The 57,093-nt window shown below is 58.3% G+C and carries 54 protein-coding genes and 1 pseudogene (2 of these 55 only partly in view); 18 read left to right on the top strand and 37 right to left on the bottom strand.

The window, feature by feature from the left end:
• Together ACA058_RS17695 and ACA058_RS17690 are read left to right on the top strand one after the other, a co-directional pair.
• A protein-coding gene (locus ACA058_RS17695) for a WD40/YVTN/BNR-like repeat-containing protein (protein ID WP_497635164.1) crosses the window boundary here: on the top strand, nt 1-570 show its 3' portion. Its footprint begins 489 nt before the window's first position; the window shows 570 of its 1,059 coding nt (coding positions 490-1,059); its start codon lies beyond the left edge, outside the window; it ends in the stop codon at nt 568-570.
• A gap of 36 nt (nt 571-606) precedes the next feature.
• On the top strand, nt 607-3,042 hold the full coding sequence (locus ACA058_RS17690) for an efflux RND transporter permease subunit (protein ID WP_497635163.1): 2,436 nt from the start codon (nt 607-609) through the stop codon (nt 3,040-3,042).
• Nucleotides 3,043-3,340: 298 nt separating this feature from the next.
• Here ACA058_RS17690 and ACA058_RS17685 read toward each other — a convergent pair.
• The 16 genes and pseudogenes from ACA058_RS17685 to ACA058_RS17610 form a co-directional block, all read right to left on the bottom strand.
• A pseudogene (locus ACA058_RS17685) lies at nt 3,341-3,709 on the bottom strand (SPASM domain-containing protein); the annotation flags it as partial.
• Nucleotides 3,710-3,721: 12 nt separating this feature from the next.
• Nucleotides 3,722-4,609, bottom strand: coding sequence for a radical SAM protein (locus ACA058_RS17680; RefSeq protein WP_497635162.1), 888 nt, complete (start codon nt 4,607-4,609; stop codon nt 3,722-3,724).
• 116 nt (nt 4,610-4,725) lie between these two features.
• On the bottom strand, nt 4,726-6,951 hold the full coding sequence (locus ACA058_RS17675; protein WP_497635161.1) for a DUF3604 domain-containing protein: 2,226 nt from the start codon (nt 6,949-6,951) through the stop codon (nt 4,726-4,728).
• Nucleotides 6,952-6,993: 42 nt separating this feature from the next.
• Nucleotides 6,994-7,992 carry a HupE/UreJ family protein gene (locus ACA058_RS17670; protein ID WP_497635160.1) on the bottom strand — a complete coding sequence of 333 codons (999 nt, stop codon included), beginning with the start codon at nt 7,990-7,992 and terminating at the stop codon, nt 6,994-6,996.
• A complete protein-coding gene (locus ACA058_RS17665) occupies nt 7,992-8,897 on the bottom strand; it encodes a peptidyl-prolyl cis-trans isomerase (protein WP_497635159.1) in 906 nt (301 codons plus the stop codon). Before ACA058_RS17665 ends, ACA058_RS17670 begins: the two co-directional genes overlap by 1 nt.
• 189 nt (nt 8,898-9,086) lie before the next feature.
• Nucleotides 9,087-9,308: a hypothetical protein gene (locus ACA058_RS17660; protein ID WP_497635158.1), complete on the bottom strand. Its 222-nt coding sequence runs from the start codon at nt 9,306-9,308 to the stop codon at nt 9,087-9,089.
• Nucleotides 9,309-9,460: 152 nt separating this feature from the next.
• The gene (locus tag ACA058_RS17655; protein ID WP_497635157.1) at nt 9,461-9,937 is read right to left on the bottom strand and encodes a 2,4'-dihydroxyacetophenone dioxygenase family protein; all 477 of its coding nucleotides are present in this window, start codon (nt 9,935-9,937) and stop codon (nt 9,461-9,463) included.
• Between the two features lie 47 nt (nt 9,938-9,984).
• Nucleotides 9,985-10,380 carry a hypothetical protein gene (locus ACA058_RS17650; RefSeq protein ID WP_497635156.1) on the bottom strand — a complete coding sequence of 132 codons (396 nt, stop codon included), beginning with the start codon at nt 10,378-10,380 and terminating at the stop codon, nt 9,985-9,987.
• Nucleotides 10,381-10,391: 11 nt separating this feature from the next.
• Complete coding sequence (locus ACA058_RS17645) at nt 10,392-11,186, bottom strand: SDR family NAD(P)-dependent oxidoreductase (RefSeq protein WP_497635155.1); 795 nt, start codon at nt 11,184-11,186, stop codon at nt 10,392-10,394.
• 60 nt (nt 11,187-11,246) lie between these two features.
• Complete coding sequence (locus ACA058_RS17640; protein WP_497635154.1) at nt 11,247-12,485, bottom strand: thiolase family protein; 1,239 nt, start codon at nt 12,483-12,485, stop codon at nt 11,247-11,249.
• Between the two features lie 70 nt (nt 12,486-12,555).
• Nucleotides 12,556-14,112: an AMP-binding protein gene (locus ACA058_RS17635; RefSeq protein ID WP_497635153.1), complete on the bottom strand. Its 1,557-nt coding sequence runs from the start codon at nt 14,110-14,112 to the stop codon at nt 12,556-12,558.
• 20 nt (nt 14,113-14,132) lie between these two features.
• Entirely contained in the window at nt 14,133-15,266 is a 1,134-nt protein-coding gene (locus ACA058_RS17630; protein WP_497635152.1) for a saccharopine dehydrogenase family protein, read from the bottom strand.
• Between the two features lie 47 nt (nt 15,267-15,313).
• Entirely contained in the window at nt 15,314-16,597 is a 1,284-nt protein-coding gene (locus ACA058_RS17625) for an acyl-CoA dehydrogenase family protein (protein WP_497635151.1), read from the bottom strand.
• Nucleotides 16,598-17,416: 819 nt separating this feature from the next.
• Nucleotides 17,417-17,614, bottom strand: a complete 198-nt coding sequence (locus tag ACA058_RS17620) for a hypothetical protein (protein WP_497635150.1) — start codon at nt 17,612-17,614, stop codon at nt 17,417-17,419.
• A 30-nt stretch (nt 17,615-17,644) separates the two neighbouring features.
• Nucleotides 17,645-19,297, bottom strand: coding sequence for an arylsulfatase (locus ACA058_RS17615; RefSeq protein WP_497635149.1), 1,653 nt, complete (start codon nt 19,295-19,297; stop codon nt 17,645-17,647).
• A gap of 298 nt (nt 19,298-19,595) precedes the next feature.
• The gene (locus ACA058_RS17610) at nt 19,596-19,718 is read right to left on the bottom strand and encodes a hypothetical protein (RefSeq protein ID WP_497635148.1); all 123 of its coding nucleotides are present in this window, start codon (nt 19,716-19,718) and stop codon (nt 19,596-19,598) included.
• A 131-nt stretch (nt 19,719-19,849) separates the two neighbouring features.
• Here ACA058_RS17610 and ACA058_RS17605 point away from each other — a divergent pair, with 131 nt between their 5' ends.
• Nucleotides 19,850-21,256, top strand: coding sequence for a DUF1254 domain-containing protein (locus tag ACA058_RS17605; protein ID WP_497635147.1), 1,407 nt, complete (start codon nt 19,850-19,852; stop codon nt 21,254-21,256).
• A gap of 51 nt (nt 21,257-21,307) precedes the next feature.
• Here ACA058_RS17605 and ACA058_RS17600 read toward each other — a convergent pair whose 3' ends face one another.
• Nucleotides 21,308-22,048 carry a Mut7-C RNAse domain-containing protein gene (locus ACA058_RS17600; protein ID WP_497635146.1) on the bottom strand — a complete coding sequence of 247 codons (741 nt, stop codon included), beginning with the start codon at nt 22,046-22,048 and terminating at the stop codon, nt 21,308-21,310.
• Between the two features lie 493 nt (nt 22,049-22,541).
• Here ACA058_RS17600 and ACA058_RS17595 point away from each other — a divergent pair, with 493 nt between their 5' ends.
• The 3 genes from ACA058_RS17595 to ACA058_RS17585 all read left to right on the top strand — a co-directional run bounded on the left by ACA058_RS17595 (nt 22,542) and on the right by ACA058_RS17585 (nt 26,733).
• Nucleotides 22,542-24,035 carry a DUF1254 domain-containing protein gene (locus tag ACA058_RS17595; protein WP_497635145.1) on the top strand — a complete coding sequence of 498 codons (1,494 nt, stop codon included), beginning with the start codon at nt 22,542-22,544 and terminating at the stop codon, nt 24,033-24,035.
• A 189-nt stretch (nt 24,036-24,224) separates the two neighbouring features.
• Entirely contained in the window at nt 24,225-24,998 is a 774-nt protein-coding gene (locus tag ACA058_RS17590) for a ParA family protein (protein WP_497635144.1), read from the top strand.
• A 307-nt stretch (nt 24,999-25,305) separates the two neighbouring features.
• The gene (locus ACA058_RS17585; protein WP_497635143.1) at nt 25,306-26,733 is read left to right on the top strand and encodes an IS1182 family transposase; all 1,428 of its coding nucleotides are present in this window, start codon (nt 25,306-25,308) and stop codon (nt 26,731-26,733) included.
• 462 nt (nt 26,734-27,195) lie between these two features.
• Here ACA058_RS17585 and ACA058_RS17580 read toward each other — a convergent pair whose 3' ends face one another.
• The 9 genes from ACA058_RS17580 to ACA058_RS17540 all read right to left on the bottom strand — a co-directional run bounded on the left by ACA058_RS17580 (nt 27,196) and on the right by ACA058_RS17540 (nt 33,566).
• Nucleotides 27,196-27,405 carry a hypothetical protein gene (locus tag ACA058_RS17580; RefSeq protein WP_497635142.1) on the bottom strand — a complete coding sequence of 70 codons (210 nt, stop codon included), beginning with the start codon at nt 27,403-27,405 and terminating at the stop codon, nt 27,196-27,198.
• Between the two features lie 200 nt (nt 27,406-27,605).
• On the bottom strand, nt 27,606-27,890 hold the full coding sequence (locus ACA058_RS17575; protein WP_497635141.1) for a hypothetical protein: 285 nt from the start codon (nt 27,888-27,890) through the stop codon (nt 27,606-27,608).
• Between the two features lie 200 nt (nt 27,891-28,090).
• A complete protein-coding gene (locus ACA058_RS17570) occupies nt 28,091-28,321 on the bottom strand; it encodes a hypothetical protein (RefSeq protein ID WP_046820095.1) in 231 nt (76 codons plus the stop codon).
• 130 nt (nt 28,322-28,451) lie between these two features.
• Nucleotides 28,452-28,673, bottom strand: coding sequence for a hypothetical protein (locus ACA058_RS17565; protein WP_497635140.1), 222 nt, complete (start codon nt 28,671-28,673; stop codon nt 28,452-28,454).
• 73 nt (nt 28,674-28,746) lie between these two features.
• On the bottom strand, nt 28,747-29,766 hold the full coding sequence (locus ACA058_RS17560) for a DNA topoisomerase IB (protein WP_497635139.1): 1,020 nt from the start codon (nt 29,764-29,766) through the stop codon (nt 28,747-28,749).
• 76 nt (nt 29,767-29,842) lie between these two features.
• Nucleotides 29,843-30,922, bottom strand: coding sequence for a molybdenum ABC transporter ATP-binding protein (modC, locus tag ACA058_RS17555; RefSeq protein WP_497635138.1), 1,080 nt, complete (start codon nt 30,920-30,922; stop codon nt 29,843-29,845).
• A gap of 3 nt (nt 30,923-30,925) precedes the next feature.
• A complete protein-coding gene (gene modB, locus ACA058_RS17550) occupies nt 30,926-31,606 on the bottom strand; it encodes a molybdate ABC transporter permease subunit (RefSeq protein WP_497635137.1) in 681 nt (226 codons plus the stop codon).
• A complete protein-coding gene (gene modA, locus ACA058_RS17545) occupies nt 31,607-32,368 on the bottom strand; it encodes a molybdate ABC transporter substrate-binding protein (protein ID WP_497635136.1) in 762 nt (253 codons plus the stop codon).
• A 133-nt stretch (nt 32,369-32,501) separates the two neighbouring features.
• Entirely contained in the window at nt 32,502-33,566 is a 1,065-nt protein-coding gene (locus ACA058_RS17540; protein WP_497635135.1) for an NAD(P)H-dependent flavin oxidoreductase, read from the bottom strand.
• A 181-nt stretch (nt 33,567-33,747) separates the two neighbouring features.
• Here ACA058_RS17540 and acuI point away from each other — a divergent pair, with 181 nt between their 5' ends.
• On the top strand, nt 33,748-34,731 hold the full coding sequence (gene acuI, locus ACA058_RS17535; RefSeq protein WP_497635134.1) for an acrylyl-CoA reductase (NADPH): 984 nt from the start codon (nt 33,748-33,750) through the stop codon (nt 34,729-34,731).
• Nucleotides 34,732-35,265: 534 nt separating this feature from the next.
• Here the strand turns inward: acuI and ada are convergent.
• From ada to ACA058_RS17510, 5 genes are all read right to left on the bottom strand, one after another.
• The gene (ada, locus tag ACA058_RS17530) at nt 35,266-36,330 is read right to left on the bottom strand and encodes a bifunctional DNA-binding transcriptional regulator/O6-methylguanine-DNA methyltransferase Ada (protein WP_497635133.1); all 1,065 of its coding nucleotides are present in this window, start codon (nt 36,328-36,330) and stop codon (nt 35,266-35,268) included.
• An 87-nt stretch (nt 36,331-36,417) separates the two neighbouring features.
• On the bottom strand, nt 36,418-37,083 hold the full coding sequence (gene alkB, locus ACA058_RS17525) for a DNA oxidative demethylase AlkB (protein WP_497639959.1): 666 nt from the start codon (nt 37,081-37,083) through the stop codon (nt 36,418-36,420).
• Between the two features lie 5 nt (nt 37,084-37,088).
• Entirely contained in the window at nt 37,089-37,793 is a 705-nt protein-coding gene (locus tag ACA058_RS17520) for a 2OG-Fe(II) oxygenase (protein ID WP_497635132.1), read from the bottom strand.
• Nucleotides 37,794-37,910: 117 nt separating this feature from the next.
• On the bottom strand, nt 37,911-38,081 hold the full coding sequence (locus tag ACA058_RS17515) for a hypothetical protein (protein ID WP_171017096.1): 171 nt from the start codon (nt 38,079-38,081) through the stop codon (nt 37,911-37,913).
• Between the two features lie 35 nt (nt 38,082-38,116).
• Nucleotides 38,117-38,419, bottom strand: coding sequence for a DUF1883 domain-containing protein (locus ACA058_RS17510; protein WP_008065357.1), 303 nt, complete (start codon nt 38,417-38,419; stop codon nt 38,117-38,119).
• Nucleotides 38,420-38,631: 212 nt separating this feature from the next.
• On the opposite strand from ACA058_RS17510, the gene ACA058_RS17505 reads away from it, so the two are divergent.
• Nucleotides 38,632-38,988 (top strand): hypothetical protein, encoded by a 357-nt coding sequence (locus ACA058_RS17505; protein ID WP_497635131.1) that lies wholly within the window; start codon nt 38,632-38,634, stop codon nt 38,986-38,988.
• Nucleotides 38,989-39,060: 72 nt separating this feature from the next.
• Complete coding sequence (locus ACA058_RS17500; RefSeq protein WP_497635130.1) at nt 39,061-39,291, top strand: hypothetical protein; 231 nt, start codon at nt 39,061-39,063, stop codon at nt 39,289-39,291.
• Between the two features lie 11 nt (nt 39,292-39,302).
• On the opposite strand, the gene ACA058_RS17495 is transcribed toward ACA058_RS17500, so the two are convergent.
• Together ACA058_RS17495 and ACA058_RS17490 are read right to left on the bottom strand one after the other, a co-directional pair.
• Nucleotides 39,303-39,584, bottom strand: a complete 282-nt coding sequence (locus tag ACA058_RS17495) for a hypothetical protein (protein WP_497635129.1) — start codon at nt 39,582-39,584, stop codon at nt 39,303-39,305.
• 131 nt (nt 39,585-39,715) lie between these two features.
• A complete protein-coding gene (locus ACA058_RS17490) occupies nt 39,716-39,904 on the bottom strand; it encodes a hypothetical protein (protein WP_497635128.1) in 189 nt (62 codons plus the stop codon).
• A 293-nt stretch (nt 39,905-40,197) separates the two neighbouring features.
• On the opposite strand from ACA058_RS17490, the gene galU reads away from it, so the two are divergent.
• The 4 genes from galU (at nt 40,198) to gorA (ending at nt 47,057) form a co-directional block, all read left to right on the top strand.
• The gene (gene galU / locus ACA058_RS17485; RefSeq protein ID WP_008065368.1) at nt 40,198-41,037 is read left to right on the top strand and encodes a UTP--glucose-1-phosphate uridylyltransferase GalU; all 840 of its coding nucleotides are present in this window, start codon (nt 40,198-40,200) and stop codon (nt 41,035-41,037) included.
• A 710-nt stretch (nt 41,038-41,747) separates the two neighbouring features.
• A complete protein-coding gene (locus tag ACA058_RS17480; RefSeq protein WP_497635127.1) occupies nt 41,748-43,016 on the top strand; it encodes an IS110 family RNA-guided transposase in 1,269 nt (422 codons plus the stop codon).
• A gap of 1,051 nt (nt 43,017-44,067) precedes the next feature.
• On the top strand, nt 44,068-45,591 hold the full coding sequence (locus ACA058_RS17475; RefSeq protein ID WP_497635126.1) for an MFS transporter: 1,524 nt from the start codon (nt 44,068-44,070) through the stop codon (nt 45,589-45,591).
• A gap of 107 nt (nt 45,592-45,698) precedes the next feature.
• Nucleotides 45,699-47,057: a glutathione-disulfide reductase gene (gene gorA, locus ACA058_RS17470; protein ID WP_497635125.1), complete on the top strand. Its 1,359-nt coding sequence runs from the start codon at nt 45,699-45,701 to the stop codon at nt 47,055-47,057.
• Here gorA and ACA058_RS17465 read toward each other — a convergent pair.
• A complete protein-coding gene (locus ACA058_RS17465; RefSeq protein WP_497635124.1) occupies nt 47,054-48,067 on the bottom strand; it encodes a DNA-binding protein in 1,014 nt (337 codons plus the stop codon). The two genes, gorA and ACA058_RS17465, sit on opposite strands and share 4 nt — an antisense overlap.
• 206 nt (nt 48,068-48,273) lie before the next feature.
• Between ACA058_RS17465 and ahpC the strand changes: the two genes are divergently transcribed.
• From ahpC to ahpF, 3 genes are all read left to right on the top strand, one after another.
• On the top strand, nt 48,274-48,837 hold the full coding sequence (ahpC, locus tag ACA058_RS17460; protein WP_007975937.1) for an alkyl hydroperoxide reductase subunit C: 564 nt from the start codon (nt 48,274-48,276) through the stop codon (nt 48,835-48,837).
• 527 nt (nt 48,838-49,364) lie between these two features.
• On the top strand, nt 49,365-50,786 hold the full coding sequence (ltrA, locus tag ACA058_RS17455; RefSeq protein WP_497635123.1) for a group II intron reverse transcriptase/maturase: 1,422 nt from the start codon (nt 49,365-49,367) through the stop codon (nt 50,784-50,786).
• 109 nt (nt 50,787-50,895) lie between these two features.
• Nucleotides 50,896-52,458: an alkyl hydroperoxide reductase subunit F gene (gene ahpF, locus ACA058_RS17450; RefSeq protein WP_497635122.1), complete on the top strand. Its 1,563-nt coding sequence runs from the start codon at nt 50,896-50,898 to the stop codon at nt 52,456-52,458.
• A 119-nt stretch (nt 52,459-52,577) separates the two neighbouring features.
• Here ahpF and gloA read toward each other — a convergent pair whose 3' ends face one another.
• Nucleotides 52,578-53,129: a lactoylglutathione lyase gene (gene gloA / locus ACA058_RS17445; protein WP_497635121.1), complete on the bottom strand. Its 552-nt coding sequence runs from the start codon at nt 53,127-53,129 to the stop codon at nt 52,578-52,580.
• Between the two features lie 138 nt (nt 53,130-53,267).
• On the opposite strand from gloA, the gene ACA058_RS17440 reads away from it, so the two are divergent.
• On the top strand, nt 53,268-53,792 hold the full coding sequence (locus ACA058_RS17440; RefSeq protein WP_497635120.1) for a DUF4946 domain-containing protein: 525 nt from the start codon (nt 53,268-53,270) through the stop codon (nt 53,790-53,792).
• A 167-nt stretch (nt 53,793-53,959) separates the two neighbouring features.
• Here the strand turns inward: ACA058_RS17440 and ACA058_RS17435 are convergent, their stop codons facing one another.
• Both ACA058_RS17435 and ACA058_RS17430 read right to left on the bottom strand, forming a co-directional pair.
• On the bottom strand, nt 53,960-54,322 hold the full coding sequence (locus ACA058_RS17435; protein WP_008065377.1) for a histone-like nucleoid-structuring protein, MvaT/MvaU family: 363 nt from the start codon (nt 54,320-54,322) through the stop codon (nt 53,960-53,962).
• A gap of 238 nt (nt 54,323-54,560) precedes the next feature.
• Entirely contained in the window at nt 54,561-56,093 is a 1,533-nt protein-coding gene (locus ACA058_RS17430) for an EAL domain-containing protein (protein ID WP_497635119.1), read from the bottom strand.
• A gap of 457 nt (nt 56,094-56,550) precedes the next feature.
• Here ACA058_RS17430 and hppD point away from each other — a divergent pair, with 457 nt between their 5' ends.
• Nucleotides 56,551-57,093, top strand: partial view of a 4-hydroxyphenylpyruvate dioxygenase gene (gene hppD, locus ACA058_RS17425; RefSeq protein WP_497635118.1) — the 5' portion only. 534 nt of this gene lie beyond the right edge of the window; only the first 543 of its 1,077 coding nucleotides appear in the window; it begins with the start codon at nt 56,551-56,553; its stop codon lies off the right edge, out of view.

Here is a 57,093-nt window from a genome sequence, read left to right as displayed (position 1 = left end):
GTGTGGTTCGCTGATGAGAAAACCGGCTACGTCGTCGGCGCATTCAACCTGATTTTTCGCACCGACGATGGCGGCCAAACCTGGGTTCCGTTGATGGAGCGTACCGACAATCCGGGGGCACTGAACCTCTACGCGATGCGTGCCATGGGCGATGACCTGTTCATTGTCGGCGAACAAGGCCTGGTGCTGAAGCTGGACCCGGCGACGCAACGATTCGTTAGCGTTCCAACCCCCTACAGTGGCAGCTATTTCGGCATCACTGGCAAGCCGGGCGCAGTGCTCGTTTACGGCCTGCGGGGCAATGTTTACCGCAGCGTCGATCATGGCGCGAACTGGGACAAAGTCGAGTTGGGCCTGTCGTCGAGTCTCACTGCGAGCACGGTCACGGCCGATGGTCGAATCATTCTGGTCAGCCAGGCCGGCCATATCCTTGTCAGCTCCGACGACGGTGCAAGTTTCACGCAAAAGCCACAGGACCGCTTGGGTCCTGCTGCTGCGGCGCAGGTGACCGGATCGGGTTCGGTGGTGGTCGCAGGCACTCAGGGCTTGCGCCAGTTGCCTTTCGAATGAGCCCCCTTCACAGAATAAAAAGAGACGAGCCACGTCATGGGTAACTACAACCTCGATACGATGCCGGTGATCCGAGAGCTCAAGGGCTTCGATGCACGCTCCGGCAATTTCCTGGAACGCCTGATTTTCAATAACCGCCTGCTGGTGGTGTTGGTCTGCCTGACTGTGACGATACTGCTGAGTTATTTCGCGGCCACACGGCTGACACTCAATGCCAGCTTCGAAAAGATGATTCCGCAAAGTCAGCCGTACATCAAAAACTATCTTGAGAATCGTCAGTCGCTACGCGGGCTGGGCAATACGGTTCGGGTGGTGGTGGAAAACACCGACGGCGACATCTACGACCCGAAATACCTGGACGTGCTCAAGCAGGTCAATGACGCGTTGTTCCTGACACCGGGTGTGGACCGGGCGTGGATGAAGTCATTGTGGACGCCGGCCGTGCGCTGGACCGAGGTCACGGAGGAGGGCTTCCGTGGCGGCCCGGTCATGCCGGATTCTTACGACGGCTCGGCCAGTGGCGTCGAGCAGCTGCGCTTGAACATTGCTCGTTCGGGGATCATCGGCAGCCTGGTCGGCAACAACTTCAAATCGAGCATGATTGTGGTGCCGCTGCTGGAGAAAGACCCGGTCACCGGCGCCGCGATCGATTATCACCAGTTCTCGCGCATGCTCGAAGAACAGCTGCGCGACAAGTTTGAATTTGCCGGCTCCAGCGCGAAACACAAGGCGGGGGAAGAGGGCAAAGGCCCGATCAAGATCCGCGTGATCGGTTTCGCCAAACTGGTGGGCGACCTGATCGATGGCCTGCTGCTGATCATGATGTACTTCGGTGCGGCGGCGCTGATCGCCACCGCTATTATCTACGCCTTCACCCGTTGCGTGCGCAGCACCGCGCTGGTGATTCTGTGCTCGGTGGTGGCCGTGGTCTGGCAACTGGGCTTGATCACCTTGTTCGGTTACGCACTCGATCCGTTTTCGATCCTGGTGCCGTTTCTGGTGTTCGCCATTGGCGTGTCCCATGGCGCGCAGAAAATGAACGGGATCATGCAGGACGTCGGACGCGGCACCCATCAGCTAATCGCCGCGCGTTATACCTTCCGCCGGTTATTCCTCGCCGGGCTGACCGCGCTGTTGGCCGATGCCGTGGGCTTTGCGGTGTTGATGCTGATCGACATTCCGGTCATCCAGGATCTGGCCGTCACCGCGAGCATTGGCGTGGCGGTGCTGATCTTCACCAACCTGGTGCTGTTGCCGGTGTTGCTGTCCTATTGGGGTGTCAGTCCGAAAGCGGCGGCGCGCAGCTTGCGTCAGGAAAACAGCGAGCTCAAAGGCAAGGGTCTCGGCAGTCTGTGGAACCGGCTCGACCGTTTTACCGAACGCCGCTGGGCGACGGTGGCGGTGGTGGTTGCGGGGTTGATGGCGGTGGGTGGCTTCGTGGTCAGCACGCACTTGAAGATCGGTGACCTCGATCCGGGCGCGCCTGAGCTGCGTGCGGATTCGCGTTACAACCGCGACAACGCCTACATCACGGACAACTACTCACTGTCGAGCGACCAGTTCGCGGTGATGGTCAAGACCGCCAGCGAAGGCTGCCTGAAGTACGAAACCCTGGTCGAAGCGGACCGCCTTGGCTGGTTGCTGCAGCAGCAACCGGGGGTGCAGACCACCGTATCGCTGGTCAATGCCGTGCGGCAGATCACGGCGGGCTCCTATGAAGGTAACCCGAAAATGCTGACCATCGCGCGCAATCAGGATGTGCTGAACTACGGCGCGCAGCAGGCCTCTGTTAACAACCCCGAATTGTTCAACAACGACTGTTCCATGATGCCGGTGATTGCCTATCTCTCCGATCACAAGGCTGAAACCCTTGATCACGTGGTGAAGGTGGCCGATCAGTTTGCCCGCGAGCACAGCAACGACGATCGTCAGTTCATGCTCGCCGCGGGTAGCGCCGGGATCGAAGCCGCGACCAACATCGTCGTGCGTGATGCCAACCGCACCATGTTGTTCTACGTGTATGGCGCGGTGATCGTGCTGTGTTTCATCACCTTCCGCAGCTGGCGTGCCGTGGTGGTGGCCGTGGTCCCTTTGATGCTGACGTCGATTCTCTGCGAAGCGTTGATGGTCTGGCTGGGTATGGGCGTGAAGGTCGCCACCTTGCCGGTGATTGCCCTGGGCGTCGGTATTGGTGTCGACTACGCGCTGTATCTGCTTAGCGTCCAGTTGGCGCAGCAACGTGCGGGGCTGTCGTTGACCGAGGCCTACAAAAACTCCGTCGCGTTCACCGGCAAGGTCGTGGCGCTGGTGGGAATCACCCTGGCGGCGGGGGTTATCACTTGGGCCTGGTCACCGATCAAGTTCCAGGCGGACATGGGCATCCTGCTTACGTTCATGTTCATCTGGAACATGATCGGGGCCTTGGTGTTGATCCCGGCGCTGTCCCATTTCCTGCTTCGGCGTGTTCATTGACCAGGGCATGAAAAGTCCGGGAGTGCTGGAATGTTGTCGGGGGGATTGGGTGTATATCCGTTATTTGGGTGATGGCCTCTTATGATTCCGCCTTTACGGCGGGTCACTTGGAAGAGCCCTGTAGGAGCGAGCCTGCTCGCGAAAAACCTGAGAGCACCGCGGGGTGTCAGGCTCCCCGCGTCATCGTTGACCTCCATCGCGAGCAGGCTCGCTCCTACAGGGCTCTTCCAAGTGACTCGCTGTAAATGCGAAACCCTAGGTGGCCGTTACCGCAGAAACGGATATGTACCCAATCCCATTACTTATCCAACGGCACGATCAGCGGGCCAGCAAAGGCCTGCATGATCAAAGATGCGGGTTGCTTGTGACTCACCAGTTTGGCAATGGCATTCATGTACGGCGTGAGATGGCGAAAGTATTTCTTGTAGCTCGGGCACAGATAGTTCAGCCCCGGCTCGCCGTTTGGCGCATTCATGAAGCGGTTTTTCGGGCACTCGCCATGGCAGGCGAAGCGGTAATCGCATTGCTGGCAATACGTCGGCAGCGTCTCTTCCTTTGCTGCGCCAAAGGCATGTTGCGCGGGGGTGGCAAGTAGTACGGCGGGGTCATCGGTCTTCAGATTACCCAGTAAGTATTCGGGGTACATGTAGTGATTGCAGGAGTAGACATTGCCGTCGTGCTACACGATCGCCGCTGTGCCGCAACGGGGGCTGAACAGGCACACCGACGCTGGCAGCTGGCACCATGAGGCCAACGCCCATTCGAAGTTCATGACGTGAACCTCACCGACATCCTGACGCACCCACTCGTCAAAAATCTTGATGAGAAAGTCGCCATAAGCCTCTGGCTCGACCGTGTGTTCTGTCACCACTGCAGGCTCTGGCACCGCATGCAAGCGCAACTCCGGCGGGACCGCGAAGTGCAAGCCCTGACTGACTTGCGGGGCGCTCGGCTGGCGCTCCACCACTGGATTGAACTGGATATGACGAACGCCTTCAGCCTTGAGGAAGCGATAGATTTCCAAAGGGTGGTGCGCGACATCGCGAGCCACGGTAACCAGCACATTGAAGTCGACACCATGCTGTCTGAGCAACCCCAGTCCGCGCATGACCTCGTCGAAACTGGAGCGCCCACGCTTGTCGGGGCGATACAGATCGTGGACGAAACGTGGACCATCGAGACTGATCCCGACCATGAAGCCTTCACGTGCGAGGAAGGCGCACCACTCGTCGCTGAGTAAGGTGCCATTGGTCTGCAACGTGTTGCGAATGACTTTGTTCCCCGCGAACTGACGTTGATACCTAATCGCACGCTGGAAAAAGTCCAGACCGAGCAGCGTCGGCTCGCCGCCTTGCCAGGTAAATTCGACTTCGGGCGTGGGTTGGGCTTCGATGTAGCGTTGCACATACTGGCGCAACACCTCGTCGGTCATGCTGAAGCGTTCCCGTGGCGGATAAAGCTGTTCTTTTTCCAGATAGAAACAGTAACTGCAATCGAGGTTGCAGATCGGCCCGACGGGTTTGGCCATGAGATGCAGGCCCTGGGGCGGGGTTTCGTGGGTAGGCATGATGGCAGGCTGCGTTCGGACCGCTCGGCGGATCGCTGCGGTTAGAACGCCAGAGGCTAGGGGCTGAACCTGTGTTGGCCGCCCCCCATGATTGGGGGGACGGCGATGGTCCGCCTCTACTTGACCTCTTCGACCTCATAGTTCACGTAACCGAATTCACTGCTGCGCGCTGCCACGTATTTGCCGTTTTGCTCAAAGACGGTGGCCTCGAAGGGCGAGCCGCCGAGGGTCGTCACCAGATGCCCGTCCTTTATTTCGTATTTGGCCGGCACACCGAACTGGCCCCCGTGCAGCATGTTCAGGTATTCGCCTTGCGCAGCCGGTTTGCCGTCGACACTGGCGACCACGCGCTGGCCATCCGTACCATAGACAATTTCAAAGGACTGGCCAGTGACCGTATTGCGTACCTTGATCGTTTTACCCGCTACATAAGCCTGGAGTTGTTCGTTGGTCAGCGCCTTGGCTCCGGCCGCTTTCAGATCCTCGATGGTTTTACCGTGCGCGGTCAACTTGCCATCCTCGGCGTTCGGCGAGTACCAGATCGGTGAGGTCCAGGCGCGTTCCTGGACCGTGGCGGAGACATCGGCAGGCGGCGCCACTTTCAACTTGGCCGCGTCATAAGTGCTCCACCGTGGTGTCGGGATCTGTAGCACACGGGCGTAGTAAAAGGCATGTTGTGCCGGATCGAAATCCGGATCGACCCAGACTTTTTTCAGCTCCGTGGAACCGATGGTGTTGGTGTAAGTGGCCTTGGAAATATCCACCGTGGAACCCACCGCCGGCACCTTGCCAGTGGCCGGATCCGGTACGCGATCACCGGACCACGCAACGTCATGGATCTTCTCGAAGGTCTGGCCGTTTTTGGTCCAGCCCTTGATGATTTGGATTCGGTCGAGGTTGCCGTCATCTGCATCCTTGACTGCCCATACCACGAATGACGGCGCCTCTTTGCCGGTTTTTTCCGGCAAGTCCCCACCCATGGGAACACCCTTGGCGTAGGCGGCATGTACCCAGTTTTTTTCGTTCCACAGAGCGCTGTCGAAGCCCCAGCCACCAAACAGGCGCACGGGAATCCGTACGCCGCTGGTGCCATACACTTCTTTGCGTTTCATCGCATCGAAGATCGATTCACGGGTGTTTTCTTCAGCCCATACCCCAGCCAGGCCGGAGGTGCTGGTTTGCAGCGCCGCCATGCCCGAGTTCTTTTTACCGGAAAGTCGAAGTTCCGGGGTGCTGTCGGTGAACCCGTGGGAGCCGAAGTTATTGTTCTGGGCGTACGGAATCACCCCGTTGTGAGAGTCGCTGGCGGCTACTACGCCCATCTTGTAGGGGTTGAAGCCTTTGGCTTCTTGCAGTGCCATACCGTTTTGCCAAGCCTGGCGCACATAACTGCCATTAAGTTTGGAGGTGCTGTTGTCCAGGCCGATCAGGAAACTCATGATTTCGTAGTTGGCAAATTCATCGGTTGGCGACAGCTCGGGGTGGGTTTCGGAGGTGCCCTTGACTTGGTGAATCTCGGTCAACGACTCGTTGCGCATCCGTGTTTCGGCCCAGGCGGCATCAATGGGACGGCCACGATCATCTACATCCACTGGAAACATGATGCCGTTGCTGAGGTTGGCATTATGGGAAATTGCCAGCACCTCATTGCCCTGTTTGCGCTGATCATCCATCCAGACCCAGAGGTCCTCTGGCTTGTTCGAGTCCAGTGCCGTAAAGGGCAGGGCGGGGGCTTTTTTCGAATCGCGGAAGAACACGTTTCGGTGCATGTTTTGGTTGCTCGGCGCCGAGGTCCATTCATACGCGACGAAGGTCGTGAACTTGCCGGGCTTGTAGTATTTATCGGCGATGGCAACGGTTTGTTGCCAGATGCCGCCCGCAATTTTCGGGTCGATCAGCTCTTGAATCGGTTTGCCGCTGATACTGCCGGCAATCCACTTGAAGATCCGGTTGAAATCCTCCGGGGTTTTGGCGATCAATTTCTTTGCGATGGGGAGTTTGCTGAAGTCCGATTCAGGATCATTCGCCAAGGCGATCACCCCAACATATTCCGAGTGATCGGTCACGCCATGAAAGTCCAGCGGGCGGCCCTTGAGCTGTACTTCAAACCCCATCGGGTGCATGACTGGCATGCCCAATGAGTATTTGTAAGCTTCCTCAGGCCCGACCAGGTGGTTACCAATGAGGTAGGCATCGATCGACCACGACGTGTGCGAGTGCGTCTGGCCAAAGTAAACCTCGCGATCCGGATTGCCGTCCGCTACTGCCAGTGTACTCACGGCGAATGTTAGTACGACGTAACTGAGCAGTGATTGTGCGGTGAAGTGATTGTTGGTTTTCATATTCCACGTCTCCGGAGTACGGCAATGACAGGACGGTGCAACTCAGGACCAAAAACTCGAAACTCGCTCGAAAAACCAGAAGGCGGCCAGCGTTCCCAGCCCATAGGAAGCAATGGGCTGGGCATACAGGACTGCAGACCGTGGCAGTCGACAACGCAGCAACAGTTCTCTAAAGCTCAACACCAGGGCGACGAACATAAGCTGGCCGATTTCGACACCAACATTGAAGGTGAGCAACGCCAACGGTAGGTCCCGTTGCGGCAAGCCAATTTGCGCCAGCGCACCGGCAAAACCAAAGCCGTGCAACAAGCCAAAACAGAACGCTACGACCCACGGCCATTGCGCAGTGAAGCTGTGTTCACCGCGATTTTTGCGGGCAATTTCAACGGCCAACAGCAGAATACTCAAGGCAATTGTCGCCTCGACGGGAGGACCGGGAAGCCGCACGGCGCCTAGTGCTGCGAGCGCCAGGGTGATGGAGTGGGCGAGGGTGAATGCGGTGATGGTTTTGACCAGCATCCAGCCGTTGCGCACCAGCAGTAACAATCCAAACACGAACATCAGGTGGTCGAAACCGCCGAGGATGTGCTCGGTACCGTGAACCAGAAACGCACCCGCCACCGAAAACGCTCCCGGCGTGGCGGTGATTTCAAACCAGGGTTGCGCGGGTTGCACAAGCGTGGTCGACAGGGTCCCATCCAGACGCGAAATACGTACCAGCACGTCGGTGATGCTCGCTTGCAAGCCGATAAACTCGATACGTTGCCCCACCAGCCCGGCGGTACCGGCATCAATCACTCGGCGTTCAATCAGTGAATCGTTCAGCTCGCTTTCTACGGGCTCGACGACAGTTCGCACACTGTCGGGAAATCTCAATGCGATAGGCAGGCGCATTCCTGAGAGAACCGGCGTGCGCCAAAGTATGTCGTAGCGCCCTGGGGCGGTTTCGTTGATTTCCATATAAGCGGGGCGGGATTCATGAGCTAAGGCCGTTTGCCCCATGAGCAGAAGAAAAAACAGCAGCCAGGCGGACCGGCCCATTACGGTTGCTCCGTTTGCGTGGTGGCAATCGCGCTGGCTGACGTCGGCATCACCACCACCACCTCATAGCGCGCCTTCAGTGCCTCGAAGTTCGAGCGTTTCGATTCGGTACGTTGTTCGGAAAACCAGTCGGATTTGACTTGCTGGGCCACGGTCTCGAATGCAGGTGCCGGTGGTTTTGCCAGTGCCTCAATCCAGACAAGATGCCAGCCAAAACCGGACTCCACCGGGCCCACCCAACTTCCCGGGGTTTGTTTAAACAATGAAATGGCGAACTTTGAACCAAATACCCGCGCCACCTGATCCTGGGATTGTTCGGTGTAGGCGTTTTTGAACATGAAAGCATCGCCTTCATCACTGTTTTTGTCTGTCAGGCCGGCCAGAGCTGCTTGAGCCTGTGCTTGCGCCTCTGAACCGCGGTTGTCGGAAGCGAAGAACAGATGATGGAAGGTCGCCAATGGCGGCGGGGCGTATTGATCCTGATGTTGGCCGTACCAGGCTTCAAGCACTCCCGGTGCGGGTTCGCGAAGCGACGCAACGTCTTCAGCGAGGAAATCCATCTTTTGCGCCAGACGCCGGCGAATGATGGTGTCGTCCTTGTCCAGGCCGAGTTTCAGTGCTTCGCGATAAAGAATTTCCTCTTTCACATACTCATCAACCATTCCTCGCAATTGCTGGTCTGTGGGAGCGCGCTGCCACCGCGCCAGCCAGGAAATTTCGATGCGACGAATATCATCGACGGTAATTTCAATGCGTTGGGGATCCTCGTTAACCGTTGAGCGGTGCAAACCACCGTAAAGCACGAAAAGTCCAAAACCGGCTATTAAAAAATGCACTAACGGTTCACGAAGGCATCGCTGGTAAAAAGGTCGGGAGGTTTTTATTTCAGAGACTGATAAGTTCATGACTTTTTTGCCCCACGCTTAACTCGAACAGGTTCGATGCGAACTGGAGTATTGCCGTTAGCCCAAATCTTTCCACCGAGGTTAATCACGATAAGAACTAATACTTAGAAGCAATAGTATTAAGGCAATAGGCACCGCCCAGGTTAAACCGGGCGGCATTGAAACTAAGGCATGTAAGTCACATGAACATCATTGACCTTGCCGTTGAAGGCGAATGGCGCGCGGTCGAAGTGCAACTTCCTTCCCGTCAAGACCCAGAGCCAGGTTGGCCGGTGCACCGGATTTGGCTGACGACATGGCGGTCAACACTTCGATGCTCACTTTACCTGCGGGGACCCGCGCGGCCGACTTCAACTTGACTCGGGCAATGGCCAGCGCGTTGTACTCGTAGACCAGGAAACCGTCATCCATATACAGACTGACGCCACCGCCGATGCCGCCAAGGGCATACAGTACGTCTGAAGCGTTTGCGGTACCTCGGCATCCACCATTGTCTCCGTTTTTTTATTATACGGCACAGCCGCCCAGTTGATCACCGGACGGCTGAGAGATTGGTGAGCAGGTCAGACCGAAAAACTGGTGATGTCTACAGGCGCGATATCATTGGCTTCGCAGAACGCCAGATAACGCTGCACGCTGGATTTCCAGTTCTCGATAGCGACGATGTTGTCGTTCTCATCGACGTACAGCAGGTCACCCTGGGTGATGTTCAAGGTGATGATTTCATCGCCGTATTCGGGCAGTGCGACCGGGGTATGGCTGGAACCCGCAGTTTCGAATACCACGCCGCCTTGCTTCGAGACCCAGTCGTGTTCCAGGTACTTCCAGCCACCCTTGATGGTGTAAACGATCACGGTACCGCAGTGGTGGTGCTTGGGCAGAACGGTGCCCGCCGGCGCCTTGAGCAAGGTGATGGTTTCACCGCGAATCGGGTCGCATTTGAGGTATTTGATAAAGACTTCATCGCTGTATGGCGCGAATGGAACCCACGGCAGGTCTTCGTCGTTGATGGCGGCTGTGTCGATGTTTTCATAAAACATGCTTGTTGTTCTCTTGTTGGGTTAGGGGGGGCACGGAAGAGGAGTGATCAATAGCGTTGAACTGCAGCCAATCGGCTACTGCTCAAGTACCGCCAGAACAGCACGGCGAAGGCGATATCACCCGACGCCAGCGCCGGCAGTTGCCAGGGGATATTGCCCGCCAGCCAGTAACCGCCAATGAGTGCGACGACCATGATTTTCGAAGCAAGCCCCAGTCCAATGAACGGGCGATAGCGCACAGGATCGACGCTGACCATCCAGTAAGCCCAGCCAAACATGACGACCATCGCCATGGTGATTTGAATGAACAGCGTCGAGGTCGGGGTGATTTCCAGCCCCATCAACGCGGCGATTGCAGGCGTGGCCAACAGCATCGGCAGGCCTGCAAGCACGTTGAAGCAAGCAGCGGTCTTGAACAGTCCTCGGGTGTGAGCGGATTGCATAGTCATCTCCTTCAAGCCATCAGTTTGAGCAGTTTCGGGTAGCTGTTCGGAAACAGTCGACTCACCCAGAACACCGTTCTCGATTTGTTCCCGGTCATGATGCGTTTCGAGCCTTTGCGCAGGCCTTTGATGATGTCGGCGGCACACTCTTCAGCGGGGGTCAGCAGCATGCCGGCGGCGAGGGCTGCGAATTTTTCTTCTTCCGGACCTGCGGCCTTGCAGCGCCGACTGGACTTTTCGATGTTGGTCTTGATCCCGCCAGGGTGAACGCACACCGCGCGCACGCCGCTGTTCTCCAGCTCCGACCACAGGCATTCGGTCAAGCCACGGATGGCAAATTTCGACATGTTGTAGGCACTCTGCATCGGATAGCCCAGCAGGCCGAAAATGCTGGAAATGTTGACGACACAGCCTTCGCGCTGCTCCAGCATCATCGGCAGGAATGCTTTGGTGCCATACAGCACGCCCCACAGGTTGATGCCCAGTTGCCATTCGAATTCTTCGACGGACGTGTTGGCGACCGTACCGACGACGGTGGCGCCTGCATTGTTGATGACGTAATGCGCGGTGCCGAAATCGCGCTTGACCTCATCGGCGTGGGCTTGAAACGCCTCCCATGACGCCACGTCCAGTAGGTAACGTTTGGCGTTGCTACCGGCGGGAAGTCGCCGCAGGGTTTCGTCGAGACCGGCGCTATTGATGTCGGAAAGGGCGAGGTACGCACCGACCTCTGCCAGTTGAATCGCCAGTTCCCGGCCAATACCGGAACCTGCGCCGGTAATGACGACCACTTTGTTTTGAAACATGTCTTTTATCCTTCTTGTTTTGATGTTTCGCCTGCCATCGATAATCGAAGAGCAGGGGACCTATTTGCTGAGAATGTGAATAGCGACGGCGGCCTCTTCGATGCCCTGCAATCCGCCACCGTTTTCCTGAATGGCATGGCGCGCGCCTTCGACCTGACGCTTGCCGGCCTCACCGCGAAGTTGCGTGACCAGCTCGCAAAGCTGGCCGATGCCGGTAGCGCTGATGGGATGCCCCTTGGATTCGAGACCGCCTGAGGTGTTGACCGGTATCCGCCCGCCAAGCGTAAAGTCGCCGCGTTCGGCGCACGGCCCACCCATGCCAAGTTCGGCCAGTCGCAGGTTTTCGACCTGGATGATTTCCCCCATCGCCGACGCGTCATGCACTTCGGCGACATCGATATCCTCCGGCCCCAGGCCGGCGATGTCATACGCGTGATCAGCCGCCAGGCGAGCGATGTTCAGCTCCGGCTGATCCAGCCGACGATGGCTGAAGCTACGAATCACGCTGGCGGCCACCTTGATACAACGACTGCGATCGGCGCCGATGCGCTTGAGTCCTTCCTCGGTGCAGATGATCGCGGCGGCCGCGCCATCGGAAAGCGGTGCACACATCGGCAAGGTGATCGGGTAGGTGATGGGTGGTGCCGCGAGGATTTCTTCGATGGAGAACGCTTTGCGAAATTGCGAAAACGCGTTGTGCACCGAATGGGTGTGGTTCTTGGCCGAGACCGCCGCGATCTGCCGTTGCGTGGTGCCGTAGGTTTTCATGTGGTAACGGCACATGGCGGCATAGATCGCCATGAACTTGCTATAGGGTTTGTCTGACTCCGAACCTTCGGGAATCTCGACGCCTTGACCCATGTTGACCAGCGTCTGATAGTTCTCTTCGATGCGAGACACGTCCCATCCCCCGTCGAAAATCTGAAAGGCCTTCAGCTTGTCCGGGATGTTCATTTTCTCTGCGCCCAACGCCAGCGCAACGTCGGTGGTGCCGGCCTGAAGGCTTTGCAGGGCGAGGTTGAACGCCGAACTGCCCGAGGCGCAGGCGTTTTCAACGTTGTAGACGGGAATGCCTTCGATGCCGATCTTGCTGAACACGACCTGACCCGGAATGGAAATCTGGCCTTGCAACGGTCCGTTGGTCATGCCGGCGTAAAAGGCGATGCCCAGATCCTGGCGACTGCAGTTGGCGTCTTTCAGAGCGCCTTCCAGCGCTTCACGCGCAAGATCGTCGACGCTGCGTTCCAGATGACGCCCGAAAACCGTCATCGCGATGCCGGCAATGTAGATGGTGCTCATGCAACTCTCCTGAGAGACGCCGCATGCCTGCGGCGCCGTTCTACGATGGTTGAGGTGAAGGTCTGCGAAATCAGATCTGGCGTTGGGCGCCATCCCAATACCGCGCACGCAGATCTTTCTTCAGGACCTTGCCTACCGGGCTGCGTGGCAGGGTGTCGATGAAGTCCACGGATTTTGGCGCCATGACGCCACCCAGTCGGGCCTTGCACAGGTCGATGAGTTCTTGTGAAGTGGCGGTATGGCCCGGGTTGAGCTCGACCACAGCCTTGACCGCTTCACCCCATTTCTCGTCGGGCACGCCGATGACGGCGCAGTCCTGCACGGCCGGATGACTCCACAGCACTTGCTCGACTTCGCTGGGATAAACGTTGAAGCCACCGGTGATGATCATGTCTTTCTTGCGATCGGTCAGGTGCAGGTAGCCTTCGGTGTCGATGTGGCCGATGTCACCGGTGTGCAGCCAGCCGCCGACGATGGTTTGCGCGGTCACTTCAGGCTGTTTGTAGTAGCCCTTCATGATCAGGTCACCCTGCACGCAGATTTCACCGGGTTCACCCCGGGCCAGAATCAGCCCGGCATCGTTCATCACTTCCACCCGGATCAACGGATTCGGACGGCCGACCGAGGACAATCGGCTGTCGCTCGCCAGTTGACCATCAACCAGATGCTCGTCCGGGCGCAGGTAGGCAATACTGGCTGGGGCTTCGGTCTGGCCGTATCCACCGGTCATGATCGGCCCGAAGACTTCGATAGCCTTTTTCAGCTTCTCGACGGACATCGGTGCAGCGCCGTACAGCAGGTATTTCACCGAGGAGAAGTCGACGGTTTCGATCCCGGGGATTTCCAGCAGCTTGTAAATCACTGTTGGCGGTAGAAAGAATTCGCTGACCTTGTGTTGCGCAATGGATGTGAGCATCAGCGCCGGATCAGGCTTTGGGAGCACAACAACCGTGCCGCCTTGCGCCGTGCAGGGAACCGCCAGCAGGCCGGCCGTGTGGGTCATCGGAGCGGCGGCCATATTGACTGGCTTGAGCCCATCGCGATAAGCACAGGCCAGCATGAAATGCGCAATGAAAGTTTGCGCACTGCGGTGCGTGTTCATCACGCCTTTCGGCTTGCCAGTTGTGCCGCCGGTAGGCGAAAGCATGACCACGTCGTCCATGTCATAGGCGACATCCGGGCGCGTCGATGGCTGGCCTGCCGTCCAGGTATCCAGCGAAGGTGAATCGCCATCGGTGGCGTCGATGCAGATCCAATGCTTGATCTTCGGCAGCGCAGGACGAATGTCGGCCATCACTGCGGCGAAGTCATGCTGGTAGAACATCACGTCGCAATCGAACGCGTCGAGGATGTCGGCATTTTCCTGAACTGCGTTGCGCGCGTTGACCGGAATCCAGGTCATGTTCGCGCGCCACAATCCCAACGTGCAGGCCCAGGCCGTCACGTCATTGCCGGCCCAGATCGCGCCTTTGGTTTCCTTTGGCAGGTTCAGCGCCAGCAGCGCGTTGGCGATGCGGCAGGACAGTTCGCCGATTTCATTAAACGTAAACGACCGCTCGCCCTGGATGTAGGCAATGGCCGCCGGATCCATGCGCCAGCCGCGGTCATAAAAATCGATAATAGCCATGTCAGTTCCTGTGCCCCGAATCAGAGCTGGGTAACGGTGGCGCGAGCCAGACCACGTTCTTCGAGGAAGCCCAGCAGGTAACGATGACCAAAGGCTTTGGAGCCGGAAACGAAGCCGACCTTGTTGGTCTCGCCATCGATCAGCTTGATCGCAGCAGCAACTTGCAAAGCGCCGGTGGCGATGTAAGCGGTGGTGCCATGCACGGTGGCACGCACGGAGGAGAGCTGGCCGCGACCGATGGCGGTATCGACCATGCGCACGATGGTGGTGCGCTCGCGCGGTGGCATCGTCGGCGTGGTCGACTGGACCATTTGTTGGATAACCCCGTCTTGCTGCTCCGGTGACAGGAATTTGTACTCCGACTCCCACTTCTGACCAATGGAATGCACCATCTGCATCACGTTATTGTCGTAGAAGCCGACGCAGGAAACGCAGGAACGTACCCGTGGATCATTCTCGAAATATACCGGCAGCGAGGTGCCGCCCCATGGCAAAGCGAAGACCGGGGTCAGGAATTCAGGCGAGGCGATGTTGAAAGAAGTACCCAGCGGGTGAGGCACGAGCTTCTTTTCCCACAGGTAGCATTGCTCGGACCGCAGCAGTTCGAAAATCGAAGCAGTCGAGCCAACAGTGATACCCGCTGCGCTGCCACGAGGGCCGCGGCACAGGGTTGAGGTTTCCAGTGCATCGATGCCCGGGTGTTCCAGGGCCAGTTCGGCGGCGATTTCAGCGTAGGTGTACATGTACGACAACGAAGGTGAAACCACCAGGCCGGCCTGGGCATACAGGTCGCCGAACTGCTCACGCACGTTGCGCATGTACCCTTGTTCGCCGGTTGTATCAAGGTGGTGGCAACCCGCCTTGAGTGCGGCTTCAACGGCGGTCAGTCCGAATTTGACGAACGGGCCGACGGTGTTGCAGACGACCTTGGCGCCTCTGAACGCGTGAGTCAGCGCTTCGACGGTGTGTTCTGCTTCGATGATTTCGTAGGTGGCCGATTCAAGACGAACCACCCGTTGCGCCATCATTTCCTGAGTGCGGCGGGCATCGCGGGCCACGGCGGTGAACGGGATGTTTTGGTCAATCAACCAGTCCATGGTGAGCATGCCGGTGTAACCGCTGGCGCCATAAACAACTACAGGGTATTTAGCCATTTCGTGTCTTCTCTTGTTTTTGAGTATTGCTGGATGGGATGTCGAGGTCAGTGCTGCGACCAGCCTTCGGCATAGAGCTGTTGGCATAACAGGCCAACACGCATCGTGATGATGTAGTTCTCGCCGTCTTCGATCAGTGCCGAGCGGGCGTCGCGCAAGATCTTTTCAATCGGGTATTCACGGGATGTGCCCGCGCCGCCGAACAGCTGCAGGGCTTCGCTGACGACCTTCATGCACTCTTCGGTGACGGTTACTTTGGCCGAGGCGGTGGCGTAGGGATGGGTATGCGGGGAAAGGCGGGCGTAGGCCAAAGAACGACGCGCGACGCCACGTGACAACTCGACGCGGCGCATCATGTCGCCCAGGCGATAGCGGGTCAGTTGATGGTCAATCAGCAGCTGCCCGCCTTGTTTGCGCTCGTGGCAATACTGCAGCGCCAGCTCGAAGGCCGAACGCGCGACGCCGGTAAATATCTGCGACATATGCGTGCCGGCGTAAGACCATGCCGACGATTGATTGCCGTAATACTCGTCTTTCAGCGCGACGGCAAAGCGTCGAGGCACCGTTACGTTGTCAAAATAAATCTCGCCTTGGGGCAGCGAGCGCTGGCCGATCTTGTCCAGTGGTTTGCCCCGGGAAACACCCGGCAGATCGAGCGGGATAATGACCGCAACACCATGAGGGCGACCGTCGGCATCGAAGTAACCATCACCATAATCGGCGGCGATGTAAGCCAGGCCGACCTGCGCCACGGCACCGTTGGACACCCAGGCCGAACACTGGCCATTGATGACAATATTGTCCTTGTCGACCCTGGCGCTGAGATTACCTTTGTTGCCGACCTGATCCTTGGGCCATTCGCGCTTCATGTCGTAGACCATGATGTCGCTGCCCTTGTCCGGATGGGTGATCATCCAGCAACCGATCTTGCCGGTGCACAGCTCCACCAGTTCTTGATTGCCGACAGACATCGCCATCTGCAAAGGAAAACCCGCAGCACCCAACGAAACGCCCAGGCCGGCATCGCCCCAGCCCATTTCCTCGCCAATCAGCGACTCCAGCCGAATGGCGACATCGGGTTCAAACTGCGAAAAGAAATCAGGATCAAGCCCCAGCTTCGCGGCTTCCTGGTAAACCGTCCAGAACGGCGAACCGGGCGCGCAGACATCGGCGGCGCTCATTTTGTCGAGCTCTTGGCCGATGGGCCGCAGGACGTTTTTGGCGAACTGATGCACAGAATGCTGGACGGCGCTTTCCACTTCGTTCAGCGGCGTTTCGAAGCCGGTCAGTCCGACATCCGGTAGCTGTAAGGTGTTGTGCAACTTGATCATAGTCATACCTCGCCGACAGTGAATGGCGTTCAGATGCATCTGTCTTCTGGGGTGGGAAAATGACGTGGTTTGAATGTTGAAACCCCCCCATTGGTGAGGGGGGAGGAGCGCGCGCGGGGAGCGTTTACTTCCGGGTTGCGGAATCAATACCGGAACTTCGAGCGTCGGCTCCTGGAGAGGACCCATGAAACCCTTGGTTGTTCTGGTCCGCAATTCCAGAGTTGGTCCGCAATTCACTTGGTTGGCGAGACCTTTTTATATCCCTGGCCCTGTCAAAACTTCCCCGCAAACATTGCCACCGACATTGGTGTGCCATCCTCGGTAGCGAAAAGTCTCACATGACGTATGCGAAGGGACGCAAGGCGGAACAAAATGCCGGGCAAGTGATAAGATCCAAGGATTCAGGGAGCTGCTGGCTGAGTCGTTCGGCAACAGGGAAGTTAATGTGGGGATCTATGAAGGATGACCTGAGAAGTCAGGCGCTAGACAACTGGCGAAAGCTGTTCGCTATGCCAGCAAGTCTTATAAGTGCTGAAGCCCGCTATGAAAATTTGCTGAGGATGGCAGATCATATGGAGAGTACGGGGCTTATCAGTAGCGACGAGTGGCGCAAGCTGGTACAGCAAGCCGGGACCTCTTTTGCCAGCACTGCGCATTGTATGCGTGGCGCTGACCGCAAATGAAAAAGCCCGGCACTTGGCCGAGCTTTCCAATCACGTAGCCAATTCCCTTTGGCTGACTGCATTGTGCTTGGTCAATGTGACAATCCTTCGCGCCTTCACCTGATCCGCATAACTCGTCAGCAGCTGATTTTTTACCTCAATGGAGAGTCCTGCGACTCTCTCCAATCCTGATCCGATCAAGCGCCCGATTTAAAGCGTCCAAGGCATCGAGGAGGGCTTTCGCCTCAGCTTCCCGGCCGTCCCCCCATAGGCGTTCAGCCATTTTGTTCAGGGCCTGGATAGATCTTTCAATGTCTGCAGCGGTTGCTATAGGGGCGTCTGTCTGCCGCTTCACCTTTTACCTCGAGCCAGAACGCTGGTCCTTTTAGTTGGGCATTGGAAGGGTGATGCCTTCCTTCTCCAGATCTTCGCGTACCGACTGGAACTTCTGGTACTTGGACAATTCGATCGGGCCGTCATAACTCATGCTTTGCAGTTTGCGCGGAGGATACTGGACGTAGGTTTTCATCAGCGTGGTGATTGCCATGCTGATAGGCACCATCGTCCAGGTGCGCTCGGTGTAGTTGTTCATGAAAATGTCATAACGCTCCTGCGGATCCTGCAGCAGGTCGAACACTTGTGGCACGGTCGCCACATACTTGGTCGGGCCTTTCCAGCCTTGGTTGGTGTCGACGGCCAGGCCACCGGTCACAGCGCCATTGTCGCCACGCAGGTTGAACACCGCCTTGTAATTGCCCACACGTGCAGCGCCTGGGGATAGCTCGTTCTCGGTGAAGTAGAACCACTCCTTGCGCGGATCAGGGCCGGTGCCGAGCAGCACGGGCGTCATGTCGTAGCTGTCGAAGATGATCGGTTTGCCTTCGCGATCCTCGTCCGGAAGTTTGATCCCGGCAACGGAGGCGAACGTCGCCATCAGATCCAGGCCACCCATGATGTCGTGGTTTTTTGTATTCGGTTTGATCTTGCCGGGCCAGGCCATGATCGCCGGAACGCGGTTACCGCCTTCACGCACCGTACCTTTGGTACCACGGAACGGCGTGTAGCCAGCGTCCGGGTATACGTCCTGCCAGGCGCCGTTATCGGTGGTGTAGACCACCAGGGTGTTTTTATCCAGACCGAGCGCTTTGAGCTTGTCCATGATGCGACCGATGCGGGTATCGAGTTCAACCACAGAGTCTGCGTACTTCGACTTGGAGATCGACTTGTGCACGAACTCCGGTGCCGGCATGTTCGGCTGGTGTACCTTCATGAAGTTGACGTTGATGAAGAACGGCTTGGTGGACTTGGCCGCAGTGTCGAGAAACTCCATCGTGGCTTTCTCGACATAGCTGTCAAAGAACGGAATACCGACTACCCCAGGTTTGCCATCGATTACTGGCGTGTCGACGTACTGACCGTTGATTTTGAATTCCTCGACCGGTTTTTCCCCGGCTTTTGCCGACAACGCGCCTCGCGTCACCTTGGTGAACATCGCCCGGGTTTCGTCATCCATGTCCGGGAACCAGGTTGGGTCCGCGTAGGTGTAGGCGTTCAGGTGATACAGGCCGACGTACTTCATCACGTCGTAGCCTTGAGCATTGGGTAGCGCGTAATCGTCTTCACCCAAGTGCCACTTGCCGGTGAAATAGGTGTCGTAACCACCGGTTTTAAGTACCGATGCCAATGTCCATTCAGCCGCCGGCAAGCCGCCGCCCTGACCCTGGAACGCGACCGTGGTCATGCCGCTACGGTTTGGAATGCGCCCGGTTTGCATGGCGGCGCGGCCCGGGGTGCAACTGGGTTGGGCATAGAAGGAGTAGAAGGTGGTGCCTTCTGCGGCGAGTTCGTCGATGCTCGGCGTTGGCATTCCTCGACCTACGCCTCCGCCGTAGGGGCCCAAGTCCCCGTAACCAGTGTCGTCGGAGACGATGAGCAGAATATTGGGTTTTTCTGTCTGTGCCGCCTGAGAAATGCCGTTGAGTGCCATGAGCAATGAACATGCGACGTAGAACCTGGTGCGGTGCGTGTGCCGTTTCATACCCGGTTTCCTTTCTCTGGATTCGATCCGTTGCCGGACCGCTCAAACCTCGAGCGAACAACAAGGACCCAAGTGAGTACCACCCAACCATGAGCCTGGACAGTTCAGGAAACCTTATGAAAGCTGAACAGAATTCCCGTTCACTATTCAAGGCAGCCGTTGAAGATTAGACCGACAAATTCCGCCACGCGCGGCCGCAGACCGCGAAATAGACGACGTTCGTCGATTTTTTTGGAAGTAACTCATAACACCGCGCAGCCGCCGTTCTGCCGAAACCGGGCTGTCGCACAGGCTCTGTTCAGAACCCGCTTTCGCGCATCAACACCGCCAGAAGGTGGGTCGCCACATCGCCCAGCACACTGCGTCGTTCGCCTTCGATTTTCAGATGGCCACGGGTTTCGCGCAGACTCGGCCACCCCATCAGCGTGTAGCGGGTCGATCCCCCTCGACAGGAGGGGGCATCCTTTGGCAGGGGTGGGTGACAATCGTTTCCCTGTGGCAGGGGTAGCACGCGCCGCTCCAGACTCGCCAGTTCGTCACAAGGGGCTCTTGGTGAACAAGAACAATCTAAAACACATGGGCATGCTTGCTCTGTTGGCAATGCTCTCCCATGTCCAACTGTCCGCTGCAGAGGCGCTGACACCGGCTGAAGCCCGGGTCATCGCCAAGCAAGCCTACATTTATGGCTTTCCCCTGGTGGACCACTACCGCGTCCAGTACACCTATTTTCAGGACCGGCAGCACCCGGAATTCAAGGCGCCGTGGAATACCCTGCACAACACGGCGCGTATCTATACCCCTGACGACAAGGCCTATCCGACACCCAACGCCGATACGCCGTACTCCCAGCTTGGCGCAGACTTGCGTAGCGAACCGCTGGTGCTGACCTTGCCGGCCGTGGAGAAGGGACGTTATTACTCGGCGCAGTTCGTCGATGCCTACACCTACAACTTCGGGTACGCCGGCAGCCGCACGACCGGCAATGGCGGCGGCACCTTCCTGCTCGCCGGACCCGACTGGAAAGGCACGGTGCCGCCGGGTATCGACCGTGTGTTGCGCTCCGAAACCCGCTTCGCCTTTGTCTTTTACCGCACACAGTTGCAGGGTGCTGACGACCTCGAGAACGTCAAGCGCATTCAGGCTGGCTACAAGGTTCAGCCACTGTCCGCGTTCCTTGGAAAACCGGCGCCTGAAGCGGCGCCCCCAGTCGACTTCCTCGTTCCGCTCAGCCCTGAAGCAGAACGAAACAGCCTGGCGTTCTTCAACCAGTTGAACTTCGTCCTCGGTTTCTGCCCGGAACACCCCTCTGAAATCGAACTGAAGCAGTCGTTTGCAAAACTGGGTATCGGCCCCGGACTGAGCTTTGATGAGCAAAAATTGCCCGACGACGTCCGTGAGGCCATCAAGGCCGGTATCGCTGACGCCTGGAAGGATTTCGACGCCCTCGGTCAGCAGGTCGCTCAAGGGGAGATTTCTACCTCGCGCTTCCTCGGTAGCCGCGAATTTCTCGGCAACAATTATCTGTACCGCATGCGGGCAACCGTCACTGGCCTCTACGGCAACGACAGGGAAGAGACCCTTTATCCACCGTTTTATCTCGACGCCAGCGGCCAGAAACTGGACGCCTCGCTCCATCGTTACACCTTGCGTTTCGCGCCGGGCCAATTGCCTCCGGTCAACGCTTTCTGGTCGCTGACCCTGTACGACGCACAACGTTTGCTGGTGGCCAACCCGTTGAACCGCTACCTGATCAATTCGCCGATGCTCGCGAACCTCAAGCGCGACCCCGATGGCGGCATCACGTTGTACATCCAGCATCAGCAACCGGGCAAGGAACAACAATCCAACTGGCTGCCGGCGCCTGATGGCCCGTTCTACATCGCGGGTCGCCTGTACTGGCCGAAGCCCGAAGCCCTGGACGGCCGTTGGCAAGCGCCAAAGGTTCAGCGCATCGATTGAAACTGCAAGAGCCATTTATCCCTGGCAACGCAGCCGGCCCGATGCGCTCGCCTATCGGTCCAGCAGAGGTGCCAGCAGTGCACACATGCCGCGCCAGTGCGAACCCTCCCAATAAACCCGTTGGCAGGCGTCGCAGCGCTGGAAGTGCGAATAGAGGGCGCCAACGCGTGGCGGCACCTGCGGCCTGGCCAGTTCCGGGCTGATCTCGTGCAGCGGCAGATTGCAATGAAGGCACAGGCTGAATGGCCGCGCGCTTCGCGCCAGGTCGAGGCGCTCGTACAATTCGCGCAGCTGCAGCGACGGTTTCAGGGCATGCACGTAACAGCCGTGGCTGATGATCCGCCGCTTGAGCAGGTCGCGGTCACGGGTTAGCACGATGCGTCCTTGCTGAGCAGCGATCTCGGCGATCTGGCGATCCTCGAAGCCATTGTCGTAGAGGGTGTCGAAGCCGCTCATGCGCAGCAGGCTGGCCAGCCCGCCCAGGTGCGCATCGGCAACGAAACGCAGCACCCGTAGAGGTTGCGCTCGAACCTTCAGCAGCGGGCTGATGTCCAGCGCTTCAAACTTGGGATACACCGCCAATCGGTCACCTTCAAGGATCACCCGCTCGAAGCCCACCGACTCGCCGTTGAGCAGCACCAGTTCAACCTCCGTGTGCGGTATCCCGAGCGCCTCGATCATGTGCTTGACCGTCGCCCCTCGCGCGCACTCGCAGGTAAAGGACTGCCGCCGCCGTTCGGCCGGCAGGAAGTCGTTGAGCTCCTCGTAGAAACGAAAGGTTGCACTGGTCATGCTGAACAGTATGGCAGGGCTGCGGGATGAGCGAGTCCAGTCCGGACATCTTCCAACAAACCCCAAACTACGATCGTAATCTATTTGTTCGACGCTCTACGCTCGGCGAGTGTTTGGGGGGCGCCAGTTGCAGCACTTACTTGGAAGCGATCGGTTTGCCGCTCCAGATCAGGATCAGTTTCCAATTGTTCGACGTTGGTGCCCAACTGTGCTTGTCCGCGCCGTAGTGCAATCGTGTGAATGCTGCCCGCAGTTTGCCGATCAAGACCCCCTCTGATCGGGGGGAGCAGGCGCCAGCTGGCAAAGAACACAATCGGCCCTGACGGCGTCCGGCAAAGTCTTTTTACGGTGTTGCGCCTTCTCTGGCCGATGCAGGCGGATTTTCATCAAGGCCGGACGCCGAGTAACGGCCATCGAGGGTTCGGTCCCCACGCACCCTATATCGACAAAGAAAGATTCGCCTACCCCGGAAAACCAATCGAAGGAAAGAGAGATGCTACGAACATCCAAGACGATTGCACTGGTGCTGCCGCTCGGGTTTGCCGCGCTATTAAGCACTGCTGCCCCGACTGCGCTCGCCCAGACCAAAGCAGTGTCCTTGCAGTCGATGGCTACGCCGGGGCCGGACGCGAATACCAGAATTACCGAGCCATACGCCCGTCTGGTTGCGCGCGATGCCTGGGTCTGGGCCTGGCCGATGGTGAATATATACAATCGGCGCCTTGCCTTCGCGAAGGCACCTGAGCAGGGCCTCATCGGCGGCGCACTGGCGATCGCACCGCACAATCGCCTGACCATGCTCAGCGACTACATCAAACCAGAGCAGCGCTCCATCGCCTGTCCCAACCAGGATGTCGTATATGGCGCTGGCTACCTGGCGCTCGACATCAGCCCGGTGGTGATCCAGGTACCAGACTTCGGCAAGCGCTTTTGGGTCTATCAGTTCTCTGATCTGCGCACTGACAATATCGCAGGACTAGGCGTGATGTATGACACCAAGCCCGGGTTTTACCTGGTCGTCGGACCGAACTGGCAAGGCAAGGTGCCCAAAGGCATTACCCAAGTGATTCGCACCAAATCCAATGCAGCCTTTGTCGGCCCGCGCGTCTTCCAGGATGACACCCCGGAGGACAAGCTAGCGGTGCAAGAGGTGATCCAAGGCATTAACGTCTACCCGGTCGCCGAATACGACGGCACCATGAAACGTCGCGACTGGCGCAAGTTGCCGATCTTCCCGAAGCGCGATGACGGCAAGGGCGAAACACGCTGGGTGCGCCCCGAGGTCTTTTTCGACCAGTTGCCACTCGTGCTGGAGCAGGCACCGCCGCTGGCCGGAGAGGAAGCGCGCTACGCGCAAGTGCTGGCGGTGATTGCCGCTGCGCAGAAAAATCCCGCGCTGAAGCAAGCGATGATCGACGAGGCGGAAAAAGCGGACCGGGAACTGATCGACCCTTTGTTAGAGTTCCGCAACTGGGGCATTCCACTACCCCATAACTGGACCACCATGACCAATGGTGCGCACTTCGGCACCGATTACTTCACGCGTACAGCAGTGGCGAAGTCGAACATCTTGGTCAATGCACCGAACGAGACGCGGTACTTCTATCAAGACCTGGACGCCGCCGGCACGCGACTCAACGGTGCGAATGCCTATACCGTCACTTTCGCGAAGGGACAAGTGCCGCCGGTAAAAGGGTTTTGGTCGCTGACTGCGTATGACGCGGCGCACTTTTTCGTGCCCAACCCGCTGAACCGTTACTCACTCGGCACCAAGAACAAGGACCTGAAGACCAATGCTGACGGTTCGCTGACGTTCTACGTACAGGCCGAGTCGCCCGGCGCGGACAAGGAAAGTAACTGGCTGCCGGCGCCGAAGGGGGCGGACTTTTCGCTTTTCCTGCGAGCCTATTGGCCGCAAGAAGCTATCACCCAAGGCCGCTGGACGCCGCCAGCTGTCGACAAAAGCGTAATGGTTTCCAACAATTGACTGAGACCTGACCAGACCAGCCACCACATTCGCCGCAAGGAATGCGGAGCTGCTGGCAGTCCATCGCTCTAATCCGCGGCTTGCGCGTATCACTGTCGTAAAACTGTAATGATACGGTCATACAATTGACACGGCTTCTTACACTTTCTTCAGTTGGCCTTTGGCCTTTTTCATGGATGAGCAAGTCCCATGCGTCGTGTCGTATTCAATCAGAAAGGAGGTGTTGGAAAATCCAGCATTGCCTGCAACCTTGCCGCCGTGAGTGCTGCCGAAGGCTACCGGACGCTGCTGGTTGATCTCGATCCCCAGGCAAATTCGACTCACTATCTCACCGGCCTGATGAATGAGGACATTCCTGCGGGCATCGCCGATTTTTTCAAACAGACCTTGTCCAGCGGTTTCGAAGGCAGGAAGAATCGCGTGAACATCACCAGGACGCCGTACGCCAACCTCGACCTGGTGACCGCCAGCCCCGAGCTGTCTGACCTGCAGTCAAAACTCGAGAGCAAGTTCAAGGTCAACAAGCTGCGCAAGTTGCTGGTTGAACTGTCCGAGGACTATGAGCGCATCTATATCGACACACCGCCGTCACTGAATTTCTACACATTCAGCGCCTTGGTGGCGGCGGACAGATTGCTGATTCCGTTCGATTGCGACAGGTTCTCTCGCCTGGCCCTGTATCGCGTCATCGCACAGGTAGAAGAGTTACGACTTGATCACAATGAGGCACTGACAGTGGAAGGGGTGGTGGTCAATCAGTTCTCCGGGCATACCGGATTGCACCAACATCTCGTGGATGAACTGTTGGCCGAAGGGATACCTCTGCTACCGGTTTACCTGAGCAGCTCCATCAAGATGCGCGAGTCTCACGCAGTGTCGGTTCCCCTTGTCCATTTTGCTCCTCGTCATAAGCTTTCGCTGGAGTTTGCCAACTTGCTGGACGCTCTGGAGCGAGCGGCTTAGGAGAGTTCTTCGCACAGGGCGCAGGTGCATATTTGGATTGGGTGTATATCCATTTCTGCGGTAACGGCCACCTATGGTTTCGCTATTACAGCGAGTCACTTGGAAGAGCCTGTAGGAGCGAGCATGCTCGCGATGGAGGTCAACGATGACGCGGGGAGCCTGACACCCCGCGGTGCTCTCAGGTTTTTCGCGAGCATGCTCGCTCCTACAGGGCCCGCCGCGATGGGCCATCCTTGGCCCAGAGTGTGTAAAAACCCAAGATAAACCTTTGCTATGATTCCCCAGGATTTCATTGCAAGGGTCGCCCATGAAACGCTTCATCCAAGGTGAACACCGAGGTCAAACTACCTTGCTCCCCGAGAGCCTGGACGATTACGTCAGCGACACCAATCCCGTGCGTGTTGTCGATGTCTTCGTGGATGAACTCGACCTGATCGCCTTGGATTTTGAAAGCGCTATTCCCGCTGAAACGGGCCGACCGGCTTACCACCCTGCAGTCATGCTGAAGATCTACATCTACGGCTATCTCAACCGCATCCAGTCGAGCCGGCGCCTTGAGCGCGAGGCGCAGCGCAACGTCGAGCTGATGTGGCTTACCGGTCGCCTGAGTCCGGACTTCAAGACCATCGCCAACTTCCGCAAAGACAACGGCAAAGCCATTCGAGGCGTCTGCCGGCAGTTTGTTGTGCTGTGTCAGCAACTGGGGCTTTTCTCGGAACATTTCGTTGCCATCGATGGCAGCAAATTCAAGGCGGTGAACCACCGTGACCGCAATTTCACCAGCGCCAAGCTAAAGCGCCGGATGGAAGACATCGAATCAAGCATTGCCCGTTATCTAAAGGCGCTGGATGAGGCTGATCGGGAAGAGCCCAAGTCTTCAGGGCCCAAAGGCGGCCTGGAAGAGAAAATCGCCAAACTGAAGGAGCAGATGAAGGCGCTTCAGGAGATTGAAATACAGCTTGAAGCATCGCCGGACAAACAGATCTCCCTGACCGACCCGGACGCTCGCTCGATGAAGACGAGCGGTAATGGAATCGTGGGTTACAACGTGCAGACGGCGGTCGATACCAAGCACCATTTGATCGTCGCGCACGAGGTGACCAATGTCGGTCACGACCGTGATCAGCTCAGCTCGATGGCCGAGCAGGCCCGTGAGGCGATGCAACTCGAATCGTTGTCGGTGGTGGCGGACCGCGGGTATTACAAAAGCGGAGAAATCCTGGCCTGCCACGAGGCAGGGATCACGGCTTATGTGCCGAAAACGCTGAGCTCGCGGGCCAAATTCGATGGCCGTTTCGGCAATGACGAGTTTGCTTACGACGCGGACAAAGATGTGTACATCTGCCCCGCCAAGGAAGTGCTGATCTGGCGCAACGCTTACGTCGATAAGGGCAAGACGCTGAACAGTTACTGGAGCTCCAACTGCCGGGCCTGCTCGATAAAAGCACAATGCACACCGGCCAGAGAGCGAAAGGTTCGGCGCTGGGAGCATGAGGCGGTGCTGGAGGAAATGCAGGCCCGCCTGAACAATGCGCCGCAGATGATGAGCATCCGCAAACGAACGGTCGAGCATCCCTTCGGGACGCTCAAACAATGGATGGGTGCGACGCATTTTCTGACGCGGCGGCTTGCTGGGGTGAGCACCGAAATGAGCTTGAATGTGCTCGCTTACAACTGGAAAAGGGTGATGAAGATCCTCGGTGCACGGGGTCTGATGAACGCGCTGATGGCTTGAAAGGGCTGCCGTTTGCCCCGTTTATCAAGCTATGGAGCCTTGCTAGCGCTTGTAGGGGCCGCTTGGAGCTACAAGAGCGCTTCAGGTTTTAATAAGCTGGCCAACACCGGTCGGCACTACGTGCCGACGATGTTTTCATCTGTTTTTACACACTCTGGGCCCAGCGCGGCTAACCCGGCATCCATGCCGATTTGCCCACTGCGCAGAACCGGAACGAAGCCTCTCGATATAGGCAAGAAGATCAAAAGCCAAATCAAAAGCCCGCGCGAGGCGGCCTGTCAGTCGATCTGATTGCAGGTCTGTCCGCGATCCAATTGTAGGAGCGAGCCTGCTCGCGATGGACGTCCAGACAACGTGTTCATCCAGACAGGGCTCGTTATCGTTGACGTCCATCGCGAGCAGGCTCGCACACAGAGGATCAGGTACACCCGTAAAAGTCAGGTCGGCTGTCAGGCCGCCTCGCTAATCCTGTTTGCCCTCACTGCTCAAATCTGCCTTGCGCCGATCACTGCCGTTAGGGTTGCCGACATCGATCAGTCTTCTTTCCAGCAGAATGGTTTGCAGGGCCTCGCGGTCTGACGGGGACATCTGATGCTCTCGCTCCTTGAGTTCAAGCAGGATCGGGCTGGACCACTGGCGATAGGTTTGTTCGGCATTACGAGTGGGTGACATCGTTTACTCCATGGGCTGATTTCTGCCAATCAAGACGCCTCGGTTCGATAAGCAAAGTGACCCTAGCCGAGGAAGGACATTGTTGCCAATGCCTCACATCGGACGGGCCAGTTGAGACCTGCTGATCGAGAATTCGCGCGCCTGGCACACCCATCACCCGACAGGATTGAGCCGACTGGATCGGCCCAATCCTGTTGCCTCTAGACAAAGGCCTGCCCATGAAAACCCCGTGGCAGCCGTTGCAGTCCTGCCATGGCGGTCAGCCGCTCGATCCAGGCTTGGCGCCAGTCATTGACTACATTAACGACTTTTGCCTTGCGTGCGGCACGGCGTGCAGCGCTACGTTCGGTTTTGCGCGCCTCTTTGTAAGCGTCGGTGTTTCGGCAGCTTCTGCATTTCACCCGATTCAGTTCCCGGGTGGAGGTGAGGTTGTTGCCCTTGTGACCGCAGGCCAGGTGCCCGCTGATTTTGAAGTGGGTGACCATCTGAACGCCTCCTTCGTGACGAGGTAATCATTGGACAACCCTGCTTGGGTGACGTTCGCTTTTTGCGGGCGCAAAAAAATCCCAGCGCCTGGCTGGGTTGGGGGGGCAAAGATCAGACAGACACACACGCGGTGACAATAGCGTCGCCGGTCATGCGTCCCCCGTCAGGTCGTGTCTGTGCATCGGTATCCAGATCGGAATCATCTGAACCGCGGCAGAGGCGGCTCGACTGGCCGCAGCGACGACAGGGTGTTGCGGATCAGGGGCGTATCCTTTTCGATGTCGTTCAGACGGTCACGAATTCTGAGCGCAGTCGGGTGTCCGCCTTGATGATCGACCCAGTCGGCGATTTCCTTGCACGCGGCAGCCAGGCGAACCTGACGGGAGTCGAGCAGGGTGAGCAGGGTGGTGATGGACTCTTTTTCGGACATGGGGAACACCTCCGTTGAAGAAACCTGAAGATTGGCAATAAAAAACCCGCCGCAAGCGAGCTTTCTACCGATGGGGCGCTGAACCTTCAGCCTTCTCAGTATAGACCCGTAACCGGTTCGCGAATGTTCTTCAGTCTTGCCGGACCTTCATTTGTGATCGGGCGTTGAGCTGTCGGCATACGCGTTGGGCATCGTATTCAAGATCGTATCCGTCACCGATGAAGCCGTTGGTGCGGGTATCGGCGATGCGGTACCAGAGAGCGGCCTCAGCGGGTTCATGCACGGTTTCTCCAGCCCGGCGTCCATGAATGATGATCTTGTTGCAACGCTTGACGACGAAAATGTCTTCCATGGCTTCACCGCAGCTGATTCGTGTACAGATCAACTATAGAAGTCATTTGCAATCGTGCAAAAAAATAGGCAGGTCAGTTCGTCGGTTCAGAGGCCATTTTTTCCAGCAGCATCGCCAGTGCGACTTCCTCCGCCCGCAGGTTTTTACGCAACCTCGGTCTTGGCAGTTGCGCCAGGGCACCGAGCAAAAAACTCTCGAGCACCGCCGGGTGGATGTAGCACTTGCGGCAGACCGCCGGGGTGTTGCCCAACTGTCTGGCGACGTCTTTCACCATCGCCACCACATGCTGTTTTGCCTGTGACTCGGGTTGCCACTCAAGCTCGCGCAAAACCGCCAGGGCCAGGGCGCTGCCGGCCCAGGTGCGGTAATCCTTGGCGGTGAAGTCGGCGCCGGTCAGGGTTTGCAGGTAGGTGTTGACGTCGGCGGAAGTGATCGTGTGTCGCTCACCGTTTTCATCAAGGTATTGAAAAAGGTTTTGCCCGGGAATCTCCTGGCAGCGCTTGATGATCCGCGCCAGTCGCCGGTCCTTCACGGTGATTTGATGTTCGACGCCACTCTTGCCGCGAAACTGGAACTGGATCGCACTGCCGTTGATCTCCACATGACGGTTGCGCAGGGTGGTCAGGCCGTAGGAGCGGTTGTCCCGTGCGTACTGGGTATTGCCGACGCGGATCAGCGTCGCGTCGAGCAAGGTGATGACCGTGGCCATGACCTTGTCGCGACTGAAACCCGGTGCCGCCAGCAAGGCTTCCAGTTGTTTGCGCAACTTTGGCAGGGCCAGGCCGAAATCCCGCAGGCGCGAGTATTTGTCGCTGTCGCGCACCTCTCGCCAGCGCGGGTGATAGCGGTACTGCTTGCGCCCGCGGGCGTCGCGGCCAGTGGCTTGCAAGTGCCCGCGCGGGTCGGTGCAGATCCACACGTCGGTGTAGGCCGGTGGTACCGCCAGGGCATTGATGCGCTGGATTTCGTCCGGGTCGACGATGCGCTGGCCAGTGGGGTCGAAATAGCAGAATTTGCCCCGCAGTTTCCTGCGGGTGATGCCCGGCTGGGTGTCATCGACGTAATGCAGGTCACGGGGCAGTGCATCGGGCATGGCGATTATCCTGGGCGAGGGATCGGGGGGCCGTTACAGCCATTGACCCCACGCCGCGGCAGTCGTGCCCACGGCGTTACGCCAGCACGGCCACGGCTTTGATCTGCGCCCAGAGATGTTGGCCCGGGCGCAGGTTCAAGTGGTCCCGGGAATAGCGGGTGATACGCGCCAGCAAAGGGCTGCCCGCGGCGTCCAGGCGCACCAGCACATGAGCGCTGTTGTCGGCGGCCATTTCACTGACCACCGTGACCGGCAGGCGATTGAGGATGCTGCTTTGCTCGTCGCCGTGCAGGCTGAGGCTGACATCCCGCGCCTGGACCTTGCAACGCAGCGCCTGACCCGCGGCCATCGGCGTGTGAGTCACGCGAATGTTCAGGTCTGTATCGGGCAGTTGCAGCGTCAACAACTGGTAGTGGGCGTCATAGGCAGCGACATGCCCCTGGATCACCACGCCAGCGTCGTCACCCAGCGCCAGCGGCAAGTCTAGGCGTGCCAGGGTCTGGCCAATGGGGCCGCTGGCCAGTGCCTTGCCGTCGCTGAGCAGGACGATGTGGTCGGCCAGTTGTGCGACTTCATCCTGGGAGTGGCTGACATACAGCATTGGTATGTCCAGCTCATCGTGCAGCCGTTGCAGGTAAGGCAGGATTTCGCTTTTGCGTTGCGCGTCCAGCGCTGCCAGGGGTTCATCCATCAACAACAGTGACGGGCTGGTGAGCAGGGCGCGCGCCATGCCGACGCGCTGCCGTTCGCCACCGGAAAGGTGCTGCGGATGCCGATCGAGCAGGTGACTGATGCCCAGCAGTTCGCTTGCGTGCGCCATGTCGACTCGGCGCTGTGGCTTGGGGATGCGCTTGAGGCCGAATTGCAGGTTGGCCAGCACCGACAGATGTGGGAACAGGCTGGCTTCCTGAAAAACGTAACCCAGTGCGCGCTTGTGCGGTGCGACGAAAATCCCCTTGTCGCTGTCTTGCCACACTTCATCGTTGACCTGGATAAAACCCTCATCGGCCCGTTCCAGCCCGGCGATGCAACGCAGGCACGTGGTCTTGCCGGAACCTGAGTGACCGAACAGCGCCGTCACCCCACGGCCAGGCAACTGCAAATCGACATCGAGGGCGAACCCCGGATAACTCAGCTTCAGACGCGTTTCAATCATCGATCAGCTCCAGCCTGCTTTGGTTTTACGGCTGGAGTACAGCGCCAGCAACACCGAAAAAGAGAACACCAGCATGACCCCGGCCAGCCAATGGGCCTGGGCATATTCCATGGCTTCGACGTGATCGTAGATCTGCACCGAGACCACTCGCGTCTTGTCGGGGATGTTGCCGCCGATCATCAGCACCACGCCGAATTCGCCGACGGTGTGGGCAAAGCCGAGGATGGCCGCGGTGATGAAACCTGGTCTGGCCAGGGGCAGGGTGACGCTGAAAAAACTGTCCCAGGGACCGGCGCGCAGGGTCGCGGCCACTTCCAGTGGGCGGGTGCCAATGGCGGAAAAAGCGTTTTGCAGCGGCTGGACCACGAACGGCATCGAGTACAGCACCGAGCCGATCACCAATCCTGCAAAACTGAAGGTGAGGGTGCCGAGCCCCAGGGATTGGGTGAACTGGCCGACAAACCCGTGAGGGCCGAGCGCCAGCAACAAATAGAAACCGATCACCGTGGGTGGCAGCACCAGGGGCAGGGCGACGATCGCCCCGACCGGGCCGCGCAGCCAGGACTGGGTGCGCGAGAGCCATAACGCCAGCGGAGTGCCAACCAGCAACAGGATGACGGTCGTCAGGGACGCCAGTTTCAGGGTCAGCCAGATGGCGGAAAAGTCGGCACTCGATAGCGACATTTAGATTTGATAACCGTAGGACTTGATGACGGCAGCGGCTTTTGGCCCCTTGAGGTAGTCAACCAGCGCCTTGGCGGCCGGGTTGTCCTTGCCCTTGTTGAGGATGACCGCGTCTTGTTTGATCGGGTCGTGCAGGTTGGCCGGAACGATCCACGCCGAGCCGCTGGTGATCTTGCCGTCCTTGTAGATTTGCGACAGCGCGACAAAACCCAGCTCGGCGTTGCCGGTGGACACGAACTGATAGGCCTGGGTGATGTTCTGGCCTTCAACGATCTTGTCCTTGACCTTGTCGGTCAGGCCCTGGCTGGCCAGCACCTGAGTCGCGGCCAGGCCATAAGGTGCGGCTTTCGGGTTGGCGATCGACAGATGCTGATATTGGTTATCGGCCAGTACTTTGCCCTTGGCATCGACGTAGCCTTCCTTGGCCGACCACAGCGCCAGCGTGCCGACGGCGTAGGTGAAGCGCGAGCCCTTGACGACGTCGCCTTCGGCTTCAAGTTTTTGCGCAGTGGTGTCGTCTGCCGAGAGGAACACTTCGAACGGCGCGCCATTCTTGATCTGGGTGTAGAACTGGCCGGTTGCACCGAAGGACGTGACCAGCTTGTGCCCGGTGTCCCTTTCGAAATCGGCGGCGATGGCCTGGATCGGCGCGGTGAAGTTGGCAGCGACAGCGACCTGGACCTCGTCCGCCTGGACAGAGCCGAACACGGCGAGCAGGCTCGCCAGGCAGGTGGGGGCAAAACGTGAGGCACGCAGGGTCATGAAACGGCTCCGTCACAGGCAAGTGTTGCGAGAAGGGTTAATCGTTATATATCAGAATATATAGCGAAATGCCGGTAAACGGAATGTGTTGCAGCGTGGTTGTGGCGAGTGATGTGGTTACTCGCCACAACCGTCAGCGCTGAAGCAACTTCGCCAACCCTTCCTCGGCCAGGCGGCGGGTCAGTTCTGCGGTGCCCAACTCGACGCCCAAGGTAAATGCCTGTCCGGCCCAGAGATTGCTGAAGTCTGCCTCGCCTTTGGCGCGCAACGGCATCAATGCACCGCCCGCGAGGGGGAAGCGCGGTGCCTGGCTGCTCATCGGTCCGAGCTCGCGCATCACCCGATTGAGAATCCCCCGCGCTGGGCGACCGGTAAAAATGTTGGTGAGCGCGGTCTCGCTTGCCCTGGCGGTACGCAATGCCTGGTGGTGCGAGGCACTGACCTTGGCCTCTGGCGTGAACAGATACGCCGTCCCCACTTGCACCGCCGAAGCCCCCAACATGAACGCCGCTGCTACACCCCGCGCATCGGCAATCCCGCCAGCGGCAATCACCGGTACTTTCACGGCATCGACGACCTGGGGCACCAGGGCGAAGGTGCCGACCTGACTGCTCAGGTCATCACTGAGAAACATGCCCCGGTGTCCGCCCGCCTCAAAGCCCATGGCGATGATTGCGTCGCAGCCATGCTGCTCGAGCCAGATGGCTTCTTCAACCGTGGTGGCCGAAGACAGCACTTTGGCGCCGGTGGCTTTTACCCGATCCAGCAGGGTTTTTTCCGGCAGGCCAAAGTGGAAACTCACGACCTCGGGGCGCAACTCTTCGATCACTTCGCAGGCGGCCTGATCGAACGGCTCGCGATTGGACACCGGTGTCGGCGCATCGAAGTCGACACCCAGTTCGCGATAATAGGGCTGCAGCAGGTTCTTCCAGTCCTGGGCGCGTTGCTCGTCGACTGCCGGCGGTTGATGGCAGAAGAAGTTGACGTTGATGGGGCGCTGGCTGTGTTGACGAATGCCCTTGAGCTCTTCACGCAATTGCTCGACGCTGAGCATGGCGGCGGGCATCGAGCCGAGGCCGCCGGCGTTGCTTGCCGCAATGACCATGGCAGCGGTGGTGGCACCGGCCATGGGGGCCTGGATGATCGGCAGTTCGATCCCGAACAGGTCAAGGATGCGGGTATCTGGCCATTGGCTCATTTCAGCTGTTCTCCAATGTTGAAACCGGGCAGGGCGGCAGGACTCGATTTGTAGCAGCAATGACTGAGGTTATGCCAGTCATGTTTGCCGCGGGCGAATTGGCTTGAAGTCGAGTACGGTAATTTTTTGCGATGTGGTATTTAATTCACACCACAAGAGGTGATCTCACCAGGAGCCAGCAATGTTCCAAGGTATTTTGATCGACAAAGACGAAAGCGGTTACCGGGCCACACTGCAACAGATCAATGAGGATCAGCTGCCCGAAGGCGATGTGACGGTCCGTGTGGCGTACAGCACGCTGAATTTCAAGGATGGCCTGGCGATCACCGGCAGCAGCCCGGTGGTGCGAAAATTCCCGATGGTGCCGGGGATCGACCTGGCAGGGACCGTCGAAGCCAGCGGGCATCCGGACTACAAGGTCGGTGACAAAGTCCTGCTCAATGGCTGGGGCGTGGGCGAAGGGCATTGGGGCGGTTTGGCGCAAAAGGCGCGTCTGAAGGGCGACTGGCTGATTGCGTTACCCAAGGCATTCACTGAAGCACAGGCAATGGCTATCGGCACGGCAGGCTACACGGCAATGCTGTGCATCATGGCGCTGGAACGCAACGGAGTGACGCCCGGGCAAGGCGAAGTACTGGTCACCGGTGCCAACGGCGGTGTAGGCAGTTTTGCCATCGCGTTGCTGAGCAAACTCGGCTATCGGGTAGTCGCGTCCACCGGTCGCCTGTCGGAACACGAATACCTCAAGCAACTGGGCGCTAGCGAAATCATCGATCGCGCCACCTTGTCCGAGCCCGGCAAGCCCCTGGCCAAGGAACGTTGGGCAGCGGTCATTGACTGCGTGGGTAGCCACACCCTGGCCAACGCCTGTGCCAGTACCAAGTCCGAAGGCACCGTCGCCGCCTGCGGTCTGGCCCAGGGTATGGACTTTCCGGCCTCCGTTGCGCCCTTTATCCTGCGCGGCGTGACACTGGCCGGGATCAACAGTGTGACCCAACCGAAAGCCAGGCGTGTGGAGGCCTGGGGGCGATTGGCCAAGGATCTGGACTTTGGCTTGTTGCCGCTGATCAGCCATGAAATCGGTTTGAGCGAAGCGATCGAGGCTGCGCCGCGGCTGCTGGCTGGGCAATTGCGGGGGCGGGTGGTGGTGGATGTGAATCGCTGACCAGACCTGACAGCCGAGCAGTTGTTTGCCGTTGTGCCCGATCTACTGTGGGAGCTGGCTTGCCAGCGATGGCGGCCTGACAGCCGACCCATCTCTCGCGGCTGTACCCGATCAACTGTGGGAGCTGGCCTGCCAGCGATGACGGCCTAACAGCCGACCATTCTCTTTCAGGTGTACATATCCATTCCTGCGGTAACGGCCACCTATGGTTTCGCTTTTACAGCGAGTCACTTGGAAAAGCCTGTAGGAGCGAGCCTGCTCGCGATGGAGGTCAACGATGACGCGGGGAGCCTGACTCCCCGTGGTGCTCTCAGGTTTTTCGTCGGAACGCCGCCCGGAGCATACTCGCTCCTACAGGGCCCGCCGCGATGGGCCATCCTTGGCCCAGCGCGGCTAAACCGGCATCCATGCCGGTTTGCCCACTGCGCAGAACCGGAACGAAGCCTCTCGATGGGGCAAGAAGATCAAAAGCCAAAGCAAAAGCGAGGCGGCCGACCGGCCGGCCTGTCTGCGGCATCAGCCGCATCCCTCTTTTCAGGGCTTTTCCCGTTCCAGCAATTGCCGTTTCCGTTCCACACCCCAGCGATACCCCGACAAATTGCCATCGCTGCGTACCACGCGGTGACAGGGGATCGCGACCGCCAGGCTGTTCGCGCCACAGGCTTGTGCCACTGCGCGAACAGCTTTTGGGTTGCCGATGCGTTGGGCGATGTCGGCGTAGCTGGCGGTGCTGCCGGCGGGTATCTCCCGTAGGGCTTGCCAGACCCGCTCCTGAAACGCCGTGCCGCGCACATCCAGCGGCAAGTCCAGGCCGAGGGCCGGGGCTTCGATGAAGCCTACTACTCGGGCGATCAACTGTTCGAAGGCCTGATCGGCACCGATCAGAGTGGCGCGACGAAACTTGTCCTGCAGGTCGCAGACCAGTTGCTGCGGATCATCACCCAGGAGAATCGCGCAGACCCCACGCTCGCTTTGCGCCACCAGAATCGCGCCGAGGGAACACTGGCCAACTGCAAAACGAATGTCATTGTTTTGCCCCGCGGCACGGTAATCAGTGGGTTTCATCCCCAGCACCTGATCCGCAGCTTCATAGAAACGGCTGTTGGAATTGAAGCCGGCAGCGTACAACGCATCGGTGACCGAGCGGCCATCCGCCAGCCGCTCGCGCATTCGGCGCGAACGTTGGGCCGCGGCATAGCCTTTGGGTGTCAGGCCGGTAACGGACTTGAACACCCGATGGAAATGAAAACTGCTCAGTCCTGCCGCTTGCGCAAGCTCGTTCAGCGCGGGCAGCGCCTCGGCGGTTTCGATCTGGCGGCACGCGGCGGCCACGGTGGCGGCATGTTGCGCGGCGACAGCGCTTTGATCCTTTGCCGCGCGCTTGCTTGGACGATAACCCGCGGCCTGGGCAAGTTCGGCGTTGTCGAAGAATTCGACATTCTGCGGTTTCGGCAAGCGCGAGAGGCTGCTGGGGTTGCAGTAGATCCCGGTGGTTTTCACCGCATAGACAAACTGCCCGTCCGCTTGTGGATCGCGGGCGACCACCGCGGCCCAGCGTGGATCGTTTTCGGTGCTGCTTATTGTCGATTGGCTTGTCATGGCTTTACATCCGTTGACCCGTTTGCCGCAGATTAACCGCCGACTCGTACGTTCACACTCCGGCGCTTGCGGTCAAACTCTGCAGCCTCACTGCGCGGTACGAAAAGTGAAGTTGATCCGCTGCTCGCCCAGGCGCGGGTGTTGGCCATCCTTGATCGGCAGGACGCCGTGATAACGCAAGCGATCCACACCGCCCCAGACCACGATGTCGCCATGCAACAACGGCACCCGTTGGCTTTTGTCGCTGCGCGCGAAGCCGCCGAACAGGAACATCGCGGGCAAGCCCAGCGATACCGAAACGATAGGCGCAGCGTAGGACTTTTCGTCCTTGTCCTGATGCAAGGACATTTTCGCCCCGGGCACATAGCGGTTGATCAGGCAGGAGTCCGGCACGAAATCGGTAAAACCTGCCTCCCGTGCCGCCGCCTGCGCCAGTTGGAAAAAAACCTCGGGCATGGGTGGCCAAGGCAGGCCGGTCCGGGGATCGTCGCGGGTGTAGCGATAACCGCTGCGGTCTGTGGTCCAGCCCCATGTTCCGCAACTGCTCAGGGCGACCGACATGGTGAATCCGCCAGGGGTGACCATTTGCCGCAACGGAGCGGCCGCCAACACGGCCTCCAGTGCCGGCAGCAAACGCGCAAGCCAAGGCAGGGCAAAGCCTCTGAGGACGTAGGATTGTTCGCCGATCTGCTCGCGTCGGCGCTCTTGCTCGGGCTCGGCGTCGGCAAACAGGTCAAGGGTGGTTGGGTTCATGGTGCTCATGATGCGTCGTGAAAGATGATCCCAAGGGTATGCCGTTTTCCGCTGTGCAGGCGACTGACGCCGTGGCGCAGGGTCACCCGATAGTAACCGCGCACGCCTTTGACCGGGCGCTGGTTGACCGCGAAGATCACGCCGTCGCCTTTTTTCAGACCGATGACCTGCGGGCGCGACTGCATGCGCGGGCGCTGCTCGGTCAGCACGAACTCACCGCCGGTGAAATCTTCCCCAGGCTCTGAGAGAAGAATCGCCACCTGCAGCGGGAAGACATGCTCGCCATACAGATCCTGGTGCAGGCAGTTGTAGTCCTGTGGCCCGTATTGCAGCAACAAGGGCGTCGGACGCTGCTGGCCGGCGGCATGACAACGCTCGAGGAAGGCCGGGTGGCTTTCAGGAAAACGGCTCGGCAAATCCATCTGCTCATGCCAGCGATTGGCAATCGGCACCAGTCGCGGGTAGAGCGCACTGCGCAGGCGGGCCAGCAGTGGCGGCAAGGGATAATTGAAATATTTGTACTCGCCACGGCCGAAACCGTGGCGGGCCATGATCACGTGCGAGCGAAAGCGTTCGGATTGGCCGTACAAGGCGCTGATTTGATCACAGGCCTTGTGGCTCAACAGCGACGCGATGACCGCGCAACCGTCCTGGTCGAGTTGCTGTTCCAGCAGGGGCCAGTCCAGCCTATCCAGATATTGCTCGCTCATTGCCGGGCCCTCAGGTTATTGAGGTGGCGAGACTAAGGGGCATTACGGATGTGAACACTCCGACACTTGCGGTCAAATGTCGGCAGGAGCAGACGTCCATGTTCGCTGCGGGCGATGTTACAGCGCTTTGCTGACGCTGATGTCGCTGATCACGTCTTCGCCCTGGCCATGAAGGGCGTCCAGCGCGGCTTTGGCTTCTTCTTCGGTGCCATTTTCCAGCTGGGCAAATTCGAAGCGGCGTTCGCCATTGAGTTTGTACTTGATGACGTACTTGGTCGTCTGGGCCACGGTCATACCTGTCTGTTTGCGTAGTGAGGCACGGCTCAGCTCAGTTTCGAGCTGGAGCGGCGGATGATCTTGATCGAATGGGTCAGGGTCGGCTTGCGCGTCACACTGATCGGCCGGCGGTTGACCGTGTCGATGGTAATGTTCCAGAACCCGGTGCTCGGCGCCGTGATGCGGGCCGGGAAGGTGTCGAACGCGCCGCCGTGATAGGTGTGACGACCGCCATTCTTGAAGCTGCGGAAGTTGGCGTCGTTCATCAAGCGTATGTTGCACGTTTGCGAGCATTGAATGACGACGATGTCGTCTTCGTTGAGGTGCTCGCGCTGGTGGATAAATTTCATGAGGCGCCTCCAGAAGGGCTTTTTCTACAAAATCAAAACGATAGCATGGTCGATTGGCGCAGTTTATCAGCCCTGAGGCGTTATTATCCGGCTGTCCGGGCCAGGTTGAGCAATAAAAATGGATATTGCTCACGCCTTGGGAGAAAAAAGCAGTCAGCCTCGGAGAAAACCCGTGTTTGAGCTGTCGGAGGGTCTTTATCGGGAGGTTTCTTATGAAGTGGGGCATGTTTGGCTTGCCGTGGGTCCTGGCAAACAGTGGTTGTGCAAGTGTCTCTGACATCAACCAGACGCTGCCGACCATGAGTGTGATTTCAGGCAAGAAGCCCCATGAGTACGCCCAGTGCCTGAGCGAAAAACTCGCCGACAGCCGTGGCGCCTTGCAAATCGAGGAGCAGAAAGACGGGGTGCGGGTGATCGTGCCGCAGAAGCTTTCCTCGGGGCCGGCCGCGGTGTTTGATATCGAGGAACGCTTCGGCGGCAGCGGCATCAAGCTGCATGAGCGCATCTCCAACGTGCCGTTACGCCCCTTTGATGTTCGCGATGCCGCCACGGCGTGCATTTCCGGCTGATAGACTGTCGACCGTCAGCACCGATGCCGTCAAAGCTAGCCTTTGGCGGCATTGTCATTTCTGGAGTAGAACATGAAGCGAGAGCGGGTACGGGAGCGGCATGCAGAGGGCCAAATCTGCGCCACCCATGTGATTCAGAACCCGGCGAATCCGGGGGAGTGGATCGTGTTTTTCAAAAAAAGCGCAGGGCGCAGTTTTTTCCTGGTGGACGATAGCGACGAAGTCGAGTCCTTCAGCAGTCTCGACGCGCTGGTCGAGACCGTCCGCGGCCTGGGGATCAAGTTCGCGGAAATCCACATGTAGGGCACGATACCCTATTTGCAGACCACCACGACGCTACGGTTCTTGTAGTTGCCCACGTCGACGCCCAGGGTCTTGTCGCTTTCGTTGAGCGAGGGTGTGCCGTCGGTGCCAACGATCCGGTAGCCGGTGCCAGCGCAGGAGGCATCGGCCTTTTCGTAACAGGTCGCCCAGGAGTTGGCCTCGCCGGAACAGTCGATAGCCAGGCCTTGTTCGCCATTGTTCAGGTAAGTGGTTTCGGAGGTGGCGCAGCCACTGAGGGCCAGAACCGCTATCAGCGGCAAAAATTTGGTCATGTCGTTGTCGTCGTCAGGATGGGAGGGCAAAGCCTGTGACAGCGCGGGTGGCAAAAGGTTATAGCGAAAGGCCACTTCTTGCCGCCATTCACAAAAAAAGCCCTGCACAAGAGCAGGGCGTCAGGCCTGGATCAGTTCTTGTCCTTGCCCCGTCGTTTGGGTGCCGGGTGTTCCAGTTGCAACACCGATGCCACTTCGATCGCCATGGCTTCGGCCGGGAAAGGACCGGCAATGTTCTCGCCGCCAACGCCGGCTACCCACCACTGGCCGTCTTTGGCTTTGTTGATCAAGTACCCGTTGACGCTTTTTGCTTCTGACATCTATTTGCCTCGTTGGCTGGTTCAATGGCGCCATGATACCGCCAAAATGCACCGTTCGGGTGCCAATGGGCGCGGGTTGGTGCGCTTGCCCGTGGGTTGACTTGTCGTGCAAGTCTGGCGGACTCTGCTATCAATAACAGGCTGCTGATCCATTCGCGGTGCTCGCTGCGGAACTAACGGCGAGAATATTTCTCTATGATGGCATCGGTTAGCCAGCGCGGGGCATTGTAAGGTGTACGCCGCCTGATTAGACTGCGCCGAAACTCGTACACACAGCCCTTTCAAGGACTTATATGATCAAGAAATGCTTGTTTCCAGCAGCCGGTTACGGCACTCGCTTCCTGCCAGCGACTAAAGCCATGCCCAAGGAAATGTTGCCGGTGGTAAACAAGCCACTGATCCAGTACGGCGTCGAAGAAGCCCTGGACGCCGGGTTGACGGAAATCTCCATCGTCACCGGTCGTGGCAAGCGCGCCCTGGAAGACCATTTCGACATCAGCTACGAGCTGGAAAACCAGATCAAGGGCACCGACAAGGAAAAGTACCTGGTCGGCATCCGCAAGCTGCTCGACAATTGCTCGTTCTCATACACCCGCCAGACCGAAATGAAAGGCCTGGGCCACGCGATCCTGACCGGCCGTCCGCTGATCGGCGACGAACCGTTCGCCGTGGTGCTGGCTGACGACCTGTGCGTCAACCTCGAAGGTGACGGTGTACTGACCCAGATGGTCAAGTTGTACAAGCAGTTCCGCTGCTCGATCGTGGCCATCCAGGAAGTCGACCCGCAAGAGACCAACAAGTACGGCGTGATCGCTGGCGAGATGATCCGTGACGACATCTACCGCGTGCACAGCATGGTGGAAAAACCAAAACCTGAAGATGCGCCGTCGAACCTGGCCATCATCGGTCGCTACATCCTGACCCCGGACATCTTCGACCTGATCGAACAGACCGAGCCAGGCAAAGGCGGCGAAATCCAGATCACCGACGCCCTGATGAAACAGGCCCAGAACGGCTGCGTCATGGCCTACAAGTTCAAGGGCAAGCGTTTCGACTGCGGCGGCGCCGAAGGCTACATCGACGCGACCAACTTCTGCTTCGAGAACTTCTACAAGACGGGCAAGGCTTACTGATAGCGCCTTGGTTGCTTGTACTGAAAAGCGATCTTCACAAGCTGTAATCAAGCTGGTGAAGACCTAAATAAACGCCCCGACTTGATCGGGGCGTTTGTTTTTGTGCGCGCTAAAAAGCGCCTGGTTTCCTGTAGCCAGGCTTTCCGGCGAAGGCGTCCTGACAGACGACCTATTGTTTGTTGACCGAGTACATATCCATTCCTGCGGTAACGGCCACTTATGGTTTCGCTTTTACAGCGAGTCACTTGGAAGAGCCTGTAGGAGCGAGCCTGCTCGCGATGGAGGTCAACGATGACGCGGGGAGCCTGACTCCCCGTGGTGCTCTCAGGTTTTTCGCGAGCATGCTCGCTCCTACAGGGCCCGCCGCGATGGGCCATCCTTGGCCCAGCGCGGCTAACCCGGCATCCATGCCGGTTTGCCCACTGCGCAGAACCTCCACTCGGCCTCTCGATATAGGTTGTCCGTTCCTTTCCTCTTCCATACTTCGGTGTCTGGAAGTCAGTTTTAATCAAGGGAAGGAGCATGCACCTGTGGGCTACGAATATGCCTCTCAAGCACGCGATGATTACCTCCTCACCTTCGAGCCCACAGGTGCGCTTGCGCCCTCTAACGAATACTCAGGGAAAGCCCGACACGGCTCTCTATATCGCTTTCGCTGGACGTAAGCATGCATGTTCCTGCATGTACTTTAGCGCCTGTGGAGGTTGTTGATGCAAACGCTCCTGTCTCAGAAATTCACTGCTTATGTCGGAATAGATTGGGCAGATACCAAGCATGACGTGTGTTTGCAGGTCGCGGGGGAAACCCGGCGGCACTTCTCTGTCATCGACCACACACCCCAATCGATTGATCGTTGGGCGAAATCGTTGTTTGAGCGCTACGGCGCTCCGATCGCGATTGCTCTTGAGCTCAACAAGGGCCCGTTGGTGGCGGCCCTGCAAAAGTACGAGTTCTTTTGCCTGTTTCCAATCAATCCGAGCACCTTGGCCAAACACCGTAAAACCTTTGTCCGCAGCGGTGCCAAGGATGATCCGACCGATGCTCAATGGGCGCTTGAGTTGTTGCTCACCTATCCCCAACGGTTTGCGCAGCTGATGCCGCAAAGCCCGGCCATGCGTATTTTGGCCAGCCTGACAGAACATCGACGTGCACTGGTTGATGAGCGAGTGAAGGTCAGCAACCGCTTGATCTGTACGCTCAAACAGTATTATCCATTGGCCCTGGAGCTGTTTAGCAGTCATGACACCGTGGTGTTCTGTGACTTTCTGATGCGCTGGCCCACGCTTGAGCACATCAAGCGTTCTCGCCAGAGTACTTTTCTCAAGTTCTTTAATGAGCACAACGCTCGTCACGCTCAACTCAATCAAACGCGCTGGGAAATCATCACCCAAGCGATGCCTTTGACACAGGACCCGGGGGTAATACGTCCTTCGCAGTTGTACGCAACAGCCTTGGCGTCGCAACTTAAAGGGCTCCTTTCCACCATCAAGGATTTTGATCGCGAGATCGAAGAAACGGCCAGCACCTTGGCCGATTACCCGATCTTTAAGGCACTCCCTGGCGCCGGCCAACATCTTGCGCCGCGCCTGATGGTGGCTTTTGGTGAACAGCGTGATCGATTTAGCGACGCCAATGCGATGCAGCGATATGCCGGAATCGCACCCGTTACCGAGCGTAGCGGAAAGAAGAAAGTCGTGTATTGGCGCTACCAATGCTCAACCTTCTTGCGTCAGACCTTTGTCGAATGGGCCGCTCACAGCATCACTCAATCAACGTGGGCCGAGGCTTATTATCGGCAGCAGCGGGCTAAAGGCTGCTCATACCAGGCGACCCTGAGAGCACTTGCTTTCAAGTGGATCAGAATCGTCTATCGCTGCTGGAAAAACGGCACCGTCTATGACGAAATGGCTTACTTGCAGGCTTTAACGCGGCGCGGATCAACGTTGGTAGAGGCGCCGATGGAGGTAGTCACAGGTTGACGGACAGGCTCAGGGCGTGAGGGGGCAAGAAAATCAAAAGCCAAAGCAACGGCAAAAGCGAGGCGGCCTGAAAGCCGACCTGATTACAGGTCTGTCCGCGATCCCATTGTAGGGGCGAGCCTGCTCGCGATGAACATCCAGACAACGCGTTCATCCAGACAGGGCGCGTTATCGTTGACGTCCATCGCGAGCAAACTCGCTCCCACAGGGGATTGGGGGTATCTACAAAAGTTAGGTCGGCTGTCAGGCCGCCTCGCTTTGGCTTTAGATCTGGGCGCCCCGTTAAACCACGATGGCCGAACGCAGGCATTGCGCAGTGGGTAAACCGGCAGGACGCCGGTTTAGCCGCGCTGGGCCATGGATGGCCCATCGCGGCGACCCACGGAGCAATGCCGGAGTGAGGGCATGCCGAGCCACAGCGAGGCACCGAGTGGTGGGGCAAGAGCCTTTTGCTTACTTTTCGGCGTTTGGAAAAGTGAGTCGCCGTAAGGGCGAAACCATAGGTGGCCGTTACCGCAGCAATGGATATGTACTCAGACAACAATCTCCCAGAGGCTTCGACGCGGCATGGATCAACTTTGGTAGAGGCGCCGATGGCGGTCGTCACAGGTTGACGGATAGGCTCAGGGCGTGAGGCGGCAAGAAAATCAAAAGCCAAATCAAAAGCCAAAGCGAGGCGGTCTACCGGCCGGCCTGATCGGGAGCCGTACGCTTTCTCCCCTGTAGGAGCCGGCTTGCTGGCGATGGGGCCTGAAAGTCCCACGTAACACCCCAGGACGCCTGCGCCAGCAAGTCGGATCGCCGCAACGCTGGCTCCCACACCGAACGAGAAAGTAGGTACAGGCTTACATCCATTGCCCGGTTTATCGAGAGAAAATTCTGATTTGCAGATAGAGGCAGGTAAATGACGTTTGCTGCTTGTTACTCACGTTCGTTTTAACTGGGATTATGAGCGCGCACGTTCGATAGATGTATTCCCGCGATGACACGTAGGGATCGAATCGTGGTGCTGAAAATCCCCCGGTTTTTATGATTGCAAGGAGGTTTGTGAATGGCTTTAGCAAGTGGCGCGGCGCAACGCCGAACAACGCGGTGGCTCGGCCTATGCGTACTAATGCTGCCTGTATTGCTTGTGACAGTTGACAATACAGTGCTTGGATTTGCGCTGCCAAAGATTGCCGAGGCCCTGCGTCCGAGTGCTAGCCAGCAGTTGTGGATGATCGATGCTTATTCGCTGGTATTGGCGGGGTTGCTGGTGTCGATGGGTAGTCTGGGGGATCGAGTCGGTCATCGTAAGTTGTTGCTGGCCGGGTCTTTAGGTTTTGCGATTGTGTCGGTGCTAACCGCGTATGCCGATACCGCCACGCAACTGATTGCCGGGCGAGCTTGTATGGGCGTTTTCGGTGCAATGCTGATGCCCTCAACGTTGGCGTTGATACGTTCGGTGTTCGAGGACCGAGAGGAACGCAGACTGGCAGTCGCGATCTGGGCAACGACGTTGACGGTCGGCTCGGCACTCGGTCCTTTGGTGGGGGGGGTGTTGCTGGAATTTTTCAGTTGGGGGTCGATTTTCCTGTTGGCGGTGCCCGTGTTGGTGCCATTGCTGGTGTTGGGGCCACTGTTGTTGCCAGAATCCGAGCGAGATACTTCTGGACCGTTGGATCCGATAAGCATCCTGCAATCGATGGTAGCCCTTGGTGCCATTGTTTATGGCATCAAACACAGCGCCAGTAATGGCATCGACTGGATGGCGCTGACCGCATTTGCAGTAGGCGCAGTAGCGGGCTGGATGTTTGTGCGTCGACAGTTAAGTCTGCCAATGCCGTTGATGGACCTGAGTCTGTTCCGCAGTGGCACCTTTAGCGGCTCTGTCGCGATCAATTTGATGAGTCTCGCGTTTCTCGTCGGCTTCGTATTCTTTACCACTCAGTTCCTGCAGATCGTACTTCAGATGTCGCCCTTGAGTGCCAGTCTCGCGCTGGTTCCTGGTCAGGTCATGGCGATTGTCGTGGGGATGGCGGTCGTGCCTGTCGCGCAGCGAATGCAGGTGCATGTGCTGATACCAATTTTGATGGCGTTTGCTGGCGCGGCGTTTTTGCTGGTTGCCAGCATGGGCAGTAGCCTGACCGTACTAGTGGTGGCTTTCGCCTTGCTGAACATTGGCGTGGGCGCGATCGCAACGGTGTCCAATGATGTGATTTTGTCAGCTGCACCACCGGCAAAGGCGGGCGCCGCGTCGGCCATTAGCGAAACGGCCTATGAAGTGGGCGTGGTTTTGGGGACGACAGTGCTCGGCGGTGTCGTCACCGCCTACTATCGCGATGCATTGCAGCTTCCGGGGTTCCTGAGCGAAGTGCAGATGATGCTGGCAAGCGAGACGCTGTCTGGCGCCTATCATGTGGCGGCAGACTTGTCGGGTGATCAAGCAAGGGAATTGATGGCGCAGGCAGGAAGGGCATTCGAAGGTGGAATCGGTTTGGTTTCGTGGGTGACCTTCGGCTTGGCACTCATGGCCATTTTGATTGCTTGGCGCACTCTGCGGACACCGACAACGCAACCTGCAGAGGGGTATTGATAGAAAGCGAAGAATGGGCCGCGCATCGAACGGCCCGGGCATTTCAGCACAACGCTTGCTCAGCGGCCGTCCGCAGGTATGCTATTCGCCTGCCGAGGAGATTGAAAATGGCCTACGATTTTGACCTTTATGTGATTGGCGCCGGTTCTGGCGGTGTGCGGGCGGCCCGGTTTGCGGCCGGTTTCGGCGCGAAAGTGGCGGTGGCCGAGAGCCGCTATCTGGGTGGCACCTGTGTGAACGTCGGCTGTGTGCCGAAAAAATTGCTGGTCTACGGTGCGCATTTCGCCGAAGACTTCGAGCAGGCATCGGGGTTCGGCTGGAGCTTGGATGAGGCGCAGTTCGACTGGCCGACGCTGATCGCCAACAAGGATCGCGAAATCAATCGCCTCAACGGCATTTACCGCAACCTGCTGGTCAACAGTGGCGTGACGCTGCACGAAGGCCACGCCAAGATCCTCGATCCGCATACCATCGAGATCAACGGCGAGCGCCACAGCGCCAAGAATATCCTGATCGCCACCGGTGGCTGGCCGCAGATTCCGCAGATTCCTGGACACGAGCACGCGATCAGTTCCAACCAGGCCTTCTTCCTCAAGGAGCTGCCCAAGCGTGTGCTGGTGGTAGGTGGTGGCTACATCGCCGTCGAATTCGCCGGAATCTTCCATGGCCTGGGCGCCCAGACCACGCTGCTGTATCGCGGTGAGCTGTTCCTGCGTGGCTTCGACGGTTCCGTGCGCAAGCATTTGCAGGAAGAGCTGACCAAGCGCGGCATGGATTTGCAGTTCAATGCCGACATCGAACGTATCGACAAGCAAGCCGATGGCAGCCTGAAAGTGACACTCAAGGATGGCCGTCAGCTGGAGGCCGATTGCGTGTTCTACGCCACCGGTCGGCGTCCGATGCTGGACAACCTCGGGCTGGAAAACACACGGGTGAAGCTCGACAAGAAAGGCTTCGTCGAGGTGGATGACCTGTACCAGACGGCCGAGCCTTCGATCCTCGCTCTGGGCGATGTGATCGGCCGGGTGCAGCTGACGCCGGTGGCGCTGGCCGAAGGCATGGCGGTGGCACGACGCTTGTTCAAGCCTGAGCAGTATCGCCCGGTGGATTACAAGATGATCCCGACGGCGGTGTTCAGCCTGCCCAATATCGGCACTGTCGGCCTGACCGAGGAGGAAGCTCGCGAAGCCGGCCACGAGGTGCAGATTTTCGAAAGCCGCTTCCGGCCGATGAAGCTGACCCTGACCGAATGCCAGGAGCGCACGCTGATGAAGCTGGTGGTGGACGCCCAGACCGACAAAGTGCTGGGCTGCCACATGGTCGGTCCGGAGGCTGGCGAAATCGTCCAGGGCCTGGCCATCGCCTTGAAGGCCGGAGCCACCAAGCGCCACTTCGACGAAACCATCGGCGTGCACCCGACGGCCGCCGAAGAGTTCGTCACCCTGCGTACACCGGTCGCCGGTTAAGCGTCCCTGGCGACGTCTGGCGCTGCTGCAATGGCAGCGGCCAGGCGTACGCTTTGTTCCAGTTCTGCCTGGGTTTTCAGCAGTTCGATTTCCAGTGACTTGTTGACCTGCGCCTGCTCATCGACGCTCTGTTTGAGTGCCTGGCTTTCCAGCATGGCCACACGCAGGCGTTCCTGGAGAAGGGTGCGTTCGCTGTCGACTCGGGTAGTCTGGTCGAGCAGTTGATCCTGGCGGGTATTGCTTTGCTTGAGCTGCTCTTGCAACAGACTCAGCTCGCGCAGTGTGCCGCGATTCTCCGTCAGCAGGCGTTCGTTGTCGCGGTGCAGCTGGGTGATTTCGTCCTGGCGTACCAAGGCGCTTTGTTGTGCCTGGCGCACCTCCATCTGCAGTTGCTGCACCTGACCTTCGTGGCGGCTTTGCTCTTGCTCGCGCTGCTCCTTGACCGCGTTGCGGTAGTGCTCCAGGGCGTCGCGGCTGTGCAGGTGTTTCTCTTCGAGCGAGCGAATCTGTTCGTCCTTGTCTTGCAGGCGCAGTTCGAAATCAGCCAGTGCCTGACTCAGCGCGGCATTGCGGGTTTGTTCGCCCTGCAGCAGTGAGCGCGTGCTTTGCAGCGCCTCGGATTCCTGGGTCAGTGCCAGGCTCTGCAGTTCGTAGTGCTGTTGCAGTTGCGTATTGGCTTGCTCGGCTTGATGCAACTGCGCTTCCAGTGCCTTGCGTTGTTGCTCATACTGCTCGCGGGCCTGGTCAACGGGTTCCTGCGCCTGCTCTTTGAGCCGCTGCGCCAGGCGCGTTACCAGTGCCAGCAACTCGTCGTCGATCGGCTCGGACGGTGCCTCGTCAGCGCCCGGGGTGCTGTCATCGAGCTCCTTCATATAGCGATGGATCGTGGTTTTCGAGCCGGTATTGCCCATTTCGATTCGTACGGCATCAATGCTTGGGTTTTCGCCCCGGGCAAGGATCGCCAATCGCGCCGCTTGCACCACTTGTTTATTCACGCCGCCACGGGCCATGGAATCTCCTAGGATTTTGCTGTGTGGTACGTACCACGAAAATCCAATTGTATCATTCGCGGAGGTAAATTCGGTTTTCTTCTATTAATACTGTTGGCTAATAGCGAAAGCCAATCAGCGACATGAGGTTTGCCAATGAGCCAACCGTCCGTCGAGTGGGTAAAGTTCTCTCCATCAACTTCTTAACCCCTGACGGAGAGTCAACGATGCCTATCATCAACAGCCAAGTTAAACCGTTCAAAGCTGACGCATTCAAAAATGGCGACTTCGTAAAAGTCTCGGACGCCGACTTGAAAGGCAAGTGGTCTGTGGTGTTCTTCTACCCGGCCGACTTCACCTTCGTCTGCCCGACTGAGCTGGAAGACCTGGCTGACAACTACGACGCATTCCAGAAGCTGGGCGTCGAGATCTACAGCGTTTCCACCGACACCCACTTCGCCCACGCTGCCTGGCACAACACTTCGCCAGCTATCGGCAAGATCCAGTACACCATGATCGGCGACCCGACCCACGCCATCTCCCGCAACTTCGACGTGCTGATCGAAGAAGCTGGCCTGGCTGACCGTGGCACCTTCGTGATCAACCCTGAAGGCCAGATCAAAATCGTTGAACTGAACGACGGCGGCGTTGGCCGCGACGCTTCCGAGCTGCTGCGCAAAATCAAGGCTGCCCAGTACGTCGCTGCACACCCAGGTCAAGTTTGCCCAGCCAAGTGGAAAGAAGGCGAGGCCACTCTGGCGCCGTCCCTGGACCTGGTGGGCAAGATCTAAGTCTGTGAGCGCTCCATCAGGGCGCAGCGCCGCACCTACTCAGTAAGCTGCACCGCCCAATAAAAACGCCCGGGCGACATCCGCTCGGGCGTTTTTTTATGGTGCGCCAGGCATGGCGCGTTGCGCGCAAGCGCAACCAGTTTGGCTGTGGTGGTCACGCTGGTGACTTGGAGGTGAAAGTCCTCTACACACCCGGCAAGGGGAAGTGTTAGCCGAAGGCAAGGGTGTCGCAGGCGACTGCGAATCTGAAGGAAGCCCGGGGCAAAATGCTGGCCTGACGAACAGGAAGCGGATTAGGCGGTGCAGCGGGGTAAGGTAGCCATAATTGCCAAAGCCCAATACTTGCACGGAACGCTGTGACGTAGATCCGACAGGCATAAGCAGGAAGGTCGCGCGAATTACCCTGGGAGATCTGCACGTTTGCCACTGTGCTACCGAGCGTCGAGAGGCGACGGGATGAACGTGCAGAAGTCAGCCGAGGCCGTAGTAAGTGGCAAATAACCCTGCCACCAAGGGCCGAACAGGTTATGCCGCCAGTAGGCGTCAGAGTCTCGTCGAATGTCGAAAAGCAGAAATTTCTCCGAGGGAGAACTGTGACCCCTAGTTCCGGACAGAATCCGCGGGCGACGGCTGGCAGTGCGCAGGCATCGGCGACGTCTGTGATGTGGACGAACGCGGAGCCGGACACGCTGATGGCGCGGGTGCTTGCATCGGCCAACCTCAAGCGTGCGTATCACCGCGTGGTCAGCAACGAGGGGGCGCCGGGTGCCGATGGCATGACGGTCGACGAATTGGCGGGCTACGTGGAACAGTATTGGCCAACCCTCAAGGCCAGGTTGCTGGCCGGTGAGTATCACCCGCAAGGTGTACGCGCCGTCGAAATCCCCAAACCCAAAGGCGGGACAAGACAGCTGGGTATCCCCAGCGTCGTGGATCGCCTGATCCAACAGGCACTGCTGCAACAGCTCACGCCGATCTTTGACCCGCTGTTCTCGGACTATAGCTACGGCTTCCGTCCGGGCAGAAGCGCCCACCAAGCCATCGAAACAGCCCGTGCCCATGTGGCGGCGGGCCACCGCTGGTGTGTGGAACTCGATCTGGAGAAGTTCTTCGATCGGGTCAACCACGATGTATTGATGGCCCATGTGCAGCGTCAGGTTGAAGACAAGCGGGTGCTCAGGCTGATCCGTCGTTATCTAGAGGCCGGCGTGATGTCGGGCGGGATCGCCAGCCGACGGCAGGAAGGGACGCCGCAAGGCGGCCCGCTCTCGCCGTTGCTGTCGAACATCCTGCTCAACGAACTCGACCAAGAGCTGACACGGCGGGGCCATCGCTTCGTGCGCTATGCCGACGATGCGAACATTTATGTGCGCAGTCCTCGTGCTGGCGCGCGAGTGATGGCTGGTGTTGAGCGTTTCCTGAATCAGCGTCTGAAACTGACGCTGAATCGGGAAAAGAGCCGAGTAGCCGGGTCGTGGATGTGTGATTACTTGGGCTACGGGATGAGCTGGCATCAACAACCGAGGTTAAGAGTAGCGACGATGAGTCTGGGTCGCTTACGCGACCGACTCAGAAACCTGCTGCGCGGCGCACGGGGCCACAAGATGGCGAACGTCATCGAGCGGATTAACCCCGTACTGCGCGGTTGGGCGGGCTACTTCAAGCTCAGTCAGAGCAAGCGCCCCCTTGAGGAGCTGGACGGGTGGGTGCGGCATAAACTTCGCTGCGTCATCTGGCGCCAATGGAAGCAGCCCTCTACGAGGGCGCGCAACTTGATGCGCTTGGGGCTTAGCGAAGCGCGCGCCTGCAAATCAGCCTTCAATGGTCGCGGACCATGGTGGAACTCGGGGGCGTCACATATGAATCAGGCGTTACCGAAGAAGCTGTGGGATCAGCTAGGGCTGGTCTCGATACTGGATACGATAAACCGGCTTAGCCGCATAACTTGAGCCGCCGTATACGGAACCGTACGTACGGTGGCGTGAGAGGACGGCGGTTGTGAAACCGCCTCCTACTCGATCCTGCTCTAAATGAACTAGCAAAAAGGAAATCGCCCGTATGTTGGACACCAATCTTAAAGCCCAGTTGAAGTCGTACCTGGAACGGGTCACCCAGCCGATCGAGATCGTTGCATCCCTCGACGACGGTGCGAAATCCCGGGAAATGCTCGAACTGCTGAAAGACGTTGCCAGTCTTTCCACCCAGATTACCTTGCTCGACAACGGTGATGATGCACGCAAGCCATCGTTCTCGATCAACCGCCCGGGAGCGGATATCAGCCTGCGTTTCGCCGGTATCCCGATGGGCCACGAATTCACGTCCCTGGTGCTGGCCTTGCTGCAAGTCGGCGGCCACCCCTCCAAGGCCAGTGTCGAAGTGATCGAACAGATCCGCTCGCTCAAGGGCGAGTTCAACTTCGAGACTTATTTCTCGCTGTCATGCCAGAACTGCCCGGACGTGGTCCAGGCGTTGAACCTGATGGCGGTACTCAACCCCAATATCCGCCACGTCGCCATCGACGGCGCGCTGTTCCAGGCAGAAGTCGATGAGCGCCAGATCATGGCGGTACCGAGCCTCTACCTCAACGGCGTTAACTTCGGCCAGGGGCGCATGGGCCTGGAAGAAATCCTCGCCAGGATCGACGCCAGCGGCATCGAGCGTCAGGCCGAGAAGATCAGTGCCAAGGATGCCTTTGACGTGCTAGTGGTGGGCGGTGGTCCGGCCGGTGCTTCGGCGGCAATCTATGCCGCTCGCAAAGGCATTCGCACCGGTGTCGCGGCTGAGCGTTTTGGTGGGCAGGTGCTCGACACCATGGCCATCGAAAACTTCATCTCCGTGCAGGAAACCGAAGGGCCGAAACTGGCGGTCGCACTGGAAGAACACGTCAAGCAGTACGACGTGGACATCATGAACCTGCAGCGCGCCGACAAACTGCTGCCGGGCAAGGCGGGCGAGCTGCACGAAGTGCACTTCGCCAGCGGCGCGAAACTCAAAGCCAGGACCGTGATCCTGGCCACGGGTGCGCGGTGGCGTGAAATGAACGTGCCCGGTGAGCAGGAGTACCGCAACAAAGGCGTGGCGTACTGCCCGCACTGCGACGGCCCGTTGTTCAAAGGCAAGCGCGTGGCGGTGATTGGCGGTGGCAACTCCGGTGTTGAAGCAGCCATCGACCTGGCCGGTATCGTGTCCCATGTCACGCTGCTGGAGTTCGATGTACAGCTGCGTGCCGATGCGGTGTTGCAGCGCAAATTGCACAGTCTGCCGAACGTGACCGTGTTCACCAGTGCGCAAACCACTGAAGTGACGGGCGACGGGCAGAAAGTAAACGGCCTGCGCTACAAGGATCGCCAGACCGACGAATTGCGCAGCGTGGAACTGGAAGGGATCTTCGTGCAGATCGGTCTGTTGCCCAATACCGATTGGCTCAAAGGCACCATCGAGTTGTCACCGCGTGGCGAGATCATCGTCGATGCCCGTGGCGAAACATCGACGCCGGGCGTGTTCGCTGCCGGTGACGTGACCACCGTGCCGTACAAGCAGATCGTGATCGCGGTGGGCGAGGGCGCCAAGGCTTCCCTGAGCGCATTCGACCACTTGATCCGCACCTCGGTCCCGGCATAAACAGGACGCTGAAAAGACAAAACCTGTAGGAGCGAGCTCGCTCGCGATAAACCTGAGAGCGCCGTGGGGCACCTGCTAGCCAGCGTTATCGTTGACGACCATCGCGAGCATGCTCGCTCCTACAGGGGGGCATCGGCCGCGTGGTGGGCTTGCAACGGCGCTGGCTGGATGATTTCGACCCAGTACGCATCCGGGTCCTTGATAAACGCCAGGCTCTTCATGCGGCCGTCATTCAGGCGCTTCTGGAAGTCGCAGCCCAGCGCTTCGAAGCGCTCGCACGCGGCGACGATGTCCGGCACGGAGATGCAGATGTGGCCAAACCCGCGCGGGTCAGTATTGCCGTTGTGATAGGCGAAGTCCGCATCGTTCTCGGTGCCGTGGTTATGGGTCAGTTCGAGGATGCCGGGGATCGATTTCATCCACTGCGTACGCGCAGCGGCATCGGCGGGAATCTGGCTCTTGTCGACCAGGGCGAGGAAGTACAGGCTGAACTGCGCTTCCGGAAAATCGCGTTTCTCCACCAGCGAGAAACCGAGGACGCGCGTGTAGAAGTCCAGGGACTTGGTGATGTCCTTGACGCGCAACATGGTGTGGTTGAAGACGAATTTCTGGGTGGCGGTGTCAGGTTGTGCGGTCACGCCGGGGAAGGTGTTCAGTTCGTGCAGGCTCATGGGCCCTCCGGAAAGTAAATGGGGCTGCCGACAATGATACGCATGGGTTGCGTCATCACCAAACCCAAAGCGTCTGCTATTGCCTGACCGCCGGCCGAGGATCAAACTTCAGGGCTAACTGGCTGAGTGTTCATTGCAATGATTCGATTGTGTAAATCGTTGATTATCTTGAGTGGCGTGCTTTTGGTCGTGGCCCTGGCCTACGCCGATGAGCCGGTCGTTACCTGGCCGCCAGGCTGGCAGGTCGAAGTCGTTGCCCAGGACGACGCTGGCTCCGGTGTCAGTCGCCAGCGTGCGGTCAAGAACGATGCGCAAGGCACGCCGGTTATGGTGATGGAGCTGACCATGACCCGGGTACAAAGCGGTCATCAGGTGAACCTGGAAGGTGTGTTGCTGGAGATGCGCAAATCGGTGCAGAAAGACTTTTTCCAGGGTGGCTATCAAAGTGTCTGCAATCGGATTCACTCGACCACCTTGAGTCGCTTGCCGGCCCTGGAAACCACCTGCACCATCACGCAAAACGGGCGGCATGTGCTGTCGCAAACATTGGTCGCCGCCGTGGATGCCGATAAGGCTTACGTTCTTTCCTACGCCGGGCAGGCAGAGGCTTATAAGGCCAGTCAGAATGAAATAGAGGCAGCACGTAACGGCTTGAAACTTTAGTTGAAGGCTTCAATGAGCGCCGGTTTCATGCTTGTGCCGATGGTGTTAGATAGCCAAAAGGATTAAGCGCAAAGTTGCTTGGAAAGTACCGGGCAGGCTTGCATTTAGATGCTATCAATGAAAAAAAGCCCTGCATGTGCAGGGCTCTGTTTTTTCAGTGCGCGGGTTTAGCCACGCAGCCAGGAATCGACGGTGGCTGCACCGTATTGTTCCTTCCAGGCCTTCAGCCCACGATGGTTGCCACCCTTGGTTTCAATCAGCTCGCCGGTATGCGGGTTCTGATAAACCTTGACCACGCGGGCGCGGCGGGTTTTTGGTGCGGCCTGTTGCAGGCCGGATTTTGCCGGGTTCGGGTCGAGGATGGCGATAATGTCGCGCAGGCTCTTGCCGTAGGTTTTCATCAGCCCCTGGAGCTTTTCTTCGAATTCGATTTCTTTCTTGAGCCCGGCATCGTTCTTCAGGGATTCAAGCTGCTTGAGCTGCTCTTGAAGGGCCTTTTCAGCTGCACGAAATTCAGCGAGTCTGGACAATATCTTTACTCCAATAGTGTGTTTGGCTGATACCAACCGCAAACAAAGCTATAAGCCAAGAGCCTTGAAGCGACTCGGTGCTAAGTGGCTCACCTGCCAATCTAGCGCAGGCATGAAAAATTGTAGTAGTTAATTGATCAAGAGTAAATCATGTCTTTTTCTTCATGTAACAAGAGTTGTACCTTGATTCAAATTGGGGAGTGCGGCGTGTCGTTGAATCGCTGCTAAAGGCCACTAGTTAATGATCACTTAATGCATTAATGAAGTCTGCCGCAGGCATCGGTCGGCCAAACAGATAACCTTGCAGGTAGTTCACTTTGTGGGCCGTCAGGTAGTCACTTTGTTCCGGGGTTTCCACACCTTCTGCAATCATTGCCAGGTCGAGCTTGGCCGCCAGCTCGATGATGCTGTCCAGAATGTGGCTGGAGAGGGTATCGACGCCGATCATGGCGACAAAGCTCTGGTCGATTTTCAGGAAGTCCACGTTGAACTGGCGTAGATAACCGAGGCTCGAGTGGCCGGTACCGAAGTCGTCGATGGCGATCATCACCCCAAGATCATGCAGTTGCTCGAACAGTTGATGGGTGATGGCCGTGGGCTCGATCAGTTTGCGCTCGGTCAACTCCAGTACCAGGTGGATGGAGCCGGGTGCAAAAGCACCGAGGAACTGACGGCAATCCTCGACCAGCGCAAGATCCAGGCAATGATCGGCGGTAATATTGATGCCGATATGAAACGGCTCATCAAAGGACGCCGACCTCGGTGCCAACAGCCTGGCGGTTTGTTGCATGATCGAGCGGGTCATCGGCACGATCAGTCCGCAGTGTTCGGCAAACGGAATGAACAGATCGGCGCGTACCAGGCCTTCCTTGGGGTGGTTCCAGCGCATCAGCACCTCGACCCCCGTGCATTTCTTATTCAGCGCCTGCACCACTGGCTGGAAATACGGTACGAACTCCGCAGCAATCAGTGCGCGCTGCATCTCAAGGGTTGGCGACGATGAACGTTTCTGTATGAAATGCCCGATCAAAGCGGAAATCACACCGAAGAACAGCAACAAGCTGAACAGTGGCGGATATTCACTGCTCATGTACCGCCACACTTCGCCTTCGGGGAAACCGGCAGTCACGCTGAAGGGATAGCGCGAAGATGTCAGCCTGTTTTCTGCGACGGGGAACCCGGGTGGATCGCCCTCGTGAAAACTGCCGTCGGCGGACAACCAGTTAGGCCCTACTTGCAGCAACAGCAGTTTCTGACGCCCGATAAGGCGCAAGAGATTACTCAGGTGGTAACCGTCCAACGTGCTCATGGCGCCCCGTTTGCCGTCGCTGAGTCGATAAACCAGCAACGCGGTGTCGGGCGTCACCGGGTTGCCCTTCATCAACAACAACTGGCCGTTGGCAACGTCTGCGGATGCAATTTTTTCGTGATAGTCACCGAACAAGGAACTGCAATAAATAGTGTCGTCCCACAGCAGGTTGGTCGAGCGCACGAATGGACGCCGTGTCACCTGCTCGCGCAACGCCAGGTTGACGTCAATGCAACTCTGGCCAGCCAACGGCAGCAACTCGCGCGCCGCCTGCGCGGTGTTGTCGAGCATCAGTTCAAACTGGCGAGTCGCTTCTTCGGCGGTTTGTTCGGTACTCTGCCTGAGTACGCGTTCAGCCTGCATATAAAGAATGGCAAAACCCAGCAGGACTGGCAGCAGTCCACTCAACAAGGTCACGGCGACCCTGATGCGGCGCTTGTGGACGTTGGTTTTCAGTGGCATTCGCGAAACCTGTATCGATGAAGTCGGGCTCTCAACTGCTGGCAGGAAGTGATGCCTCCCATGAAGGGTTCAAGCAAGAGGCAGGATAGTTGGCCCTTGGCAGTTACGCCGCTCAATGGTATCCCAGGTGCGGCGATGAACGGATATTGGGGGTAAAACAAACCCCTTGCGCATCGGGGGAAAAAGGGGATTTGATACAGAAGGCGGACAAATTGATTTACGCTGTGTAGAATCAGGTTACGCATACAATAATAATCGTCTTCTGGCAGCAGAAGCCTCGCCCTCAGAGCCTTAGGTCGACAATGAAGATATTCGGGTTCCAATTGATCTACGGTGATTTCCTCGCCCGCAGCGTGCGGGGCATCTCCTGTGCGCCACCCACGGGTCTCAGCATTGCTAGCAACTAACGCTCGTTAATTTCAGCTGTTAATTCTAAATGCATGATGAGGCGCCACCCATGGCAGATTTATACGAAAACCCAATGGGCCTGATGGGCTTCGAGTTCATCGAGCTCGCATCGCCGACACCCAATACCCTGGAGCCGATCTTCGAGATCATGGGCTTCACCAAGGTCGCGACCCACCGTTCCAAAGACGTGCACCTGTATCGCCAGGGCGCGATCAACCTGATCCTCAACAACGAACCCAACAGCGTCGCCTCGTACTTCGCCGCCGAGCACGGTCCGTCGGTGTGCGGCATGGCGTTCCGGGTCAAGGATTCGCAAAAGGCCTATAAGCGTGCCCTGGAACTCGGCGCCCAGCCTATCCACATCGAGACCGGCCCGATGGAGCTGAACCTGCCGGCGATCAAGGGCATCGGCGGTGCGCCGCTGTACCTGATCGACCGTTTCGGTGAAGGCAGCTCGATCTACGACATCGATTTCGTGTTCCTGGACGGTGTTGACCGTCACCCGGTCGGGGCTGGCCTGAAGATCATCGATCACCTGACCCACAACGTGTATCGCGGTCGCATGGCCTACTGGGCGAATTTCTACGAGAAA

The organism is Pseudomonas sp. LBUM1649 (genome assembly GCF_059716155.1).
This window is presented reverse-complemented; position numbering and strand designations above follow the sequence as displayed.

Coding starts and splice junctions, on each gene's coding strand:
- gloA (WP_497635121.1), bottom strand. CDS start 53,129: ATGAGCCTGCACGAACTGAACACCTTCCCCGGCGTGACCGCACAACCT.
- ACA058_RS17660 (WP_497635158.1), bottom strand. CDS start 9,308: ATGGATGACGGTTTCCTGGTCTACGAGTACAACGCGCTGGCCATTGCC.
- ACA058_RS17510 (WP_008065357.1), bottom strand. CDS start 38,419: ATGAAATTTATCCACCAGCGCGAGCACCTCAACGAAGACGACATCGTC.
- galU (WP_008065368.1), top strand. CDS start 40,198: ATGATCAAGAAATGCTTGTTTCCAGCAGCCGGTTACGGCACTCGCTTC.
- ada (WP_497635133.1), bottom strand. CDS start 36,330: ATGACAAGCCAATCGACAATAAGCAGCACCGAAAACGATCCACGCTGG.
- ACA058_RS17630 (WP_497635152.1), bottom strand. CDS start 15,266: ATGGCTAAATACCCTGTAGTTGTTTATGGCGCCAGCGGTTACACCGGC.
- modC (WP_497635138.1), bottom strand. CDS start 30,922: ATGATTGAAACGCGTCTGAAGCTGAGTTATCCGGGGTTCGCCCTCGAT.
- ACA058_RS17590 (WP_497635144.1), top strand. CDS start 24,225: ATGCGTCGTGTCGTATTCAATCAGAAAGGAGGTGTTGGAAAATCCAGC.
- gorA (WP_497635125.1), top strand. CDS start 45,699: ATGGCCTACGATTTTGACCTTTATGTGATTGGCGCCGGTTCTGGCGGT.
- ACA058_RS17690 (WP_497635163.1), top strand. CDS start 607: ATGGGTAACTACAACCTCGATACGATGCCGGTGATCCGAGAGCTCAAG.
- ACA058_RS17635 (WP_497635153.1), bottom strand. CDS start 14,112: ATGGCTATTATCGATTTTTATGACCGCGGCTGGCGCATGGATCCGGCG.
- ACA058_RS17650 (WP_497635156.1), bottom strand. CDS start 10,380: ATGCAATCCGCTCACACCCGAGGACTGTTCAAGACCGCTGCTTGCTTC.
- ACA058_RS17675 (WP_497635161.1), bottom strand. CDS start 6,951: ATGAAAACCAACAATCACTTCACCGCACAATCACTGCTCAGTTACGTC.
- ACA058_RS17625 (WP_497635151.1), bottom strand. CDS start 16,597: ATGATCAAGTTGCACAACACCTTACAGCTACCGGATGTCGGACTGACC.
- ACA058_RS17495 (WP_497635129.1), bottom strand. CDS start 39,584: ATGACCAAATTTTTGCCGCTGATAGCGGTTCTGGCCCTCAGTGGCTGC.
- ahpF (WP_497635122.1), top strand. CDS start 50,896: ATGTTGGACACCAATCTTAAAGCCCAGTTGAAGTCGTACCTGGAACGG.
- ACA058_RS17670 (WP_497635160.1), bottom strand. CDS start 7,992: ATGGGCCGGTCCGCCTGGCTGCTGTTTTTTCTTCTGCTCATGGGGCAA.
- ACA058_RS17655 (WP_497635157.1), bottom strand. CDS start 9,937: ATGTTTTATGAAAACATCGACACAGCCGCCATCAACGACGAAGACCTG.
- acuI (WP_497635134.1), top strand. CDS start 33,748: ATGTTCCAAGGTATTTTGATCGACAAAGACGAAAGCGGTTACCGGGCC.
- ACA058_RS17500 (WP_497635130.1), top strand. CDS start 39,061: ATGAAGCGAGAGCGGGTACGGGAGCGGCATGCAGAGGGCCAAATCTGC.
- ACA058_RS17570 (WP_046820095.1), bottom strand. CDS start 28,321: ATGTCCGAAAAAGAGTCCATCACCACCCTGCTCACCCTGCTCGACTCC.
- ACA058_RS17610 (WP_497635148.1), bottom strand. CDS start 19,718: ATGGGGTGGCCGAGTCTGCGCGAAACCCGTGGCCATCTGAAAATCGAA.
- modA (WP_497635136.1), bottom strand. CDS start 32,368: ATGACCCTGCGTGCCTCACGTTTTGCCCCCACCTGCCTGGCGAGCCTG.
- modB (WP_497635137.1), bottom strand. CDS start 31,606: ATGTCGCTATCGAGTGCCGACTTTTCCGCCATCTGGCTGACCCTGAAA.
- ACA058_RS17645 (WP_497635155.1), bottom strand. CDS start 11,186: ATGTTTCAAAACAAAGTGGTCGTCATTACCGGCGCAGGTTCCGGTATT.
- ACA058_RS17595 (WP_497635145.1), top strand. CDS start 22,542: ATGCTACGAACATCCAAGACGATTGCACTGGTGCTGCCGCTCGGGTTT.
- ACA058_RS17490 (WP_497635128.1), bottom strand. CDS start 39,904: ATGTCAGAAGCAAAAAGCGTCAACGGGTACTTGATCAACAAAGCCAAA.
- ACA058_RS17480 (WP_497635127.1), top strand. CDS start 41,748: ATGCAAACGCTCCTGTCTCAGAAATTCACTGCTTATGTCGGAATAGAT.
- ACA058_RS17430 (WP_497635119.1), bottom strand. CDS start 56,093: ATGCCACTGAAAACCAACGTCCACAAGCGCCGCATCAGGGTCGCCGTG.
- ACA058_RS17520 (WP_497635132.1), bottom strand. CDS start 37,793: ATGAGCGAGCAATATCTGGATAGGCTGGACTGGCCCCTGCTGGAACAG.
- ACA058_RS17575 (WP_497635141.1), bottom strand. CDS start 27,890: ATGGTCACCCACTTCAAAATCAGCGGGCACCTGGCCTGCGGTCACAAG.
- ACA058_RS17640 (WP_497635154.1), bottom strand. CDS start 12,485: ATGAGCACCATCTACATTGCCGGCATCGCGATGACGGTTTTCGGGCGT.
- ACA058_RS17680 (WP_497635162.1), bottom strand. CDS start 4,609: ATGCCTACCCACGAAACCCCGCCCCAGGGCCTGCATCTCATGGCCAAA.
- ACA058_RS17585 (WP_497635143.1), top strand. CDS start 25,306: ATGAAACGCTTCATCCAAGGTGAACACCGAGGTCAAACTACCTTGCTC.
- ahpC (WP_007975937.1), top strand. CDS start 48,274: ATGCCTATCATCAACAGCCAAGTTAAACCGTTCAAAGCTGACGCATTC.
- ACA058_RS17440 (WP_497635120.1), top strand. CDS start 53,268: ATGATTCGATTGTGTAAATCGTTGATTATCTTGAGTGGCGTGCTTTTG.
- ltrA (WP_497635123.1), top strand. CDS start 49,365: ATGCCGCCAGTAGGCGTCAGAGTCTCGTCGAATGTCGAAAAGCAGAAA.
- ACA058_RS17665 (WP_497635159.1), bottom strand. CDS start 8,897: ATGAACTTATCAGTCTCTGAAATAAAAACCTCCCGACCTTTTTACCAG.
- ACA058_RS17560 (WP_497635139.1), bottom strand. CDS start 29,766: ATGCCCGATGCACTGCCCCGTGACCTGCATTACGTCGATGACACCCAG.
- ACA058_RS17505 (WP_497635131.1), top strand. CDS start 38,632: ATGAAGTGGGGCATGTTTGGCTTGCCGTGGGTCCTGGCAAACAGTGGT.
- alkB (WP_497639959.1), bottom strand. CDS start 37,083: ATGAACCCAACCACCCTTGACCTGTTTGCCGACGCCGAGCCCGAGCAA.
- ACA058_RS17540 (WP_497635135.1), bottom strand. CDS start 33,566: ATGAGCCAATGGCCAGATACCCGCATCCTTGACCTGTTCGGGATCGAA.
- ACA058_RS17600 (WP_497635146.1), bottom strand. CDS start 22,048: ATGACCAGTGCAACCTTTCGTTTCTACGAGGAGCTCAACGACTTCCTG.
- ACA058_RS17565 (WP_497635140.1), bottom strand. CDS start 28,673: ATGGAAGACATTTTCGTCGTCAAGCGTTGCAACAAGATCATCATTCAT.
- ACA058_RS17580 (WP_497635142.1), bottom strand. CDS start 27,405: ATGTCACCCACTCGTAATGCCGAACAAACCTATCGCCAGTGGTCCAGC.
- ACA058_RS17615 (WP_497635149.1), bottom strand. CDS start 19,297: ATGAAACGGCACACGCACCGCACCAGGTTCTACGTCGCATGTTCATTG.
- ACA058_RS17465 (WP_497635124.1), bottom strand. CDS start 48,067: ATGGCCCGTGGCGGCGTGAATAAACAAGTGGTGCAAGCGGCGCGATTG.
- ACA058_RS17475 (WP_497635126.1), top strand. CDS start 44,068: ATGGCTTTAGCAAGTGGCGCGGCGCAACGCCGAACAACGCGGTGGCTC.